Origin of the sequence: Streptomyces sp. NPDC048352 (genome assembly GCF_040651895.1) — a bacterium.
In the GTDB taxonomy this organism is placed as follows: Bacteria; Actinomycetota; Actinomycetes; order Streptomycetales; family Streptomycetaceae; genus Streptomyces.
Window position 1 is genome coordinate 169524 of sequence record NZ_JBEZKZ010000002.1, and the last position, 55621, is coordinate 225144.

Below are 55621 nucleotides of genomic sequence, written 5' to 3' on the forward strand. Positions count from 1 at the left end.
GAAAGGGCGCTTCGTGGCCGATTCCGGCGACTCCAACGAGAAGAATTACGACGCCAGTGCCATCCAGGTCCTCGAGGGCCTGGATGCGGTCCGCAAGCGGCCGGGTATGTACATCGGCTCGACCGGTGAGCGTGGCCTGCACCACCTCGTGCAGGAGGTCGTGGACAACTCCGTCGACGAGGCCATGGCCGGGCACGCGGACACGATCGACGTGACGATCCTGGCCGACGGCGGCGTGCGTGTGGTCGACAACGGCCGCGGCATCCCGGTCGGCATCGTGCCGTCCGAGGGGAAGCCGGCCGTCGAGGTCGTCCTGACGGTCCTGCACGCGGGCGGCAAGTTCGGCGGCGGCGGCTACGCGGTCTCCGGCGGTCTGCACGGCGTCGGCGTTTCCGTCGTGAACGCCCTGTCGACCAAGGTCGCGGTCGAGGTCAAGACGGACGGTTTCCGCTGGACCCAGGACTACAAGCTGGGCGTGCCGACGGCCCCGCTGGCCAAGAACGAGGCGACCGACGAGCACGGCACGTCGGTGACGTTCTGGGCCGACCCCGACGTCTTCGAGACGACCGACTACTCCTTCGAGACGCTCTCGCGGCGCTTCCAGGAGATGGCCTTCCTCAACAAGGGCCTGACCCTGACGCTGACCGACGAGCGGGAGTCGGCGAAGGCCACGGTCGGCGCCGACGACCCGGACGCCGAGGCCTCCGAGCCCGCGGCGCGCACGGTGAAGTACTACTACGAGGGCGGCATCGTCGACTTCGTGAAGTACCTCAACTCGCGCAAGGGCGAGCTGATCCACCCGACCGTCATCGACGTCGAGGCCGAGGACAAGGAGCGCATGCTCTCGGTCGAGATCGCGATGCAGTGGAACTCGCAGTACACCGAGGGCGTCTACTCCTTCGCGAACACGATCCACACCCACGAGGGCGGCACCCACGAAGAGGGCTTCCGCGCGGCGCTGACCGGCCTGGTCAACCGCTACGCGCGGGACAAGAAGCTGCTCCGCGAGAAGGACGACAACCTCGCCGGCGAGGACATCCGCGAGGGTCTGACGGCGATCATCTCGGTCAAGCTCGGCGAGCCCCAGTTCGAGGGCCAGACGAAGACGAAGCTGGGCAACACGGAGGCCAAGACCTTCGTGCAGAAGGTCGTCCACGAGCACCTCAACGACTGGTTCGACCGCAACCCGGTCGAGGCCGCGGACATCATCCGCAAGTCGATCCAGGCGGCCACGGCGCGCGTCGCGGCCCGCAAGGCCCGTGACCTCACCCGTCGCAAGGGCCTGCTGGAGAGCGCCTCGCTGCCGGGCAAGCTGTCCGACTGCCAGTCGAACGACCCGACCAAGTGCGAGATCTTCATCGTCGAGGGCGACTCCGCCGGCGGCAGCGCGAAGTCCGGCCGCAACCCGATGTACCAGGCCATCCTGCCTATCCGCGGCAAGATCCTGAACGTCGAGAAGGCCCGGATCGACAAGATCCTCCAGAACACCGAGGTCCAGGCGCTGATCAGCGCCTTCGGCACCGGTGTGCACGAGGACTTCGACATCGAGAAGCTGCGGTACCACAAGATCATCCTGATGGCGGACGCCGACGTCGACGGCCAGCACATCAACACCCTGCTGCTGACCTTCCTGTTCCGCTTCATGCGCCCGCTGGTCGAGGCCGGTCACGTGTACCTGTCCCGCCCGCCGCTGTACAAGATCAAGTGGGGTCGCGACGACTTCGAGTACGCGTACTCGGACCGCGAGCGCGACGCCCTGGTCGAGCTCGGCAAGCAGAACGGCAAGCGGATCCGCGAGGACTCGATCCAGCGCTTCAAGGGTCTGGGCGAGATGAACGCCGAGGAACTGCGCGTCACCACCATGGACGTGGACCACCGCGTGCTCGGCCAGGTCACCCTGGATGACGCGGCGCAGGCCGACGACCTGTTCTCGGTGCTGATGGGTGAGGACGTCGAGGCACGGCGCTCCTTCATCCAGCGCAACGCCAAGGACGTCCGCTTCCTCGACATCTGAGTCGGCCCGACGCTGACCGCCCGAAAGGACTTCTGACCGGCAATGGCCGACGAAACCACCCCCACCGCCGAGAACGCCGCGGAGGAGCAGCCGGTGCTGCGCATCGAGCCCGTCGGGCTCGAGACGGAGATGCAGCGCTCCTACCTCGACTACGCGATGTCCGTCATCGTCTCGCGCGCGCTGCCCGACGTCCGCGACGGCCTCAAGCCCGTCCACCGGCGCGTGCTGTACGCGATGTACGACGGCGGCTACCGGCCCGAGAAGGGCTTCTACAAGTGCGCCCGCGTCGTCGGCGACGTCATGGGCACGTACCACCCGCACGGCGACAGCTCCATCTACGACGCCCTGGTCCGCCTGGCCCAGCCGTGGTCGATGCGCATGCCGCTGGTGGACTCCAACGGCAACTTCGGCTCGCCGGGCAACGACCCGGCCGCCGCGATGCGGTACACCGAGTGCAAGCTCATCCCGCTGGCCATGGAGATGCTCCGGGACATCGACGAGGAGACCGTCGACTTCCAGGACAACTACGACGGCCGCAACCAGGAGCCGACGGTCCTGCCGGCCCGGTTCCCGAACCTGCTGGTCAACGGCAGCGCCGGCATCGCGGTCGGCATGGCCACCAACATCCCGCCGCACAACCTGCGCGAGGTCGCGGCCGGCGCGCAGTGGGCGCTGGAGCACCCGGACGCCACGCACGAGGAGCTGCTCGACGCGCTCATCGAGCGGATCAAGGGCCCGGACTTCCCCTCCGGTGCGCTGGTCGTGGGCCGCAAGGGCATCGAGGAGGCGTACCGCACCGGGCGCGGCTCCATCACGATGCGCGCGGTGGTCGAGGTCGAGGAGATCCAGAACCGCCAGTGCCTGGTGGTGACGGAGCTCCCGTACCAGACCAACCCGGACAACCTCGCGCAGAAGATCGCCGACCTGGTGAAGGACGGCAAGATCGGCGGCATCGCCGACGTGCGCGACGAGACCTCCTCGCGCACCGGTCAGCGCCTGGTGATCGTGCTCAAGCGCGACGCCGTCGCCAAGGTCGTGCTGAACAACCTCTACAAGCACACCGACCTGCAGACGAACTTCGGCGCGAACATGCTGGCGCTGGTGGACGGGGTGCCGCGCACCCTGTCGATCGACGCGTTCATCCGCCACTGGGTGCAGCACCAGATCGAGGTCATCGTCCGGCGCACGCGCTTCCGCCTGCGCAAGGCGGAGGAGCGGGCGCACATCCTGCGCGGCCTGCTCAAGGCGCTGGACGCCATCGACGAAGTCATCGCCCTGATCCGGCGCAGCAACACCGTCGAGATCGCGCGCGAGGGCCTGATGGGCCTCCTGGAGATCGACGAGATCCAGGCCAACGCGATCCTCGAGATGCAGCTGCGGCGCCTGGCGGCCCTGGAGCGGCAGAAGATCGTCTCCGAGCACGACGAGCTCCAGGCCAAGATCAACGAGTACCACGGGATCCTCTCCTCGCCGGAGAAGCAGCGCTCGATCGTCAGCGAGGAACTGGCCGCGCTCGTCGAGAAGTACGGCGACGACCGGCGCTCGAAGCTGGTGCCCTTCGACGGCGACATGTCCATGGAGGACCTGATCGCCGAAGAGGACATCGTCGTCACCATCACGCACGGCGGCTACGTCAAGCGGACCAAGACCGAGGACTACCGCTCGCAGAAGCGCGGCGGCAAGGGCGTGCGCGGCACGAAGCTGAAGCAGGACGACCTGGTCGACCACTTCTTCGTCTCCACCACGCACCACTGGCTGCTGTTCTTCACCAACAAGGGCCGCGTCTACCGGTCCAAGGCCTACGAGCTCCCGGACGCCGGCCGGGACGCGCGCGGGCAGCACGTGGCGAACCTGATGGCCTTCCAGCCGGACGAGAAGATCGCCCAGGTGCTCGCGATCCGCGACTACGAGGCCGCGCCCTACCTGATCCTGGCCACCAAGGGCGGCCTGGTGAAGAAGACGGCGCTCAAGGACTACGACTCGCCCCGTTCGGGCGGCGTCATCGCGATCAACCTCCGGGAGACCGAGGCCGGCGGCGACGACGAGCTGATCGGCGCCGAGCTGGTGTCCGCCGAGGACGACCTGCTGCTCATCAGCAAGAAGGCGCAGTCGATCCGCTTCACCGCGACCGACGACGCGCTGCGCCCGATGGGCCGTGCCACCTCGGGCGTGAAGGGCATGAGCTTCCGCGAGGGTGACGAACTGCTGTCGATGAGCGTTGTCCGGCCGGGTACGTTCGTCTTCACCGCCACCGACGGCGGCTACGCCAAGCGGACGGCCGTGGACGAGTACCGCGTCCAGGGCCGTGGCGGTCTGGGCATCAAGGCGGCGAAGATCGTCGAGGACCGCGGATCGCTCGTCGGCGCGCTGGTGGTGGACGAATCGGACGAGATCCTCGCCATCACGCTCGGCGGTGGTGTGATCCGTACGCGCGTCAGCGAAGTCAGGGAGACCGGCCGTGACACCATGGGCGTCCAGCTGATCAACCTGGGCAAGCGCGATGCCGTGGTCGGCATCGCTCGTAACGCCGAGGCCGGTCAGGAAGCTGACGAGGCCGACGAGATCGAGTCAGAGATCGAGGCCGCGGCGGCCGACGCCCCGGCCGCCGATGCCGCCGGGGGCACGGAGCCCTCGGTCGGGGAGCACGAGGAGTAAGTCGTGAGTGGAGCCACGGGCGCCGGACCGGCCGAGACTGGAGCGAACGGTGCCCGTGGCCCCGCCGCGGACTCCCAGGGGGGAACCGTGACGGACACCCGAGAACCGGAACCCAAGCCGAAGGCGCAGACCAAGGCGAAGGACCAGTCGAAGGACCAGGCCAAGGACCAGGCCAAGGGCCAGGCCAAGCAGCAGCAGCCCCAGAAGCCCCCGCAGGCCGCCGCGGTGCCCTCGGGCCCGGGCGCGCAGCGCGGGGCCCGTCCGGGGGTCCGTACGGCCCCCAGGACCCGCAAGGCGCGCCTGCGGGTGGCCAAGGCCGACCCGTGGTCGGTGATGAAGGTCAGCTTCCTGCTGTCGATCGCGCTCGGCCTGTGCACCGTCGTCGCGGCGGCGGTGCTGTGGATGGTCATGGACGCCATGGGCATCTTCTCGACCGTCGGCGGCACCATCAGCGAGGCCACCGGCTCGAACGAGAGCAACGGGTTCGACCTCCAGTCGTTCCTGTCGCTGCCGCGCGTGCTGATCTTCACCTCGGTCATCGCGGTGATCGACGTGGTGCTGATGACGGCGCTGGCGACGCTGGGCTCGTTCATCTACAACCTGTCGGCGGGCTTCGTGGGCGGCGTGGAGCTCACGCTGGCCGAGGACGAATGACCCGCTGATTGACCTGCGGGGAAGCCCGCCGGCACTGCCGGCAGGGGCCTCGCCCCGGGGGATTTTGGCTCGACCGCGTCTGTGCGCTAATCTTCAGGAGTCAGCGCGCAGCGCGGATGGGGCTATAGCTCAGTTGGTTAGAGCGCATCCCTGATAAGGATGAGGCCACAGGTTCAAATCCTGTTAGCCCCACAGAAGTCGAAGACCCCCAGGCCGAAGGCCCGGGGGTCTTCGTCGTTGGGCCGTGCGGGGGAGTCCCAGATAACCGATCGGTATCGGTCGGTGTGTATTGTTGGCCGCCAGAAGTCCCCAACGTCTACGAAAGACGAGGTCGCGCCGTGAAGAAGCTGCTCCTGGTCGCACTGGCCGCCATCGGCGGGCTCCTCGTGTACCGCCAGATCCAGGCGGACCGCGCCGAGCAGGACCTGTGGACGGAGGCTACCGACTCCGTGCCTTCCGGTTCCGGTGTGTGAGCCCCACGATTGATTCCGCGAAGCCCCGGCCGCCGCTGCTGCCGGGGCTTCGTGCTGTTCTGTGTTCGAATACGCAAATATTTGGCTTGCTGTAGCAAATTCGGGGTGGGCGTGATGGTGCGGGTACGTCGGATGCGTCGGGCGCCGCTGGCCGGGGCGGCGGCCCTGGGGCTGGTGGCCTGGCTGGCGGGGTTCCCCGCGGCGGCGCACGCGCTCCCGGCCGCCGGGCCGTCCGGGGCGCCCTCGGGCTCCGCCCGGCCGGTGCCGCCGTACCGTCCCGCCGACGGCGCCAAGCCGGTCCGGGGCGCCGCCTCGACGGCGGACGCCCCGCCGCTGGAGGCCGGCACCTTCTACGAGGACACCCTGGCGCCGGGCGAGCGGGTCTACCGGCTGGCGCTCGACGGCACCTCCACCGTGTACGTCTCCGCCGTGCTGCGCCCGCCCGCCGGGAGCAGGACCGGCTACGGCGACGGCCTCGAGGTCGAGGTCATGACCAGCGGCGGCCGGGCCTGCCCGAACAACCCGGGCCGGGCCTCCTTCGGCTACGACCCCGTCCCGCTGGGCGCGGTGGGCCAGCGGCGGCTGGAGGAGGACGCCGAGTGCCAGAGCCCGGGCACGTACTACGCGAAGGTCACCCGGACCGCGGCCAAGGACTCCTCCCAGGAGGCGTGGCCGGTGGAACTCCTCGTGATGCGCGAGCCGGCCCCGGCCGCGGGCACCGCCCCGACCGCCGCGCCCGGCGTCTGGCCCTCGGCCTCCCCGACCCTGCCGGTCACGGACCCGGTGGCCCGGACGGGAGGCACCGGCTTCAACGACGCGCGCGCCCTGGGCCCCGGGGTGTGGCGCGACGACCTGCGCCCGGGCCAGACCCGGTTCTACCGGGTGCCGCTGGACTGGGGGCAGCAGCTGGGGATCGGCGCCGAGATCGCCAAGGCCCGGATGACCAAGGACTACGGTTCCGCCGCGAACGGGCTCACCGTCTCGGTGTACAGCCCGTACCGGGGGCTCGTGGAGTCCAAGGACACCTCCTACGACGGCAAGCAGGCGGCCGTGACGCTGCCGAGGACCGCGCCGGTGGCGTACGAGAACCGCTTCTCCGACGCCACCGCGGCACGGCCGGTACGGGTCGCGGGGTGGTACTACGTCGCCGTCACCCTGGGCGGGAAGGTCGGGGAGTTCATCGAGGACGCGACGCCCGTGCCGCTCACGCTGCGGCTGGACGTGTCCGGGGGGCCGGCCAAGGCCCCGGGCTACCGGGAGAGCCTGGCGGCCGCCGGGTTCGGTGTGGGCGAGGCCGATCGGGCCGCCGCGAAGGAGGGGCTCACCGCCCCGGAGGCCGCGGCCGCGCGGGACGACGCCTCGGTGATGCGGGTCGTGATGGTGGCCGGCTTCGGGACCGGGGCGGTGCTGCTGCTCGGGCTCGGCGGGTGGATCCTGCTGGCCCGGCGCGGCGCGGGCCGGGCCTGACCGGGAGCCGGCCTAGAGCTGTGTCAGCGCCCAGATGCCGACCGCGAAGCAGAGCAGGGCCGCGGTGAGGATGCCGGCGGCCACCTTCGCCGGGGGCGGGGCGATGCCGCCGGAGCGGGCGGGAGCCGCCGGGGGCGCGGGTGACGCCGGGGTCGCGGGGGTCGCGGGGGTCGTCGGCCGGGTGCCGGGCTCCATCGGCGTCGCGGCCGGGGGCGCGAGGTGGAAGCCGCCCGTCTCCGGGGCCGTCACCGGCTCTGAAGGCCCGTACGCGGCCGGCGGCGGCCCGAAACCCACCGCGGGCTCGGCGGCGGCGGTTCCCGGCCCGCCCGGGCCGAAACCGGCCGGAAGCGGCCCGAGTTGGTCGAACACCTCCACCGGGTCCTCGCCGGCGGGGGCTTCCGGCAGCAACTGGACGGCCTCGGCAAGGGCCTTGCGCGCCCCTGTGGCGGTCCGGAAGCGGCTCTCGGGGTCAGGGTGCAGGAGGTTCGAGATCACGTCCCACAGCGGCGCCGGGACGCCCTCGGGGGCACTCGGGACGCCGTGGGCCCTGAAGTGCTCGACCAGCGCCTGGGAATCGGGCTTGCGGCCCCACAGCAGGTACAGGGCGACCAGGCCGACGGCGAAGAGGTCGGCGGGGAAGTCGGGCTCCGCGCCCATCAGTTGCTCGGGGGCGAAGTAGCCGGGCGTACCGACCACGAAGTCGGTCTCGGTGAGCCGGGGCTCGCCCTTGCGCATGGAGATGCCGAAGTCGGACAGCCGCAGGTGCGGCCGCCCGGTTCCCGTGGCCTCCATCAGGATGTTGGCCGGTTTGATGTCGCGGTGGACGACGCCCTCCGCGTGCACCGCCGCCAGCCCCGACAGGAGCTGGTCGAGCAGCACGGACACGAACCGGGGCGGCAGCGGCCCGTAGTCCCCGATCACATGGGCGAGGGAGCCGCCGGCGACGAGGTCCATGGTGAACAGGACCTTGTCGTCGTCCGCCGCCCAGCTGGCCGGGGCCAGGACGTGGGGGTGGTCGATGCGCAGGGCCTGCTCGCGCACGAACCGCAGGAGGGTGTGGGCATCGCTCTGCAGCAGGACCTTCGCGGCGACGTACCGGCGCCGGCGCTGGTCCCAGGCCCGCCAGACGGCGCCCGCGCCGCCCCGCCCGATCGGATCGACCAGCTCGTACCGGCCTGCGAAGACCTCACCCATTGCTGTGCCCGTCCCCCGTCGACCGCGTGTCAGTTCTGGTGGGCCTCGTAGTGGGCCACCGCTTCGGAGGTGCGGCCGGCCCCGTAGACCCGGAGGAACTCTGCCAGTTCCGGGTGGCCGGCTGCGAGGGTGTCCGCCGCCTGGATGATGTCACCCGCCGCGGCGACCGAGCGCAGCAGCGACTGGATCTCGCGGACGACCCGCTTGACGGTCGGGGCACCCGAACCGGCGGTGCTCTGGCCGCTGTTGCTGAGGACGGAACCGCCCTGGGTGTTCCTGATCTCGTCCATCCGGTCGGTGGCCTCGGCGGCGCTGACGCTGCCGTCGGCCACCTGGCCGGCGAGGTCCTGGAGGGCCTGGACCCGCTGGACCACGGCCGGGTTGCCGATCTTGGCGCGCTGCCCGCTCATCAGCTGGGACAGCATCGGCGCCGACAGGCCGAGCACGGCAGCGAGGCGGGCCTGGTTGAGGCCGAGGTCATCTATGAGCCGCCGGAACAGCGCGCCGAGCGGCTCCCCGTACCAACTGCGCTGGAGTTCCCTGGCTCTGGCCGTGGCCTCCTGCTGTACTGCGTCCACTCTTCCTACTCCCCTTCGCTGGTGCGAACCTCGCGAGCATCTTACGGAGCGTGGTCGCGGGGCGGGAGTCCCCATCATTTTGCGGGATGCGGGGGTGCACCGGGTACTCTGTCCTGCGGAACGGACACTCCCTGCCGGGGGGCGTCCGCGTCCGGTTGCTCGGGGCCTTAGCTCAGTTGGTAGAGCGCTGCCTTTGCAAGGCAGATGTCAGGAGTTCGAATCTCCTAGGCTCCACCTCGAGAAGACCCCCTGACCAGCGCAAACGCTGGTCAGGGGGTCTTTTTTTCGCAGGGTGCGGGTCCGAGCTCAGCGGGTGCGGGGAGCGCGCGGCAGGGCGGCCGCGAGGGCGGTGGCCGCCAGCAGGAGGGCGGCGCCCGTGCCGAAGGCCAGGTGGTAGCCGGCGGTGAGGGCCTCGGGCCGGGCGTGGCCGGCGGCCGTCAGGGCCTCGGTGCGCGAGGCGGCGAGGGTGGACAGGACGGCCACGCCGAGGGCCATGCCGATCTGCTGGGTGGTGTTGAACAGGCCCGAGGCCAGCCCGGCGTCGCGCTCGCCGGCGCCCGACATCCCCAGGGTGGTGAGGGCGGGCAGGGCGAGGCCGAAGCCGGAGGCCAGCAGCATCACGGGCAGCAGGTCGGTGACGTAGTCGGCGTGCACCGGGAGGCGGGTCAGCAGGGCGAGGCCCGCGACCAGCAGCGTGAGGCCGGTGAGCAGGACGCCGCGCTCACCGAGGCGGGCGATCAGCTTCGCGGCGCCGCCGAGGGAGATCCCGCCGATCGCCAGCGCGGCCGGCAGCATCGCGAGGCCGGTCTCGGCGGCCCCGTATCCCCGGACCTGCTGGAGGTAGAGGGCGACAAGGATCTGGAAGGAGAACAGGGCGGCCACCATCAGCATCTGGATCAGGTTCGCGCCGGCCACGGTCCGCGAACGGAGTATGCGCAGGGGCATCAGCGGGGTGCGCGCCCTGGTCTGGCGCAGGACGAAGGCGGCGAGCAGGGCCAGGGAGAGGGCCCCGAGGCCGAGGGTGTGCGCGGAGGTCCAGCCGTACTCCTCGACCCGCACGACGGCGTAGATGCCCAGCATCAGTCCGGCGGTGACGAGTACGGCGCCCGGTACGTCGGCACCCGCGCGCAGTCCCAGCCCCCGGTCGGCGGGGAGCGCGGGGAGGGCGGCCAGCAGGGCGGCGAGCCCGATGGGCAGGTTGATGAAGAAGATCCAGTGCCAGTCGAGGGCGTCGGTGAGGACCCCGCCCAGCACCTGTCCCAGGGAGGCTCCGGCCGCTCCGGTGAAGGAGAAGACGGCGATGGCCCGGGCGCGCTCGCGGGGCTGCGTGAAGAGGGTGACCAGGATCCCGAGGCTGACGGCGGAGGCCATCGCGCTGCCGACGCCCTGGAGGAACCGGGCGGCGATGAGCAGCGCGGGGGAGCCGGCGAACCCGGCGAGCAGCGAGGCGGCGGTGAAGACGGCGGTGCCCGCGAGGAACATCCGCTTGCGGCCGATCAGGTCGCCGAGCCGGCCGGCGAGCAGCAGCAGGCTGCCGAAGGCGATCAGGTAGGCGTTCACGACCCAGCTGAGGCCGGCGGGGGAGAAGCCGAGGTCGTCCTGGATGGCCGGCATCGCCACGGTGACGATGCTGCCGTCGAGGACGGTCATCAGCATGCCGGTGGAGAGCACGGCCAGGGCGGTCCAGCGCGAGCGCGGTCCGCCGGCCGGGGTGGTCGGGGCGGGGGCTTCTGCAAGGGCTGTGGGCATCGGTCTCTCCGGTCGTCGGCGGATCCTCGGGCGGTTGCATGGGCGACGTCTGGTGAGACCGTAACAGATAGTTTTGTTGCAGACTATTTTTTTCGGATCGAATGGTTAGGCTGGTTTCATGACTGCGATGGGATCCACCCGGACCGAGCCCGACCTCTCCTTCCTCCTCGACCGCACCAGCCACGTCCTGCGCACCCGGATGGCGGCGGCGCTCGGCGAGATCGGACTGACCGCCCGCATGCACTGCGTCCTCGTGCACGCGCAGGAGGAGGAGCGCACGCAGATCCAGCTCGCCGAGATCGGCGACATGGACAAGACGACGATGGTCGTCACCGTCGACGCCCTGGAGAAGGCCGGACTGGCCGAGCGGCGGCCCTCCTCCCAGGACCGCCGGGCCCGGATCATCGCCGTCACCGACAAGGGGGCCGCCCTCTCGGTGGAGAGCCGGCGGATCGTCGACCGGGTGCACGCGGAGGCCCTCGCCGACCTCGCCGACGAGGACCGGGCCTGTCTCCTCAGGGTGTTGGGCCGGCTCGCCGAGGGGCCGCTGGGAGTTCCCGCCGACGGTCCCCGGCCGGCCCGGCGGGCCCGGCAGCAGTAGGGCTCCCGCGTCCCCCGTACGGACCGGTCACAGGGCCGGGCGGCGGATGGTGACCGACAGTGGGGGAAGGCAATGAGGCCAGGGGGCGACACCACGCCGGAGGCGCAGGCACATGGGACTCTTCGATTTCCTGAAGTCGGACAAGAAGAAGGAACAGGAGGCCGCCGAGAAGGCGGCCCGGCAGAGGGAGCAGCAAGGGCCGAAGACGCCCTCCGAGATGGGCTCCAGGTACGCGCAGTCCTACACGGACGCCGCCTCCGCCACCAAGGCGGCCGCCGAGCGGATGGCCGCGGCCACCCGGCCCAAGCCGCCCGCGGCCGCGCCGGGGCACATGGCGCCCGCCACCCCGAGCGACACCTCGGCCGCGCACAAGGCCGTGCCGGTGCCGCCGAAGCGGCCGCCGACCGCTGCGAAGCGGACGTACACCGTCAAGCCGGGTGACTCGCTGTCCCTGATCGCCCGCCGCGAGCTGGGCAACGAGGCCCGCTGGCGCGAGCTGTACGCCATGAACCGGGGCGTGGTCGGCGCCAACCCGGACCTGATCCGCCCGGGGATGGTGCTGACGCTGCCGGGCTGACGTACGGAGGGCGACGTTCGAGGGGCCCGGATCCGCACGCGGATCCGGGCCCCTCGCCGTCGTGGAGACGGGGCGTCAGGCGGTCGCGCCGCCGTCGGTCTCGCGCTCCTTCTGCGCCAGCTCGTCGTCGAAGCCGGCCGGTTCGGCGTCCTGCGCCGACAGCTCCGTGGCCGCCGGGGGCTCCACCAGCCAGTCCGGGTTCGACTGCTGGTCCCACCACCGCCACGCCGCATAGGCGCCGCCCGCCAGGAGGCCGACCAGCGCGGCCCCCTTCACCCACCGGCCGCACCGCGCCCGCCGCTCGTGACGCCGCACCAGGCGCTGCACCTCCTTCGCCGACACCTGGCCGCGCAGTGCCGCGAGGGCCGCCGCCGAACGGGACGCGGCCTCCTCGGCCACCGGCCGGCTCGCAGCGAGCGCGCTCTCGAAGCGCGGCGCCGTGTAGTCGGCCGCCTGGCGCGCGGCGAGGCGCGTCTGGTGGACGGCCTTCACCGCCGCCCGGTCCACGTTCGGCGGCACGTGGGTGCGCGCCGCCATCATGCGCGGATGCAGGTGGTTGTCGTAGGCCGCGCGCGCCTGCAGCGAGGCCTGGCCGGCCGCGTACGAGACCTTCGGCGCCAGCCGCTCGTTCGCCTCGTGCGCGTAGTGCACAGCCGCGTCCTTGGCGGTTTCTGCGTACGGCGCCACCACTTCCGCTGCGTGCTTCACGGCGTCCCTGGCGTTCTCGGCGGCCAGGCGCACGCTGTCCTTGCGGGTCACGGGATCCTCCTCCTCGGTGGCGGACACAGTTCACCTTTCCACCCTTTGTCGGATCATGCCTGTCCCGACACCACGCGGCATGCGCGACAGGGCATACGGGTGCAAGGATTCCCGCGAACGCCGCGCCCTCCGTGGGAGGATCGGGCCGACAGTGATGACTATGGAAGGCAGACCCGTGGCCGAGAAGCTCTACGCCACCCTGAAGACCACCCACGGCGACATCGAGATCGAGCTGCTGGAGAACTTCGCTCCCAAGACCGTGCGGAACTTCGTGGAGCTCGCCACGGGCGCGCGTGAGTGGACCCGTCCCACCGACGGCCAGAAGACCACCGCCCCGCTGTACGACGGCACCGTCTTCCACCGCGTCATCAGCGGCTTCATGATCCAGGGCGGCGACCCGCTCGGCAACGGCACCGGCGGCCCCGGCTACCAGTTCGCCGACGAGTTCCACCCCGACCTGGCCTTCACCAAGCCCTACCTGCTGGCCATGGCCAACGCCGGCCCGGGCACGAACGGCTCGCAGTTCTTCATCACGGTCGCCCCCACCGCCTGGCTGACCCGCAAGCACACGATCTTCGGCGAGGTCACCGACGCGGCCAGCCGCAAGGTCGTGGACGCCATCGCCTCCGGCCCCACCAACCCGCGGACCGAGCGGCCGCTGGACGACGTGATCATCAAGTCGGTCACCGTCGAGAAGCGCGAAGCCGGTCGCTGACCCCGTCAGGGGCGCCGGACCCGTCCCGGGCCGGCGGACCCGTCCCGGGCCGTGCAGTCGTCCCGGGCCCGTCGGCCCGGGAACCTTGGGTCCCGCCCGTCCGTACTTTCTTTGTCCGCACCGGCGGCCTCCGGCCGACCGGACACGGACGGACGTACACGGACCGGCGGGGCGCACCCCCGCCCGCCGCTGACCGAGGGGACCGATGGACACCGACCGTCTGCCGGGCTGCTACCGGCACCCGGACCGCGACACGGGCATCACCTGCTCCCGCTGCGAGCGGCCCATCTGCCCGCAGTGCATGATCAGCGCCTCGGTGGGATTCCAGTGCCCGGAGTGCGTCCGGGGCGGCTCCAGCACCGGGCACGCCCCCGCGGCCAACGCCCCGCGCACCGTCGCGGGGGGCCTGGTCGCAGCCGATCCCCAGCTCGTCACCAAGATCCTCATCGGGCTCAACGCGGCGGTGTTCCTCGCCGTGCTCGCGATGCCGGAGCTGGCCGTACGGCTGGAGCTGCTCGGCCTCTTCGTCGAGTACGACGGGGCCCCCGTCGAAGGCGTCGCCACCGGGCAGTACGACCGCCTGCTGACCTCGGTGTTCCTGCACGTCCAGTGGTGGCACGTCTTCGGCAACATGCTCGCCCTGTGGGTGATCGGCGGCCCGCTGGAGGCGGCCCTGGGCCGCTCCCGCTACCTCGCCCTCTACCTGCTGTCCGGGCTGGGCGGCAGCGCCCTCGTCTATCTGCTGACCGCGCCGAACACCCCGACCGTCGGAGCCTCCGGTGCCATCTGCGGCCTGCTCGGAGCCACCGTGGTCCTCGCCCGCCGGCTTCGCTACGAGATGCGGCCGGTGCTGGTCACGCTCGGGCTCATGCTGCTCGTCACCTTCGTGCCCTTCGGGGGCATGTCGGTGTCCTGGCAGGCGCACATCGGCGGCCTGGTGACCGGCGCGCTGCTCGCCCTGGGACTGCTGGCACCGGCCACGGGCCGCACGCGGACGTTCATCCAGGTGGCGGCCTGTGCGGCGGTCTTCCTGACGGCCGCGGCCGTCGTCCTGGCCCGGACAGCCGAACTCACCTGATCACACCGGCGTCAACTCTCCACAGAGTTATCCACAGATCTTCTGTCTTTTCCTCAGGTGTGGATGACGCTGTGGATAACTCATGGGGAGAGCTTGCGCGGCTCGGCCGTCCGGGTATGCGGGCGACGCTACTTCCACTGCGTGGAGACACCGAAACCGGCGGCGATGAAGCCGAAACCGACCACGATGTTCCAGTTGCCCAGCGCCTCCAAGGGCAGCTGGGTGTCGGTCACGTAGAAGACCACGATCCACGCGAGACCGATGAGGAAGAACGCCAGCATGACCGGGGCGACCCAGCTGCGGTTCGTCAGCCTGATCGCCTGCGCCTGCTTCGCCGGCGGCGGCGTGTAGTCGTCCTTCTTGCGGATACGTGACTTCGGCACGAGGGGCTCTCCTGTCGATGCGCTGGGGGACCTTGCCTGCCCCGGGCGTCCGTTAGCGTAGTGGACCACTGGCGTTGAAGGAGAAGGGTACGTTGAGCGATTCCGACGACTCCTCCGCGGGTCCCCGCCGCCGGGCCAGGCCGGTCCGGCTGCTGACGGCCGCCGTCTTCGCCCTCGCCGGCCTCATCTTCGTCACCAGCTTCAACACCTCCAAGGGTACGAACATCCGCACGGACGCCTCGCTCCTGAAGCTGTCCGACCTCATCCACGAGCGGAGCGCGAAGAACGCCGAGCTGGAGAAGAGCGCCGCCGCCGCGCGCGCCCAGGTGGACGCCCTCGCGGAGCGCGACAGCGGCAGCACCAAGGCCGAGGAGGCCCGGCTGGCCGCCCTGCGCGCCGCCTCGGGCACCGAGGAGCTCACCGGCAGGGGCCTGGCCGTCACCCTCAACGACGCGCCGCCGAACGCCACCGCCCGCGTCCCCGGCGTCCCCGAGCCGCAGCCCAACGACCTCGTGATCCACCAGCAGGACCTCCAGGCCGTGGTGAACGCCCTGTGGCAGGGCGGCGCCGAGGGCATCGAGGTGATGGGCCAGCGGCTGATCGCCACCAGCGCGGTGCGCTGCGTGGGCAACACCCTGATCCTCCAGGGCCGCGTGTACTCGCCCCCCTACAAGGTCTCCGCGGTCGGCGACCCGGGCGCGTTGCGCAAGGCCCTCGCCGCCTCCCCCGCCATCCAGAACTACCAGCTGTACGTCAACGCGTACGGGCTCGGCTGGAAAGTGGACGAGGAGAAGCGGCTGACACTGCCCGGGTACTCCGGCACAGTGGACCTCCACTATGCGAAGCCGCTGGAGTCCGCCGCGTCCTGACGCCGTACTGCGCCTGGTGGTACGGACGTTCAGCGAGGTGTGCCTGACGGCCGGGACGCTGATCGTGCTGTTCACGGCGTACGTACTGCTGTGGACCGGGGTCAAGGCCGACCGGGCGATGGAGGACGAGCGGGACCGGCTGCGCGAGCGCTGGGCGGCGGCGGCCCCCGCCCCGGCAGCGGCCGCCGGCCCCGCGCCGGCCCCCTCGCGGACGGAGCCGGCGCCCCATCCGCAGGGACGGGCCTTCGCCGAGATGTACGTCCCCCGCTTCGGCCGGGACTGGAGCCGGCCGGTCCTCGAGGGCACGGGCGCCGAACCGCTGAAGAAGGGCCTGGGGCACTACACCGGCTCGGCCCGGCCCGGGGGCGACGGCAACTTCGCGGTGGCCGGGCACCGGCGCACGTACGGCGACCCCTTCAAGGACGTCCCCGAGCTGCGCCCCGGGGACACCGTGACCGTCCGGGACTCGACCGGCTGGTACACGTACACCGTGCGGGCCGCGCCGCTGCGCATCCTGCCCACCGAGACCGGGGTGGTCGACCCGGTGCCCCGCCGGTCCCCCTTCTCCACCCCCGGGAGATACCTCACCCTGACCACCTGTGATCCGGAATGGGGCCACAGCCACCGCCTGGTCGTCTGGGCCGAGCTCACCGCCACCCGCCCCGCGGACCCCGCCGGCACCGGGTGATTGCCCGGCTGAGCCCCTCAGCGGGGCCCCCGGCCCTTAGGCTGGTGCGGTACCGCCCCCGCGGTGCGAGAACGACCATGGACGACGAAGGAAACAGACGGAATGTACGGCTGGATCTGGCGGCATCTGCCGGGCAACGCGTGGGTGCGCGCGCTGATCTCTCTCGTACTGGTCCTGGCGGTGGTGTTCGTGCTGTTCCAGTACGTGTTCCCGTGGGCCGAGCCGCTCCTTCCGTTCAACGACGTGACGGTGGACGAGGGATCGGGAGCCACTCCGTGAGCGCGCGCATTCTGGTTGTCGACAACTACGACAGCTTTGTCTTCAATCTGGTCCAGTACCTCTACCAGCTCGGTGCCGAATGCGAGGTCCTGCGCAACGACGAGGTGGAGCTCGCCCACGCCCAGGACGGCTTCGACGGCGTCCTGCTCTCCCCCGGACCGGGCACGCCGGAAGAGGCGGGCGTCTGCGTGGACATGGTCCGGCACTGCGCCGCCACCGGCGTCCCCGTCTTCGGCGTCTGCCTCGGCATGCAGTCCATGGCGGTCGCCTACGGGGGCGTCGTGGACCGGGCCCCCGAGCTGCTGCACGGCAAGACCTCACCCGTGGTCCACGAGGGGCTCGGCGTCTTCGCCGGACTGCCGTCGCCGTTCACCGCGACCCGCTACCACTCGCTCGCGGCCGAGCCGCAGACCCTGCCCGACGTGCTGGAGGTGACCGCGCGGACCGAGGACGGGATCATCATGGGCCTGCGGCACCGCGAGCACGACGTCGAGGGCGTCCAGTTCCATCCCGAGTCGGTGCTGACCGAGTGGGGCCACCGGATGCTCGCGAACTGGCTCGTGCGCTGCGGTGACGCCGGAGCCGTCGAGCGGTCGGTGGGGCTGGCCCCGGTGGTGGGCAAGGCCGTCGCGTGACGGCGGTCGCGCCGTCCGCGCCCCGCGAGGGCCGGGCCGCGCGGCGCAGGGCAGCGCAGGAGGCCGCGAAGCGCTCGCACGCGCGCGCCCGCAGGCGCGGCGGTGGCGGCCGGGGCCGCAGGCGCGCCCGCCCGCGCTCCGGCGGGGCGCTGGTGCTGCTCAGCCGGGCCGCCGGGGAGCTGTTCATCACCGCCGGCGTGGTGATGCTGCTGTTCGTCACCTACCAGCTCTGGTACACGAACGTCCTGGCGGAGCGGGCGGCGGACGGGGCCGCCGGCTCGCTCCAGCAGACCTGGGAGCGCCCGCCGGTGACGGGCGCGCCGCCCCCGGCGGCCGCCTTCGAGCCCGGCCAGGGCTTCGCGATCCTGCACATCCCGAAGCTGGACCTGAAGGTGCCGGTGGCGGAGGGGATCAGCAAGGCGAAGGTCCTCGACAAGGGGATGGTCGGCCACTACGGCGAGGGGGCGCTGAAGACGGCGATGCCGTCCGATCGGCAGGGAAACTTCGCGGTCGCGGGGCACCGCAACACGCACGGAGAGCCGTTCCGCTACATCAACCAGCTGGTGCCGGGCGACGCGATCGTCGTGGAGACGCGGGACGCGTACTACACGTACCAGATGGCGTCCGCGCTGCCGCAGACCTCCCCGGCGAACGTGGCGGTGATCAAGCCCGTGCCGGAGGGCTCCGGATTCACCGGACCGGGCCGCTACATCACGCTGACGACCTGCACCCCGGAGTTCACCAGCACCTACCGGATGATCGTATGGGGCAGGATGACCGAAGAACGCCCCCGCAGCCAGGGCGCTCCGCCCGCGCTGACCAGCCCGTAAGGACGAACCCGCAGTGTCTCGTGCCCGCCGCCGCTCCGCACCGCCGCCCGCCGACCGCAGTGTGGTCGCCGGGGCCCTGAGCCTGCTGGGGGAGCTGCTGATCACGGTGGGCCTGGTCCTGGGCCTGTTCGTGGCGTACTCGCTCTGGTGGACCAACGTCCTCGCCGACCGGCAGGCGTCGGCGCGCGGCGACGAGGTCCGCCAGCGCTGGGGCAGCCCCTCGCCGTCGGCGAGCCCGCCCGTACAGCCGGGCGCCCTGGACACCGGGGACGGCGTCGGCTTCCTCCACGTACCGGCGATGAAGAACGGCGAGGTGCTCGTCAAGAAGGGCACGGAGCCGGAGGTCCTGAACGACGGCGTGGCCGGGTACTACACGGACCCGGTGAAGTCCGCGCTGCCCTGGGACGACAAGGGCAACTTCGCGCTGGCCGCGCACCGCGACGGGCACGGGGCGAAGTTCCACAACATCGACAAGGTGCGCAACGGCGACTCGATCGTCTTCGAGACCAAGGACACCTGGTACGTCTACAAGGTCTTCGCCGAGCTGGCCCAGACCTCGAAGTACAACACGGACGTGATCAACCCGGTCCCGAAGGAGTCGGGCAGGACCGCTCCCGGGCGCTACATCACGCTGACGACCTGCACGCCGGTCTACACCTCGAAGTACCGGTACATCGTCTGGGGCGAGCTCGTGCGGACGGAGAAGGTGGACGAGAAGCGCACCAAGCCGGCGGAGCTGCGCTGACGGCCCGCCCCCGGCGGTGTTTCACGTGAAACAGGCCCGGCCCCCCTCGTGGAGGGGGGCCGGGCCTGTCGCGTTGCGCGTGCGCTAGCGGCGGTTGCCGCCCGTCAGGCCCCCGAAGAAGCCGCCGCCGCCCTGCTGGCCGCCGTCCTGCGGCTTGGCCGCGGTGCGGACGTTGATCACCGTGCCGCCGGGCACCTGGCTGCCGACGCCCGGGTTGGAGTCGATGACCACCGCGCTGTCGTCGGTCGCGCCCGCCAGGACCGATCCGAAGACCAGGTTGCTCGCCTGGAGCGTCAGCTTGGCCTGGGCCACGGTCTGGCCCGTCAGCGGAGGCACCACCGTCGGCGTCGCCGCGGCGGCCTTGGAGATGCTGACGTTGACCGGGGTGTCCTTGGCGAGCTCGATGCCGGGCTCGTACTGCTGCTGGACGACCGTCTGGGGTGCGGCTCCCGGGGAGTCGACCTCCGTGGTGCTGCCGAGCTTCAGCTTGGCGTCCGCGAGCGCCTTGGCCGCGGCCGCCTTGTTCAGGCCCTTGAGGTTGGGGACGACGCCCTTGGCGATCTCCTTGGCGACCTGGAGGGTCACCACCGAGCCCTGGTCGGCCTCGGTCCCGCTCTTGGGGCTCTGGTCCAGCACGGTGCCGGGGGTGGCGTTGTCGGACTCGACGAGCTTCTTCTCGACCTGGAACTTCTTGGCCTTGAGCTTGCCCTCGGCGTCCTCGAACTTCAGCCGGACCACGTCGATCACCGGCACCTTGGGCGCACCCGAGGACACCTTGACCTTGATCGGGGAGCCCTTGTCGACCTTGGTGTCCGGGGCCGGGCTCTGCGAGCAGACGTTGCCCTTGGGCTGGTCCGCGCAGGTTTCGTCGGCCTCCTTCTCCACCGTGAGGCCCATGTTCTTGGCGCTGGCCTGCGCCCGCTCCAGGGTCTGGCCGACGAGATTGGGCACCGCCGGGCGGTTGTCGGGGGTATCGCTGAAGAGGGTCCGGCCGATCAGGATCGCCCCGACCAGGACGAGTACCGCGGCCAGGGCGAGCAGGACCGTCGAAGCCCGGCTCTTCTTCTGCTGGCGGCGGCCGTGACCCTGGTCGTAGCCGCCGTGGCCCTGGTTGTCGTACCCGTAGCCGCCGTCGCCGCCGCCGGGGGGCATCGGCGGCATCATCGAGGTCTGGCCGGCGTCCGGGGAGCGCAGGGCGGTGGTGGGCTGGTCGTAGCCCTGGTGCCCGTAGCCGCCCTGGTCGGGGTAGCCGTAGCCGGCGGCGCCCATGGCGGCGGTCGCGGCGACGGGCTGGCCCTCCAGGCAGGCCTCGATGTCGGCCCGCATCTCGTCCGCGGACTGGTAGCGGTAGTCGGGGTCCTTGACCAGGGCCTTGAGGACGATGGCGTCCATCACCGGCGTGATCTCGGGGTCGAAGTTCGACGGGGGCTGGGGCTCTTCGCGCACGTGCTGGTACGCGACGGCCACCGGGGAGTCGCCGACGAAGGGCGGCCGGACGCACAGCAGCTCGTAGAGCAGGCAGCCGGCGGAGTAGAGGTCGGAGCGCGCGTCGACCTGCTCGCCCTTGGCCTGCTCCGGGGAGAGGTACTGGGCGGTGCCGATGACGGCGGCCGTCTGCGTCATGGTCATGCCGGAGTCGCCCATGGCGCGGGCGATGCCGAAGTCCATGACCTTGACCTGGCCCGTGCGGGTGAGCATCACGTTGGCCGGCTTGATGTCACGGTGGACGATGCCGGCGCGGTGGGAGTACTCCAGCGCCTGGAGGATGCCGATGCACATCTCGAGGGTGCGCTCGGGCAGCAGCTTGCGGCCGGAGTGCAGCAGCTCGCGCAGGGTCGAGCCGTCGACGTACTCCATCACGATGTACGGGATGGAGATGTTGTCGACGTAGTCCTCGCCCGTGTCGTAGACGGCGACGATCGCGGGGTGGTTCAGGGACGCGGCCGACTGGGCCTCGCGGCGGAACCGGGCCTGGAAGGACGGGTCACGGGCGAGGTCGGCGCGCAGGGTCTTGACGGCTACGGTACGGCCGAGCCGGGTGTCGTGCCCGAGGTAGACCTCGGCCATGCCACCACGGCCGAGCACGTGGCTCAGCTCGTACCGGCCGCCGAGGCGACGCGGCTCTTCCATAACGTTGCAGCCCTCTCCGTCAGTCCCGACCGCACCCGTGTGTGGTCCGGCGGTGTGCTGTTCGCGGCAAGGCTACCGGCCGATCGTCGGTGATCGGTTCGTGACCACAGGCTGATATCGGACCGGTACCGACCGCTCGGATCCTGTCTCCGCTTCTCATCCCTTGTTCTTCAGGACGGCTTCCATGACGGCCTTCGCGACCGGCGCGGCCTGGCCGCCGCCGCTGATGTCCTCGCGGTCCGCGGCGCTGTCCTCGATCACGACGGCCACGGCGACGGGGGAGCTGCCGTCGGGAAGCTCGGCGTAGGAGATGAACCAGGCGTAGGGGCGCTTGGCGTTCTTCTCGCCGTGCTGGGCGGTACCGGTCTTCCCGCCCACCTTGACGTCCTTGATCTTGGCGTTGGTTCCCGTGCCGTTCTCGACGACGTTGACCATCATCTGCTGGACCTTCTGCGCGTTCGCCGCACTGAGGGGCCGGCTCATCTCGGAGGGCTCGTGCTTCTCGATGGTGTCGAGGTTGGGCGCGGTGAGCTGCTCGACCATGTACGGCTTCATCAGCTTGCCGTCGTTGGCGATGGCAGCGGTGACCATGGCCATCTGGAGCGGGGTGGCCGCGGTGTTGAACTGGCCGATGGAGCTCTGGGCGTTGCCGTCCCGGCCCATCGTCTTGTCGTAGACGCTGGCGAAGGCGCGGACCGGGGTGTCGATCTTGTCGTTGTTGAAGCCGAACTTCTGGGCGGTCTCGACCATCTTGTCGCGGCCGACCTTGTCGCCCAGGTTCGCGAAGACCGAGTTGCAGGAGACCCGGAGCGCGTCGTTCAGGCTCGCCTTCTCACAGCCGCTGGCATGGTTGACCATCGGGGTCCGCGTGCCGGGCAGGATGTACGGCTCGGGGGTGTCCGTGGGGGCGTTGATGTCGCTGACCGCGCCGTTCTCCAGGGCGGCGGCGGCCGTGACCACCTTGAACGTGGAGCCGGGCGGGTACGTCTCGCGCAGGGCGCGGTTGACGAGCTTCTTGTCCTCGGAGTCCTTCAGCTCGACCCAGGCCTTCTCGTCGGCCTTGGAGTTGCCGGCGAAGCTGGACGGGTCGTACGAGGGGGTGCTGACCAGGGCGAGGATGGCGCCGGTGCGCGGGTCGATCGCCGCGACGGCGCCCTTCCTGTTGCCGAGCTTGTCGAAGGCGGCCTTCTGGGCGGCGGCGTTCAGGGTGGTGATGACGTTGCCGCCCTGCTTCTTCTCCCCGGTGAACATGCCGATGGTGCGGTCGAAGAAGAGCCGGTCGTCGTTGCCGGTGAGGATGCCGTCGTCCAGGGACTCCAGCTGGGTGGAGCCGAAGGCCTGGGAGGCGTAGCCGGTGACGGGCGCCCACAGGGGGCCGTCGGTGTAGGTCCGCTTGAACTTGTAGTCGCTGCCGTCGGTGACCGCGGAACCGGTGATCGGCTGGCCCTGGACGATGATGTTGCCGCGTTCGGTGGCGTACTGGGCGATCTGGACCCGGCGGTTCTCCTTGCGGGTGCTGAGGTCCTCGGCCTGGACGTACTGCAGCCAGTTGGTCCGGATCAGCAGGGCGAGGACGAGCAGCCCGCAGAACAGCGAGATGCGGCGCAGGGGCTTGTTCATGACGGACGGACCACCTGGGTCATCTCGGAGTCGGGGGACGGGGCGGGGGCCGGGGCGGGGCGGCGTGCGGTGTCGCTGATCCGGATGAGGATGGCGATGAGCACCCAGTTCGCCAGGACGGAGGAACCGCCGGAGGCGAGGAAGGGCATGGTCATGCCGGTGAGGGGGATGAGGCCCATGACTCCGCCGGCGACGACGAAGATCTGCAGGGAGAAGGCGCCGGAGAGCCCGATGGCGAACAGCTTGCCGAAGGGGTCGCGGGCGGCGAGGGCGGTGCGCACGCCCCGCTCGATGATCAGGCCGTAGAGCAGGAGGAAGGCCATGACGCCGGTCAGGCCGAGTTCCTCGCCGACGGTGGAGAAGATGAAGTCGGAGTTGGCGGCGAAGCCGATCAGGTCCGAGTTGCCCTGGCCCCAGCCGGTGCCGAGCACCCCGCCGGAGCCGAAGCTCATGATCGACTGGCCGACCTGCTCGCAGGCTCCGGACGTGCTGTAGCAGGCGAAGGGGTCCAGCCAGGCGGTGACGCGGGCCTTGACGTGGCTGGCGGTGGCGCCGACGACGGTGGCGCCGCCGACCGACATGAGCAGGCCGATGACGATCCAGCTGGTCCGCTCGGTGGCCACGTACAGCATGATCACGAACATGCCGAAGAACAGCAGCGAGGTGCCGAGGTCGTTCTCGAAGACGAGGACGAGCAGGCTCATCGCCCAGATCATCAGGATCGGGCCGAGGTCGCGGCCGCGCGGCAGGTAGAGGCCCATGAAGCGGCGGCTGGCCAGGGCCAGGGCGTCGCGCTTCACCATGAGGTAGCCCGCGAAGAAGATCGCGATGACGATCTTCGCGAACTCGCCGGGCTGGATGGAGAAGCCGCCGACGCTGATCCAGATCTTGGCGCCGAACACGTCCGCGCCCAGACCCGGGATCACCGGCAGGATCAGCAGGACCAGGGCGCCGGCCATCGAGATGTACGTGAACCGCTGGAGCACGCGGTGGTCCTTGAGGACCAGCAGCACGACGGCGAACAGGGCGATGGCGAGCCCCGTGTACATCATCTGGCGCGGCGCGGACTCGGAGAAGGTGCCGAAGCTGCGCTTGGCGAGGTTCTGTAGCCGCTCGGACTGGTCGAGCCGCCAGATCAGGACGACGCCCAGGCCGTTGAGCAGCGTCGCGATCGGCAGCAGCAGCGGGTCGGCGTACTTGGCGTAGCGGCGTACGACGAGGTGGGCGATCCCGGCGAGGACGGCGAAGCCGAGTCCGTAGAGCAGCATGCCCGGGGGCAGCTCGCCGTGGATCGACAGGCCCACGTTGGCGTAGGCGAAGATCGGGATGACCACGGCGAAGGCGAGCAGGAGGAGCTCGGTGTTCCGGCGGCTCGGCGCCTCGATGGCGCCGATGGTGGTCGTGTTGGTGACAACGCTCATGGTGTGGCAGGCCCCCTGTGCCCGCGTATGTCTACTGCTTTTCGCACTGGCCGACGACAGCTTGCTCCGCGGGAGTCAGGCTGGGGCCGGGCGTCTGGTTGCCCTGGGCTTCGGAAGCGCGGCGGGCCTCGTCCTGCTTGCAGGCGGAGACCTGGGTTCCGAGCTCTTCGATCTTCTTGCGCGCGCCCTCGAGGCTGTCCTCGCTGATGCTGCCCTCGACCTGCTTGCGCTTGAAGGACGGCAGGTACTTCAGTTCGATGTCGGGGTGATCCGCCTCCACCTCGGAGAGGTGGATCCAGGCCAGGTTCTGGCTGATGCCGCGGTACAGCGCGACATGGTCACCCTTGACGCCGACGTAGTACTGGGTCTGCGTCCAGCGGTGCGCCGCGTACAGGCCGCCGCCGACGACACCGGCCACGAGCAGCAGGATCAGCGTGCGCGTGGTCCACTTGCGCCCTTTGCTGCGCCGCTTGCGCGGGTGGTCGTACGTGTCCTCGTACGGGCCGTCGCCCTCGTAGGCGTCGGCTTCGCCGAAGCTGCCCAGTGCGCCGCCCTGGCTCTGGTCGGGGTATCCGTAGCCGGGGGCTTCGCCGCTGCCGGGAGGGCCGAAGGCGCCCGCGGGCGGCGGGGCCTGGCGGCCGAGGCCCGAGGCGCGGCCGGCCGGGGTCTGCATGGCGTTGCCGTCGAAGAGCTGGTGCTGGTTCTCGGCGACCGCGCCGACGACGACCGGGGTGTCGCTCAGCTGGGCGGCCATGGTGTCGCCGCTGTCGGTGTCGAGCACGTCCGCGACGATGCACGTGATGTTGTCCGGGCCGCCGCCGCGCAGGGCGAGCTGGATCAGGGACTGCACGGTCTCGTGCGGGCCGTGGTAGTCGGCGAGGGTCTCTTCCAGGGTCTGGTGGGAGACCACGCCGGACAGGCCGTCGGAGCAGATCAGGTAGCGGTCGCCGGCCCGGACCTCACGGATGGAGAGGTCGGGCTCCACGACGTCACCGCTGCCGAGCGCCCGCATCAGGAGCGAGCGCTGCGGGTGGGTGGTCGCCTCCTCCTCGGTGATGCGCCCCTCGTCGACGAGGCGCTGCACCCAGGTGTGGTCCTGGGTGATCTGCGTGAGGACGCCGTCGCGGAGCAGATAGGCGCGGGAGTCGCCGACGTGGACCAGGCCGAGGCGCTGGCCGGTCCACAGCAGGGCGGTGAGCGTGGTGCCCATGCCCTCCAGCTGGGCGTCGTCCTCGACCATCACGCGCAGCTGGTCGTTGGCGCGCTGCACGGCGATGCCGAGGGCGGTGAGGATGTCGGAGCCCGGGACGTCGTCGTCGAGCTGGACGAGCGAGGAGATGACCTCGGAGCTGGCGACCTCGCCGGCTGCCTGGCCGCCCATGCCGTCGGCGACGGCGAGGAGCCGGGGACCGGCGTAACCCGAGTCCTCGTTGCCCTCGCGGATCATCCCCTTGTGCGATCCGGCGGCGAACCGCAGGGACAGACTCATGCGCACCTGCCCAGTCGAAGACGCCTCGGGGTACAACCGGTCTCGAGCCACACTGCCCACCCTCCGGTCGGGAGCGCGCTCGGGTCCGTGTCCCCGGTGGGACGGACCGCCGCGGCTCGCTCGCTCCGCTCGCTCATTCTCGTACTACTTCCGCAGCTCGATGACGGTCTTGCCGATGCGGATCGGGGCGCCCGGCGGAATGGGCGTCGGGGTGGTCAGCCGGGTCCGGTCGAGATACGTGCCGTTGGTGGACCCGAGATCCTCGACGATCCACTGGCCGTCACGGTCGGGGTAGATCCTGGCATGCCTGCTGGAGGCGTAGTCGTCGTCCAGCACGATCGTGGAGTCGTGGGCGCGGCCCAGCGTGATCGTCTGCCCGGAGAGGGCCACCGTGGTGCCCGTGAGGGTCCCCTCGGAGACGACCAGCTTGGTCGGCGCACCCCTGCGCTGGCGCTGCTGCGGCGGTGCCGCCTGGCGCCCCGCCTGCGGCGGAGCCCCGGCGTTGCCGCCGCCGCGGCGCGAGCCGCGCTGCGTGACGCGCGTACCGAAGAGGTCGCTGCGGATGACCTGAACGGCCACGATGACGAACAGCCACAGAACGGCCAGGAAACCCAACCGCATGACCGTCAGGGTCAGCTCTGACATTGCCCCCGCTTCACCCTTCGGCTTGCCGGTAAATGATGGTGGTGCTGCCCACGACGATCCGCGAGCCGTCGCGGAGCGTAGCGCGGGTGGTGTGCTGCCCGTCCACCACGATGCCGTTGGTGGACCCGAGATCCTGGATCGTCGGGGGTGTTCCGGTCCGGATCTCACAGTGCCGGCGGGACACGCCGGGGTCGTCGATCCGCACATCGGCCTCGGTGCTGCGGCCGAGTACGAGCGTGGGGCGGGAGATCTGGTGGCGGGTGCCGTTGATCTCGATCCAGCGGCGCACCGCGCCCGGCCCGCCGGGAGCCGGGGGCGCGCCGCCGGGGCGGGGGCCGGAGCCGCCCGGAGGCGGGCCGGGGGGCATGGGCGGGGCGCCGGCCGGCGGATAGCCGTACCCGCCCTGCTGCCCCTGGGGTGCCTGCGGGGAGTCCTGGGAGGTGCTGGAGGCGAGGGTGCGGCTGCGGACCCGGTAGAGACCGGTGTCGAGGTCCTCGGCCTTCTCCAGGTGCACCTTGATGGGGCCCATGAAGCTGTAGCGCTGCTGCTTGGCGTAGTCGCGTACGAGGCCCGCGAGTTCGTCGCCGAGCTGGCCGGAGTAGGGGCTCAGGCGCTCGTAGTCGCCCGCGCTGAGCTCCACGATGAAGTCGTTGGGTACGACGGTCCGCTCGCGGTTCCAGATGGTGGCGTTGTTGTCGCACTCCCGCTGGAGGGCGCCGGCGATCTCCACCGGCTGGACCTCGGACTTGAACACCTTGGCGAAGGTGCCGTTCACCAGACCTTCGAGTCGCTGCTCGAAACGCTTCAGGACTCCCATGGGGCACCTCCTCCGTCGTTGTCGCCCTGTACTGCTTACTGATCGTATCCACGCGTGGCGGATTCGGCTGGTTCCCCTTCGCTCCTGCGCGCAGGAGTGTTGGTGCTCACAAGGGATCGTAGGGGTGCGCCAGGGACAGTGTCCCGCACCGGGAGCGGAGAGCGGGAGGGGCCGTCCCGGTCGTCGTGGAGGGGCCGCGGAAAGCGATTTCAATCCACCCCGTCTGACGTGTTAATGTTTCGACGTCGCCAGGGGAACGGCCCGAAAGGGAAGAACCACTGGGACGCTGCTCGGGCGAGTGGCGGAACGGCAGACGCGCTGGCTTCAGGTGCCAGTGTCCTTCGGGACGTGGGGGTTCAAATCCCCCCTCGCCCACATCGGGGAAGCCCCGATCCGGACTCCGGGTCGGGGCTTCTCGCATGTCCGGATCCGTCCTCCGGCCGCCGCGCTCCGGCCTTCGGCCTTCGGCCTTCCTCTTCCGGGCCGTTGCGACTTTCGTCGGGAGGGGTGCGACGAAAGAGGGCGTCCGGCCCGCGGGGCCGGTGTCTAGGGTCGGGCGTGTGGATGCCAAGGCGACTGTGCGTGCGGGCTGGGACTGGCTGAAGGGGCCCGAGCCCTGGTCGCGGCGGCTGCCGGCGGCGGACCTGGCCATCGCCGCGCTGCTGGCGCTGTTCGGCGTGGGCGTGGACGAACTCAGCAACAGCTCCGGGCAGAAGACGGCCGTCGGCGTCGTGGTCGTGGTGGTGCTGACGCTGCTGCGGCGGCGGCTGCCGGCGGCCACGCTGGTGCTGGGTGCGGCGGCGAGCGCGTTCCTGCCCGCCGCGTTCCTGGTGACGATCATGCTCGGCTGGTCCGCGGGGCGGCGGATCGTCGGGGTGGGACGGGCGCTCGCCGCGTTCACACTGGCCTTCCTCGCGGAGGTGGGCCTGACCCTGGCCGAGCAGTGGACGCAGATGCGGCCCCTGCTGGTGGTCGTGTTCTCCACGCTGATGTTCCTGGCGGCGATCGTCATGCCGGGTCTGGCCAGCCGGTACTGGCACCAGCGCCGGACCCTGCTCAGCGCGCTCCAGGAGCGGCACGACCAGCTGCTGCGCGAGCGGAGCATGGTCGCCGGGCAGGCCAGGCTGCGCGAGCGGCAGCGGATCGCCCAGGACATGCACGACAGCCTGGGCCACCAGCTGGCGTTGATCTCGGTGCACACGGGGGCGCTGGAGGTGGACCCGGCGCTCACCGACCGCCAGCGCGAGGCGGTGGGGGTGCTGCGGCAGGCCTCGGTGGCGGCGATGCACGAGCTGCGCGAGGTCGTCGGGATCCTGCGCGACGGCGTGGAGGCGCCGGCGCCGGTGGAGGAGGCGCAGCCGGCCGCGCGGGGTGTGGCGGGCATAGCGGGCATCGTGGAGGCGGCGCGGGCCGCGGGGACCGACGTACGGCTGGGCACGGCGGGGCAGCCCCGGCCGCTGGTCGCGGCCTGCGACCACGCGGCGTACCGGATCGTGCAGGAGGCGCTGACCAACGCCTACAAGCACGCTCCCGGGTCGCCGATCTCCGTGGAACTCCGGTACGAGGACGACTCGCTGGTGGTGGAGATCGCCAACGGCCCGGCGGGCGACCGGGCTTCGGGCGAGGTCGTCTCGGGCGGGCAGGGCCTGACGGGGTTGCGGGAGCGGGCCCGGCTGGTCGGCGGCATGGTGCACGCGGGGGCGACGGAGGGCGGCGGGTTCCGGGTGGCGGGAGTGCTGCCGTACGGGACGGAGCCGGCCGGGGTCGTGGAGGACGTGGCCGACGACTTCGGGCAGCGCTCGCAGGCCCGGGCCCTGGCGCTGAAGGGGGCGCCGCCGATGGACTGGGCCGCCCTGGACCGCGAACTGGCGGTGCCGGTGCGGACCCGTGCCGGGGGCGTGGCGATGGGCTGCGGGATCGCCGTCGCGGCACTGGTGCTGCTGATCATCGTGCTGGGGGCCGCGGTGGTGATGCTGGTGGGCTCGGCGAACAAGGCGGTGATCGGCGAGGAGGAGTACGACGCGGTGCACGTGGGCGAGTCCGAGAAGGCGGTGCGGGAGCGGCTGCCGGACGGTGACGGGGTCCTGACGGCGGGGCTGGACCGCAAGGGCCCGCCGCGGCCGGAAGGGGCGCAGTGTCTGGCGCTGCTCTCGACAGAGTCCTCGGAGCTGACCACCTACCCCGTGTTCCGGTTCTGCTTCCGTGACGGCAAGCTCGTGGACAAGCAGGCGTACGAGGTCGAGCAGTAGGAGCGCGCGGGTGACAGCCAGGGTGATCAGAGTGGTGATCGCTGATGACGAGCCGCTGATCCGGGCCGGGATCAGGATGATCCTGACCTCGGCTCCGGACATCGAGGTCGTCGCGGAGGGGGCCAACGGCCGGGAGGCGGTCGATCTGGCGCTGTCCCACGCGCCGGACGTGGCACTGCTGGACATCCAGATGCCGGTGATGGACGGGCTGACGGCGCTGGGCGAGCTGGGGCGGGCCGCGCCGGGGGTGCGGGCGCTGATCCTGACCACCTTCGGGGAGAAGGAGAACGTGCTGCGCGCGCTGAGCCAGGGCGGTGCGGGGTTCCTGCTGAAGGACTCGGCGCCCGGTGAGCTGATCGGTGCCGTCCGGGCGGCCGCGGCCGGGGACGCGTACCTCTCGCCCGGCGCGACGCGGCACGTGGTCGACCAGCTGGCGGCCGGTGTGGCCGCCGGACGCGGCGAGGAGGCCCGGCGGCTCGTCGCGGAGCTGAGCGAGCGGGAGCGCGGGGTGCTGGCGCTGCTGGGGGAGGGGTTGTCCAACGCGGACGCCGGGCGCAGGCTCCACATGAGCGAGGCGACGGTGAAGACGTACGTGAGCCGGATCCTGGCCAAGCTGGCGTGCGAGAACCGGGTTCAGGCGGCCCTGCTGGCCAGGGACGCCGGGCTGTAGGTACGGTCTGCCCGGACTTGATCGGCCACGAGGTGGCCGGCGTGGCGCGAACAGTGCGGGGGCAGCGCGGATGGTGGCGGTACCGGAGCAGTACGCGGCGGCGGCCGCGGCGGTGGGCGGGGCGGGCGTGGCGGGCGTGGTCGCCGATGTGGCCGCGGGCGTGGCCGGCGTGGCGGCGGCCGTGGCGGCCGTGACGGCGGAGCGGGACGGCGGGCGGATCCCGCGCGTCGGGGGTTTCGCGCCGCGGAGCGTGGCGGGCTCGCCCAAGGACGCCGGGAAGGCGCTGCGGCTGCGCGTCCCGCGCGCGGCGCACGCCCGGTTCGAGGCTCCCGCCGGGCGTCCGGACGCCGTGCGCGCGGTGGAGGAGTCCAACGTGGGACGGGTCGCGGAGCTGACCCCGATACGGGTGGGCCGGATGGCCGCCAACCCCTTCGCCTTCCTGCGGGGCGCGGCCGGACTGATGGCGCACGACCTGTCCGGCGGCCCGGTGACCGGGGTGGGCGCGCAGATCTGCGGTGACGCGCACGCGGCCAACTTCGGCCTGTACGGCGACGCGCGCGGCCGGCTCGTGATCGACCTGAACGACTTCGACGAGACCGTCTTCGGTCCGTGGGAGTGGGACGTGAAGCGGCTGGCGACCTCTCTGGTCCTGGCCGGGCGCGTGGCGGGGGCCGACGAGGACACCTGTCTGGCGGCGGCGCGGGACGCGGTGGGCGCGTACCGGCACACGATGCGGCTGCTGGCGAAGCTGCCCGCGCTCGACGCGTGGAACGCCATCGCCGACGAGGAGCTGGTCTCCCACGCCGACGCCCGGGACCTGCTGGGCACGCTGGAGCGGATCTCGGAGAAGGCCCGCAACAACACCTCCGCCCGGTTCGCGGCCAAGTCGACCGAGGCCCTGGAGGACGGCAGCCGCCGCTTCGTGGACGCGCTGCCGGTGCTGCGGCGGGTCGGGGACGAGGAGGCCGCTGCGGTGGCCGCCTCGCTGGGCCCGTACCTGAAGACCCTGTCGGGGGACCGGCTGCCGCTGCTGGCCCGGTACGCGATCCACGACGTGGCCTTCCGCGTGGTGGGGACCGGCAGTGTGGGCACCCGCTCGTACGTGGTGCTGCTGCTGGACCACCGGGGCGAGCCGCTGGTGCTCCAGGTGAAGGAGGCGCGGCCCTCGGTCCTGCTGCCGCACCTGCCCGGGCTGGGCTTCCACGCGCCGGAGGAGGAGCACGAGGGCCGCCGGGTGGTGGCCGGGCAGAAGCGGATGCAGGTGGTCTCCGACATCCTGCTGGGCTGGACCACCGTCGAGGGGCGTCCGTACCAGGTCCGGCAGTTCCGCAACCGCAAGGGGAGCGTGGATCCGGCGGCCCTGGCCGTGGACCAGATCGACGACTACGGCCGGATGACCGGCGCCCTGCTGGCCCGGGCGCACGCGCACAGCGCCGATCCGCGGCTGCTGGCGGGGTACTGCGGCAAGAACGAGGAGCTGGACGAGGCGATGGCCGCCTTCGCCGTGGCCTACGCCGACCGGAGCGAGGCCGACCACGCGGACCTGGTGGCGGCGGTCCGGTCGGGCCGGATCGCCGCGGAGTTCGGGGTCTGAGACCGCCGCGGCCCCTCCCGGGAGGCGTGTTTCACGTGAAACAAGGGCGTGTTTCGAAACGAGCCCCTGTTTCACGTGAAACATGCCTCTGGCCGCGTTCCGCAGCCGGGGGTGTGTTTCACGTGAAACACACCTTTGGGCCGGCACCTGCCCCCGGCGCACGTGGACCGTGCCCCCGGGCGGGGCCGTAGGCTGGCCGGGTGAGCGAGCAGACCGAACACACCGTCCCCGAAGAGCCCGCCGTCACCGCTGAGGAGCGGCCCGAGGCGCGGCTGGAACGCGCCGTGCGGGCCGCCGAGCAGGCACTGATCGAATTCGAGATCGCGGTGGAGACCTTCCGGGTGGAGGTCGAGAACTTCTCCCGGCTGCACCACCAGAAGCTCGGCCCGATGTACTCGCGGCTCGACGAGCTGGACGCGCTGATCGCGGAGGCGAAGGCGGCCCGCAGCGGCGATGCCGAGGACCTGCGGCGGGCCCGGGAGGCACGCTCGCTGGTCATGCCGATGCCCGGGGTGGACGAGCTGTTCCACGACTGGCTGGACGCGGACGGGATCTCCGATGACGCGGCCGCCATGCTCACCGACCGCCCGGTGCGGCCGCCGCAGCGGGTGCGGCCCACCGAGGAGGTGCGGCGCCTGTACCGCGAGCTGGTCCGCAAGGCCCACCCGGACCTGGCCCAGGACGAGGCCGAGCGGGAGCGCCGCGACGCGTTCATCGCTCGTGTCAACGCCGCCTACGGCCGGGGTGAGGAGGGGCTGCTGCGCGAGCTGGCCGAGGAGTGGGAGGCCGGCCCGGCGCCGGAGGAGGCCCGGCCGAGCGAGAGCGAGGAGCTGTACGCCCGGCTCGAGTGGCTGGCCCAGCGCAAGGAGCTGCTCTCCCTGGTCGCCAAGGAGCTGGAGGACAGCGCGATCGGCGCCATGCTGCGGATGGCTCCGGACGACCCGGACCGGCTGCTGGAGGAGATCGCGGAGCAGCTGCTCGCGCAGGTCTCCGAGCGCGAGGCGGAGCTGGCGTCGTACAGCGCCGGATGAACCCGGTCCGGCCGGGGGGTCGGATAGGTTGGCAGACCAGATCCGTGAAGAGAGAAGGCGACAGTGATGAACCTCGGACCGCTTCCCTCGGTGGACGCCGCCGCGGTGCCCGCCGAAGGCTTCGTCCTCGACGTCCGTGAGGACGACGAATGGGCGGCCGGGCACGTCGAGGGTGCGCTGCACGTCCCGATGAGCGACTTCGTGGCACGCTTCGGCGAGGTCACGGAGGCCGTGGCGGACGGCCGCACGGCGTACGTGATGTGCCGGGTGGGCGGCCGGAGCGCGCAGGTGACCCAGTACCTGGTGCGCCAGGGCATCGAGGCCGTGAACGTCGACGGCGGGATGCAGGCGTGGGAGCGCGCCGGGCGCCCGATGGTGACGGACAGCGGGAACCCGGCCTTCGTGCTGTAGTCCGCGTCCGCCGGTCAGCCGAGCGGGTGGGCGGCGAGCAGGTCGCCCAGGGTTTCTTCGTGGGCGGCGGCGGGGCCGAGCTGGAGCTCCAGCTGCTTGGCCCAGGCGTGGTAGCGGTGCAGCGGGTAGTCGGTGTCCGCGCCGAAGCCGCCGTGGAGGTGCTGGGCGGTCTGCACGACCCGGCGTACGCCCTCGGAGGCCCAGATCTTGGCGACGGCGACGTCCCCGGCGACGGGCAGCGGACCGCCGGCCCCGCCGGTCGCGGCGTCGAGCCGCCAGGCGGCCTGCCAGAGGGTGGCCTCCATGGCGCGCAGGTCGATGTAGCGGTCGGCGGCCTGTACGGCGACGGCCTGGAAGGTGGCCACGGGGAAGCCGAACTGCTCCCGCTTGCCGGTGTACCGGCTGGTCATGGCCAGGACGGCCTGGCCGAGGCCGAGGGCGAGGGCGCAGGTCCCGGTGGCCAGGAGCAGGCGGAGCCGGTCCCATGCCCCCGGGGCTTCGATCATATGGGCGGCGGGTACCCGGACCGCGTCGAGGGTGAGTTCGGCGAGCCGCTCGCCGCTGGTGGAGTACTGGTCGGCGAGCGTGAGTCCGGCGGCGGTGCGGGGCAGGAGCGCGAGGAGCGCCTCGCCCTCGCCGCTGTGGGCGGGTACGGCGATCCAGTCGCAGCCGTGGGCCCAGGCGACGGAGGTCTGCACCCCGTCCAGGAGCCAGTCGGCTCCCCCGCGGCGTGCGGTGACGGCGAGTTCGGCCGGATCGTGGCCGGTGCGGCCGTGTGCGGCGACGGTGAGGGCGAGCGTGCCGCGTCCGGCGCCGGGCAGCAGGGCGGCGGCCAGCTCGGGGCTGCCGTGGGCCTGGACGGCCATGGCGGTGGCGCAGTGCTCCAGCAGCGGTACCCGGGCCAGGACCCCGGCCGCCTCGCGCAGGACGAGGCACAGGGCGATGGCGTCGAGGCCGGCTCCGCCGTGCTCCTCGGCGAGGACGAGGCCCAGCAGGTCGGAGCCGGCGAGCTTGCCCCACAGCGGCCGGTCGAAGTCGTCGGCGACGGCCCCCGGCGTCAGCGCGGGGCTCGGGACGCCGTCGGGGGCGACGTCGGCGAAGACGGCCCTGGCGGCCTCGACGGCGGCCTGCTGTTCTTCGGTGAAGGTGAAGTCCACTGCCTGTCCTCCTGCGCGCACCGGCTGACGCCCTGATCTGATGGTGCGTCAAGATAGAGCAGCTTCCGGCAATTGGACAGGCCGCGGACACCTCCTACCGGTCGAAGTCGATCTCCACTTCCTCCGTCAGGGCGTGGGACTGGCAGGCCAGTACGAACCCGGCCTCGGTTTCCTCCGCCTCCAGTGCGAAGTTGCGCTCCATCCGCACCTCGCCGGAGACCACGAAGGCGCGGCAGGTGCCGCAGACGCCGCCCTTGCAGGCGTACGGGGCGTCCGCGCGCCCCCGCAGCACGGTGTCCAGCAGCGATTCGCCGTCCTGCACGGGCCAGGTGCCCGAGCGGCCGTCGAGCCGGGCGGTCACCCGGCCGTGGGCCGGCGCCGGGGCGGCGGGGGCGGGTGTCTGCGGGGCGGTCTCCTCGACGTGGAAGATCTCCTCGTGCACCCGGGTGCGTACGACGCCCAGCGCGGCCAGGGCCCGCTCCGCGCCGGTCACCAGCCCGTAGGGCCCGCACAGGAACCAGCCCGTGACCTCCGCGACCGGCAGCAGCGCGGGCAGCAGGGACGTGAGGCGGTCCTCGTCGAGCCGCCCGGACGGCAGTCCGGCCTCCTGCTCCTCGCGGGAGAGCACCGTCACCAGCTGGAAGCGGTCGGGGTAGCGGTCCTTGAGGTCCGCCACCTCCTCCAGGAACATCGTCGAGGCCGCGGTACGGTCGCTGCGCACCAGGCAGAACCGGGCGTCGGGCCGGGCCGCCAGGAGTGAGGCGGCGATCGACAGCACCGGGGTGATGCCGCTGCCGCCGACGATCGCCGCGTAGTGCGCGGCCGCCGGGGCGGCGGCCGGCTCCAGCACGAACCGTCCGGCCGGGACCATCACGTCCAGTACGTCCCCGGCGGCGACCTCCTTGTGCGCGAACGTGGAGAACTCGCCGCCCTCCACCAGGCGCACGCCCACGCGCAGCCGGTCCGGCCCCGGGCCGTCGGGGGCCGGGGCGGGGGAGCAGATCGAGTAGGTGCGGCGGACCTCGGTGCCCTGGGAGGCGCCGCGGCGCAGCGTCAGGTGCTGGCCGGGGGCGTGCCGGTAGACCTCGCGCAGTTCCTCGGGGACCCGGAGCGTCAGGGCCACCGAGTCGTCGGTGAGCCGGTCGACTGCCGCCACCGTCAGCGGGTGGAACGCGCCGTGGCGGGGTGCGGCCATCTACAGCTCCTTGAAGTGGTCGAACGGTTCGCGGCAGGCGACGCAGCGGCGCAGCGCCTTGCACGCGGTGGAGGAGAACCGGCTGAGCAGTTCGGTGTCCGTCGAGCCGCAGTGGGGGCAGCGGACCGACAGCGTGAGCGGGACCGGTCCGCCGGCGGAGTGCGGGCGGGGCGGGGCGATGCCGAACTCGGCGAGCTTGCGGCGGCCTTCGGCGCTGATGTCGTCGGTGGACCAGGCGGGGGACAGGACGGTGGTGACCCGCACCTCGGGTATGCCGTGGTCGGTCAGGGCCCGCTCGATGTCGGCGGACATGGCCTCGATGGCCGGGCAGCCGGTGTACGTCGGGGTGAGGACGACCTCGACGTGGCCGTCCTCGTGCATCCGCACCCCGCGCAGCACACCCAGCTCCGCCAGGGTCAGCACGGGCAGTTCGGGATCGGGGACGGAACCCGCCAGCTCGGCCAGCTCCGCCTCCAGGCGGGTGGTCCCGGCCCCGGCGCTCACCACGACGCTCCGGGGTGGCTGCGGTGCAGGTGCTGCATCTCGGCGAGCAGCCGCCCGAACGGCTCCGTGTGCAGGCCCTGCCGGCCGGCTCCGGCGGCCCAGGCGCCCGTACGCGGTCCTTCGGGCAGCGCGAGCCCCGCCCGCTCCAGTACGTCGCCCAGCGCGGCCGTCCAGCGCCCTTCCAGGGCTTCCATGGCGGCCTGGTCCAGGCCGAGGCCCTCGACCGGCTGGAACATCTCCCCGGTGAACTTCCACAGCGCGTCCAGGGCCGCGCGCATCCGGCCGCGGCTCTCGTCGGTGCCGTCGCCGAGGCGCAGCGTCCACTGCTCGGCGTGGTCGCGGTGGTAGGCGGTCTCCTTCACGGCCTTGGCCGCGAGCGGCGCGAACGGGCCGTCCCCGGCGGCGAGCTCCGTGTACAGCTCGTGCTGGTAGAAGGAGAAGTAGAGCTGCCGGGCGATGGTGTGGGCGAAGTCGCCGTTGGGCTGTTCGACCAGCTGGAGGTTGCGGAAGGAGCGCTCCTCGCGCAGGAAGGCCAGCTCGTCCTCGTCCCCCGCCATCGACAGCAGGAGGCGGGCCTGCCCGAGCAGGTCGAGGGCGATGTTGGCCAGGGCGACCTCCTCCTCCAGGACGGGGGCGTGGCCCGCCCACTCGCCGAGGCGGTGGGAGAGGATCAGCGCGTCGTCGCCGAGGGCGAGGGCGGCCGCGGTGCGGGTGTCGGTGCCGGCGCTCACAGGTGGCGCACCCCCTCGGGGATGTCGTAGAAGGTGGGGTGCCGGTAGGGCTTGTCGGCGGACGGGGCGAAGAACGGGTCCCGCTCGTCGGGCGAGGAGGCGGTGACCTCGGTGGAGGGCACCACCCAGATGGAGACGCCTTCGTTGCGCCGCGTGTAGAGGTCGCGTGCGTTGCGCAGGGCCATCTCCGCGTCGGGGGCGTGCAGACTTCCCGCGTGCGTGTGCGAGAGGCCGCGGCGCGAGCGCACGAACACCTCCCACAGGGGCCAGTTCTGCGTCATGCCTGTACCTCTCGTCCGGTGCTGGTGTGCTTCGCGGCGTAGGCGGAGGCGGCCTCACGGACCCAGGCGCCTTCCTCGTGCGCCCGGCGCCGCTGGCCGATCCGCTCTTCGTTGCAGGGGCCGTTGCCCTTGAGGACGTCCCAGAACTCGGCCCAGTCGATGGCGCCGAAGTCGTAGTGCCCGCGCTCCTCGTTCCACTTGATGTCCGGGTCGGGCAGGGTCAGGCCCAGCGACTCGGCCTGCGGGACGGCGATGTCCACGAAGCGCTGGCGCAGCTCGTCGTTGGAATGCCGCTTGATCCGCCAGGCCATCGACTGCGCCGAGTGCGCCGACTCGTCGTCCGGCGGGCCGAACATCATCAGCGAGGGCCACCACCAGCGGTCGACCGCGTCCTGCGCCATCGCGTGCTGGGCCTCGGTGCCCTGCGAGAGGGCGAGGAGCAGCTCGTACCCCTGGCGCTGGTGGAAGGACTCCTCCTTGCAGATCCGGACCATCGCGCGGGCGTAGGGGCCGTAGGAGCAGCGGCAGATCGGCACCTGGTTGGTGATCGCCGCGCCGTCCACCAGCCAGCCGATCGCGCCGACGTCGGCCCAGGTCAGGGTGGGGTAGTTGAAGATCGAGGAGTACTTCTGCCTGCCGGAGTGGAGCTTGTCGAGCAGCTCGTCCCGGCTGGTGCCGAGCGTCTCGGCGGCGCTGTAGAGGTAGAGGCCGTGGCCCGCCTCGTCCTGCACCTTGGCCATCAGGATCGCCTTGCGGCGCAGGGAGGGCGCGCGGGTGATCCAGTTGGCCTCGGGCTGCATGCCGATGATCTCGGAGTGGGCGTGCTGCGCCATCTGCCGGACCAGCGACGCCCGGTACTCCTCGGGCATCCAGTCCCGGGGCTCCACGCGCTCGTCCGCCGCCACGGCGGCGTCGAAGTCCGCCCTGAGCTGCGCGCCGAGGTCCGCGGAGCGCCCGTCCACCGCGCCGTCCACCGTGCCCGACGTGCCCGTTTCCGGGGTCACTGCGACCATCCCGGCCCCCTGTCAGAGTGTGCCGTCCGCCCGACCGACCGATCGTTCGGTTCATCCTCTTCAATGGTGAGACGGCGGCCCGTAGGGTGTCAACCTCTGTGGGCAACCCTGTGGACGCCGGATGATCGGGGCGGGATGGATTCGAACGAGCGCGAGCCCGCGGAAGGAGACCTTCCGCCGTCCCTCGGCGCCTCCCCGCCGACCGCGCCGGGGGCCCTGCCCGCAGCGCCCCACGCCCTGCCCGCGGGGCCCCGGGCGCCCGGGATCGCGGGCCTGTCCGCCCCGTACCGGGTCCTCGCTGCCCTCGCCCTGGCCGCGGTGGGCGTCGGCGCCTGCCTGCACCTCGGGCTGGTCTTCCTGCACGTCGCGCCGGCCAACACGGTGAGCAAGCAGCACGCCGAGCTCGTGGACGGGTGGATCTACCCCGAGTTCGAACAGAACTGGAAGCTCTTCGCCCCCAACCCGCTCCAGCAGAACATCGCCGTCGAGGTCCGCGCCCAGGTCCGCACCGCGGGCGGCGAGCTGGTCACCCGCGACTGGCGCGACCTGTCCGCCGAGGACGGCGCGGCGATCCGGCACGGCCTGCTGCCGAGCCACACCGAGCAGAACGAGCTTCGCAGGGCCTGGGACTTCTTCACCGGCTCCCACGACGAGGAGAACAAGCCCGACGGCGAGCGCGGGGAACTGGCCGAGCGGTACCTGAAGCGGATCGCCATGGCCCGCCTGACCGCCGCCGCCGGCGGGTCAATCGGCGCCGGCGGGTCGGACGGCGCCGGCGGGGACCGGATCGTACGGATCCAGCTGCGCTCGGCGACCCGGTCCGTGGCCGCGCCGCCCTGGAGCGGGGAGAAGTCCGACACCCGGACGTACTACCGGGAGCTGCCGTGGTGGAACGTGTGAGGCGCACCCTCGCGCAGGCGGCGGCGAAGGCCACCGGACAGGGGCTGGGGCCCTACCAGAGCGCCGTCGTACGGATCGGCTTCGCCGCGACCTGGCTCTTCTTCCTGCTGCGGGAGTTCCCCAACCGGCACGAGCTGTACGGGCCCGACGGGCCGTGGAGCTGGGACCTGGCGGAGCGGCTGATCGCCTCCAACCACGCCTTCACGGTGCTGATGTGGTCGGACTCGGCGCTCTGGTTCGAGACCGTGTACGCCCTCTCCCTCCTCGCGAGCGCGCTGCTGCTGCTGGGCTGGCGGACCCGGGCGACGTCGGTGCTCTTCATGGTCGGGGTGCTGTCGCTGCAGAACCGCAGCGTGTTCATGGGCGACGGCGGCGACAACGTCATCCACCTGATGGCGGTCTACCTGGTGCTGACGCGCTGCGCCCGGGTGTGGTCGCTGGACGCGCGCCGGGCGCGGCTGCGGGGCTCGGCATCGGCGGGGGCGGCGGGCCCGTTGCTGTGGGCGGCGCTGGGCGCGGTGTTCGTGTACGGGGCCGCGAGCGGACGCTTCGGCGCGCTCTGGACGGCCGCCTTCGCGACGCTGTGGGCGGGCACGGCGCTGTGGTGGCTGGCCGACCGGTACGAACCGGAGGGCGAGCGGCGGGCGACGCTGGACGTGCTCGCGAACCTGCTGCACAACGCCGGGATGCTGGTGATCACGGCGGAGGTGTGCCTGATCTACGCGACCGCCGGCTGGTACAAGATCCAGGGTTCGCGGTGGCAGGACGGGACCGCGCTGTACTACCCGCTGCGGCTGGACTACTTCACTCCCTGGCCGTGGCTGTCGGAGCTGCTGGCGGGCAGCGGGGCGGTGGTGATGCTGCTGACGTACGGGACGGTCGCGGTGCAGGTGGCGTTCCCGTTCACGCTGTTCAACCGGCGGGTCAAGAACGTCCTGCTGGCGGTGATGATGCTGGAGCACGCGGGGATCGCGGTGCTGCTGGGGCTGCCGTTCTTCTCCCTGGCGATGATCGCCGCGGACGCGGTGTTCCTCCCGACCGGGTTCCTGGTGTGGGCGGGGGCGCGCGTGGCGGCGGTGCGGGTGTTCCGGCGGCGGGAGGCGGTCGTGGCCGCGGCGGCGGAGCCGGCGGTGGCGCCCGCGCCGGCGGGGCGCTGAGGCCTCGCCGGGCCGTACGGGTGGGCGGGGGCGTCGTAGGGTCGGGGCATGAGTGAGCAGTGGGGTTCCGGTGAGGTCGGGCGGCAGTGGCGGGAGTGCGCCGGGCGGAGTGACGTGGTGCTGCTCGACGGGTTCCACGCGCTGAAGCACGCCCTGCGCTTCGGCGCCGAGGTGCTCGCGGTCGTCGCCGACGAGCCCGACGCCGTACGGGAGCTCGCCGCCGGGCTGGCCCCGGACGTGGCACCGGAGGTGACCCGCCTCGTGCGGCGGGCCCCGCTGGGGGAGCTGCTGCCCCGCACGCACCCCACCGGGGTCGCCGCGCTCGCCGTACGACCCGGCCGGGAGGCGGGACGGGCCGCGCTGGCGAGGACGCCCAGGCCGGCTCCCGTCGTGCTGCTCGACAACCCCCGCAACCTCGGCAATGTCGGCGCCGTCGTCCGCCTCGCCGCCGGCTTCGGCGCCACCGGGGTGGTGACCCGGGGCGACCTCGACCCCTGGCACCCCAACGTGGTCCGCGCCGGGGCCGGCCTGCACTACGCCACCACCGTCGACCGGATGGAGCTGGAGGAGCTCCCGCCCGGTCCGCTGTACGCGCTGGATCCGGAGGGCGAGGACATCCGCTCCCTCACCCTCCCGGACGACGCCCTGCTCGCCTTCGGCTCCGAACGCCACGGCATCTCGCCCGAGCTGCGGGCCCGCGCGGACCATCTGGTCTCGCTGCCGATGCGCCCGCAGGTGTCCAGCTACAACCTGGCCACCAGCGTGGCCATGACCCTCTTCCACTGGGGCGGACCCGCCGCGCGGTGACGGCAGCGCGCCGGGCCCGCCCGCGGCGGGCCCCGGCGCCGGAGCGCGCGTCAGGCCTGGCGGCGGACCTCCACCACGCGGAAGCGGTTCGCGACGAACGCGCCGTCGCACAGCGCGGCGTTCGCCGCCGGGTTGCCGCCGGAGCCGTGGAAGTCGGAGAAGGCGGCGGTCTGGTTGACGAAGACCCCGCCCGTCAGGTTCAGCGACAGCTGCGCCGACTCCTCCAGGCAGACCTCCTCGACGGCCCGCTCGGTGTCCGCCGAGGTGGTGTACGCGCCCACCGTCATGGCGCCCTTCTCCCGCACCGTGCGGCGCAGCAGCTCGAGGGCGTCCTCGGTGGAGTCCACCGCCACCGCGAAGGAGACCGGCCCGAAGCACTCGGAGAGGTAGGCCGCCTCCGGGTCCGGCTTGCCGGCGTCCAGCTTGACGATCACCGGGGTCCGCACGACCGCGTCCGGGAACTCGGGGTTCGCCACCTCGCGGGAGGCCAGCGCGACCTCGCCGAGGCCGGCCGCCGCCTCCAGCCGCGCCTTGACGCCCGGGTTGACCAGGGCGCCCAGCAGCGCGTTGGCGCGGGCGTCGTCGCCCAGCAGGCCGCCGACGGAGGCCGCGAGGTCGGCGACGACCTCGTCGTACGACTTGTGGCCGGCGTCCGTCTCGATGCCGTCGCGGGGGATGAGCAGGTTCTGCGGGGTGGTGCACATCTGGCCGCTGTACAGGGACAGCGAGAACGCCAGGTTGGACAGCATCCCCTTGTAATCGCCGGTGGAGTCGACGACGACGGTGTTGACGCCCGCCTTCTCCGTGTAGACCTGCGCCTGCCGGGCGTTGGCCTCCAGCCAGTCCCCGAACTCCGTCGACCCGGTGTAGTCGATGATCTTGATTTCGGGGCGCACGGCCAGCGTCTTGGCGATGCCCTCCTCCGGGCGCTCGACCGCCAGCGCCACCAGGTTCGGGTCGAAGCCGGCCTCGGCCAGGACCTCGCGGGCGACCTTGACGGTCAGCGCCAGCGGCAGGACGGCGCGCGGGTGCGGCTTGACCAGCACGGCGTTGCCGGTGGCGAGGGAGGCGAACAGGCCGGGGTAGCCGTTCCAGGTGGGGAAGGTGTTGCAGCCGATCATCAGGGCGATGCCGCGCGGCACGGCCGTGAAGGTCTTGCCGAGCTCCAGCGGGTCCTTCTTGCCCTGCGGCTTCGACCAGGCGGCCTGCCCGGGAACCCGGGTCTGCTCCTCGTACGCGTAGGCCACCGCCTCCAGGCCGCGGTCCTGCGCGTGGGGGCCGCCCGCCTGGAAGGCCATCATGAAGGCCTGGCCGCTGGTGTGCATGACCGCGTGCGCGAACTCGTGCGTGCGCGCGCCGATCCGGGCCAGGATCTCGATGCAGACCAGGGCGCGCGTCTCGGGGCCGGCGTCCCGCCAGGCGCCCATGCCCGCGCGCATCGCGGGCAGCAGCACGTCCGGGTCGACGTGCGGGTACTCCACGCCGAGCTCCGGGCCGAAGGGGGAGACCTCGCCGCCGGCCCAGCCGTCCGTGCCGGGCTGCCCCAGGTCGAAGCGAGTGCCGCGGACGGCCTCGAAGGCGGCGAGCCCGTCGGCCGGGGCGCTCTCCCCGTAGGCCTTGGGGTGCTCGGGGTGCGGGGACCAGTAGGCGCGGCTGCGGATGGCATCCAGCGCCTGGTCCAGGGTGGTCCGGTGCTTCTCGGTCAGCTGGGGGACGGTGAGCTCGGCGGCCATCAGGGACCAACTCCTCGTTGAGCCGGGCGGGATCGGGCTGGTTCGCAGACCTGGGTTCAGGCAGGGGCGGGTGAAGAAGAGCAGACTGGAGTTAGAGTAACCGAACGATCGGTCGGTACAAGAGGGCCCGGCAGACCTGTGGACAACCGCGTGCGGGAGGATCAGGACATGACAGCAATCGAGCGGGCCCGCACTGTGGCGGTCATCGGCGCCGGGACCATGGGGCAGGGCATCGCCCAGGTCGCTCTCCTCGCAGGTCATCGCGTACGCCTCTACGACTCCGCTCCCGAGCGGGCCGGTGAGGCGGTGCAGGCCGTGGCCGGCCGGGTGGAGCGGCTGGTCGCCAAGGGCCGGCTGGACCGGGCCGAGGCCGACGACGCCGTCCGCCGCCTCGATGCCGCCGAGACCCTGACCGGGCTCGCCTCCGCCGCCCTGGTGATCGAGGCGATCGTGGAGGACGTCGCCGTCAAGCGCGAGCTGTTCGCGGCCCTCGAAGGGGTGGTTTCGCCCGACGCGCTGCTGGCCACCAACACCTCCTCCCTCTCCGTCACCGAGCTGGGCGCCGGCCTCGCGCACCCCGGGCGCTTCCTCGGCCTGCACTTCTTCAACCCGGCCCCGCTGCTCCCGCTCGTCGAGGTGGTCAGCGGCTCCGCGACCGACCCGGCCGCCGCCGAGAGCGCGTACCGCACGGTCCTGGGCTGGGGGAAGACGCCGGTCCGCTGCGCCGACACCCCCGGCTTCATCGTCAACCGGATCGCCCGCCCCTTCTACGCGGAGGCCTTCGCGGTGTACGAGGAGCAGGGCGCCGACCCCGCGACCATCGACGCCGTCCTGCGCGAGAGCGGCGGCTTCCGGATGGGCCCCTTCGAGCTGACCGACCTGATCGGCCAGGACGTCAACGAGGCCGTCACCCGCTCCGTCTGGGACTCCTTCTTCCACAGCCCCAAGTTCACCCCCTCGCTCGCGCAGCGCCGGCTCGTCCAGTCGGGCCGCCTCGGCCGGAAGTCCGGGCACGGCTGGTTCCCGTACGGCGAGGGCGCGAAGGTGCCCGCCCCGCACACGGCGGCCCCCGAGGCCGCGCCGGACAAGGTCACCGTCGTCGGTGACCTCGGCCCCGCCGCCGCCCTGGCCGGCCTCATGGAGGAGGCCGGGATCGCGGTCACGGCCACCGAGCACGGAGGCCCGTACATCCAGCTGCCCGGTGACGGCCAGCTGGTGCTCGCGGACGGCAAGACCTCGATCGAGTTCGACGACGTCGTCTACTTCGACCTCGCGCTGGACTACCGCGACGCGCCCCGGATCGCGCTCTCGGCCGGCGAGGACACCACCGAGCGGACCCTCGCCGAGGCGATCGGCCTCTTCCAGAAGCTCGGCAAGAAGGTCTCCGTCATCGGCGACGTCCCCGGCATGATCGTCGCCCGCACCGTCGCCATGCTGATCGACCTGACCGCCGACGCCGTGGCGCGCGGGGTGGCCTCCGCCGAGGACATCGACACCGCGATGCGGCTCGGCGTCAACTACCCGCTGGGCCCCGCCGAGTGGCACGACCGGCTCGGCCGGGACTGGGCGTACGACCTGCTGCACCACCTCGACGAGCGCTGCCCCGGCGGGCGGTACGCGCCCTCGCTGGCGCTGTTCAAGCTGGGCTACGCGGCGGGCGAGGACGAGGGCGTCGACGGGGATGAGGACACGGAGGGGACCGCGTGACGACGGCCAGGCGGGACACCTACACCCCGGAGACGCTCCTGTCCGTCGCCGTCCAGGTCTTCAACGACCGGGGCTACGACGGCACCTCCATGGAGCACCTCTCCAAGGCGGCCGGCATCTCCAAGTCCTCGATCTACCACCACGTCGCGGGCAAGGAGGAGCTGCTGCGCCGGGCCGTCAGCCGGGCCCTGGACGGCCTCTTCGCGATCCTGGAGGAGCCCGGTGCCGTACGGGGCCGCGCGGTCGCGCGCGTCGAGTACGTCACGCGCCGCACGGTCGAGGTCCTGGTCGCGGAACTGCCGTACGTGACCCTGCTGCTGCGGGTGCGCGGCAACACCCGGACCGAGCGCTGGGCCCTGGAGCGCCGCCGCGAGTTCGACCACCAGGTCGCCGAGCTCCTGAAGGCGGCCGCCGCCGACGGGGACCTGCGGGCCGACGTGGACATCCGGCTCGCCACCCGCCTGCTGTTCGGCATGGTGAACTCCCTGGTCGAGTGGTACCGCCCGCACCCGGGCACCACCCCCGACCAGCTCGCGGACGCGGTCGTCAGCATGGCCCTGGACGGTCTGCGCACCAAGCCGTAGCGGAGCCCGGCCGGGAGCCGGCCGGGCGGCGCCCCCGCCCGTACGGCTCAGTCCTCCGGGAGGCCCGCCGGGCCGCCGGCGGGCGGACCCGGGTCCAGCAGATCCGTTTCCTCGAACACCAGCAGCGTGCGCGTCGACAGCACCTCCGGGATGGCCTGCAGACGGGTCAGGACCAGCTCCCGCAGCGTGCGGTTGTCCGGGGTGTGGACCAGCAGCAGTACGTCGAAATCCCCGCTGACCAGCGCGATGTGGGCCGCCCCCGGAAGCTCGCGCAGCTTCTCGCGCACCGTGCGCCAGGAGTTCTGGACGATCTTCAGGGTGATGTACGCGGACGCGCCCTGGCCCGCGCGCTCGTGGTTGACCCGGGCCGTGAAGCCGCGGATCACCCCGTCGTCGATCAGCCGGTTGATGCGCGCGTAGGCGTTGGCCCGCGAGACGTGCACCTGCTCCGCCACCGAACGTATCGACGCGCGGCCGTCCGCCTGGAGCAACCGCATGATCGAACGGTCGATGGGGTCCAGGGGCCGGGGCGGGACCGGTGCGCCGGACGGGGCGCCCCCCGGCGGGACCGGTCCGGCACCCGCTCCGGCCATTTGTTCATCCGGCATCGCCCACTGCCTCCCTCTCCTGGACGTCCTGCACCCATCCCACGGCCCCGCCGCCAGTTTGTCCACAGCCTGGAGCCGCCTGTAGCCAAATTGCGCCGACGACCGAACAATCGGTTGGTGAGGCGCCTCACATCCGCGGCGCTCCCTGCCCGCTTCCCACGAGGAGGTGTACGCCGCCATGACGGTCCAAGAGCTGCCCGGTGCCGGTGCGCCGCACCGTGTCACCCCGCCGCCCGCCTGGAGGCCCCGCACGGAGGCCGCTCCGCTGCTGCCGGACCCCGAGCCCTACCGGGTGCTGGGCACTCCGGCGGCGGAGGGGCTCGACCCCGCGCTGATGCGCCGCTACTACGCCGAGCTCGTGCGCGGCCGCCGCTACAACGCCCAGGCCACCGCGCTGACCCGGCAGGGCCGTCTCGCCGTGTACCCCTCCACCGTGGGGCAGGAGGCCGCCGAGATCGCGGCCGCGCTGGTCCTGGAGGAGCAGGACTGGCTCTTCCCGAGCTACCGCGACACCCTCGCGGCCGTGGCGCGCGGGCTGGACCCCGTACAGGCCCTGACGCTGCTGCGCGGCGACTGGCACACCGGGTACGACCCGCGGGAGCACCGCATAGCCCCCCTGTGCACCCCCCTCGCCACCCAGCTGCCGCACGCGGTGGGCCTCGCGCACGCCGCGCGGCTGCGCGGTGACGAGGTCGTCGCGCTCGCCATGGTCGGCGACGGCGGCACCAGCGAGGGCGACTTCCACGAGGCGCTGAACTTCGCGGCCGTCTGGCAGGCCCCCGTGGTCTTCCTGGTGCAGAACAACGGCTTCGCCATCTCCGTACCGCTCGCCAAGCAGACCGCCGCCCCCACGCTGGCCCACAAGGCCGTCGGATACGGGATGCCCGGCCGGCTGGTCGACGGCAACGACGTCGCCGCCATGCACGAGGTCCTCACCGAGGCCGTGAAGCGGGCGCGCGCGGGCGGCGGACCGACCCTGATCGAGGCCGTCACCTACCGGATGGAGGCCCACACCAACGCCGACGACGCCACCCGCTACCGCTCCGACGCCGAGGTCGAGGCCTGGAAGGCGCACGACCCGGTGCAGCTGCTGGAGCGCGAGCTGACCGCCCGCGGCATCCTGGACGACGCGGGCATCGAGGAGGCGCGCGACGCGGCCGAGGCGATGGCGGCGGACCTGCGCGAGCGGATGAACGCCGAGCCGGTGCTGGACCCGATGGACCTCTTCGCGCACGTGTACGCGGAGCAGACCGGCCGGCTGCGCGAGCAGGCCGCCATGCTGCGCACCGAACTGGAAGCCGAGGACGCGTCATGACGACCGTCGCTGTGAAGCCCGCGACGATGGCGCAGGCCCTCACCCGTGCCATGCGCGACGCGATGGCCGAGGACCCGGCCGTCCACGTGATGGGCGAGGACGTCGGGGCGCTCGGCGGGGTCTTCCGGATCACGGACGGACTCGTGAAGGAGTTCGGCGAGGACCGCGTCACGGACACCCCGCTGGCCGAGGCCGGGATCCTGGGCACCGCGGTCGGCATGGCCATGTACGGGCTGCGGCCGGTCGTGGAGATGCAGTTCGACGCGTTCGCCTACCCGGCCTTCGAGCAGCTCATCTCGCACGTGGCGAAGATGCGCAACCGCACCCGCGGCGCGATGCCGCTGCCGATCACCATCCGCGTGCCGTACGGCGGCGGCATCGGCGGCGTCGAGCACCACTGCGACTCCTCCGAGGCCTACTACACGGCCACGCCGGGGCTCACCGTCGTGACCCCCGCGACGGTCGAGGACGCGTACGGGCTGCTGCGCGCCTCGATCGCGAGCGACGACCCGGTCGTCTTCCTGGAACCGAAGCGGCTCTACTGGTCGAAGGCGCAGTGGTCGCCGGAGGCGCCCGCGGCCGTACCGGGCATCGGCACGGCCCTGGTCCGCCGGGCCGGTACGAGCGCCACCCTGATCACCTACGGGCCCTCGCTGCCGCTCTGCCTGGAGGCGGCCGAGGCGGCCCGCGAGGAGGGCTGGGACCTGGAGGTCGTGGACCTGCGCTCGCTCGTCCCCTTCGACGAGGAGACGGTCGTCGCCTCCGTACGCCGGACCGGGCGCGCGGTGGTGGTGCACGAGGCCGGCGGCTTCGGCGGGCCCGGGGCGGAGATCGCCGCCCGCGTGACCGAGCGCTGCTTCCACCACCTGGAGGCGCCCGTGCTGCGCGTGACGGGCTTCGACATCCCGTACCCGCCGCCGATGCTGGAGAAGCACCACCTGCCGGGAGTGGAACGGATCCTGGACGCAGTGGCCCGCCTGCAGTGGGAGAACTGATGCCGCAGGTCATGGAGTTCAAGCTGCCGGACCTCGGCGAGGGCCTGACCGAGGCCGAGATCGTGCGGTGGCTGGTGGCCGTGGGCGACGTCGTCGCCATCGACCAGCCGGTCGTCGAGGTCGAGACGGCCAAGGCGATGGTGGAGGTGCCCTGCCCGTACGGCGGCGTGGTCACCGCCCGGTTCGGCGAGGAGGGCGAGGAGCTGCCGGTCGGCGCCCCGCTGATCACCGTGGCGGTCGGTGCGCAGTCGGCGCCCGCCGGGGCCGGTGAGGCCACCGGAGCGGAGGCCGAAGGCTCCGGCGACGCGCCGCGGCCGCTGATCGGCTACGGCTCGGACCACTCGCGCCCGGCGCGTCGGCGGCGGGTGCGACCCGTCACCGCCGCGGTGTCGGCGCCGGTCGCGGCCCCGGCCCCCGTCGTGACGGCACCGGCGGCTCCGGCGGCTCCCGCCGGGCCGGTGCCCGTCATCTCGCCGCTCGTGCGCAAACTGGCCCGGGACAACGGGGTCGACCTGCGGGCGCTGCGCGGGTCGGGGCCGGAGGGCCTGATCCTGCGGGCCGACGTGGAGGCGGTGCTGCGGAGCGCCCGGCCCGCGTCCGCGCCCGCCGAGCCCGTCACCGCGGCGGCCGTGTCGGCGCCGGCGGGGGAGCGGATCCCGCTCAAGGGGCTGCGGGGCGCCGTGGCGGAGAAGCTCTCGCGCAGCCGGCGGGAGATCCCCGAGGCCACGTGCTGGGTCGACGCGGACGCCACCGAGCTGATGGCCGCGCGGGCCGCGATGAACGCCGTGGACGGCCCGAAGATCTCGGTGCTGGCGCTGCTGGCCCGGATCTGCACCGCCGCGCTCGCCCGGTACCCGGAGCTCAACTCCACGGTCGACCTCGCCGCCAACGAGATCGTCCGGCTCCCGGCCGTGCACCTGGGCTTCGCCGCGCAGACCGAGCGGGGGCTGATGGTCCCGGTGGTCCGGGACGCCCAGACGCGCAGCCCGGAGTCCCTGTCGGCCGAGTTCGCCCGGCTGACCGAGCTGGCCCGGGCGGGGAAGCTGGCCCCCTCCGACCTGACCGGCGGGACGTTCACCCTCAACAACTACGGGGTGTTCGGCGTGGACGGCTCCACGCCGATCATCAACCACCCCGAGGCGGCCATGCTGGGTGTGGGCCGGATCATCCCGAAGCCGTGGGTCCACCGGGGCGAGCTGGCCGTCCGCCAGGTCGTGCAGCTGTCCCTGACCTTCGACCACCGCGTCTGCGACGGCGGCACGGCGGGCGGCTTCCTGCGGTACGTGGCCGACTGCGTGGAGAACCCGGCCGTTCTGCTGCGCGGGCTGTAGGGGGCCGACCGGTCCGGGGGCGGGGGCCGGGTTGCCGCTGCGCGACCCTGCGGGGGCTCCGCCCCCGCACCCCCGCACCGCGAACCCCCGCGCGGGCTGGATCCTCCAGCCCGCGCGGCGGACGTCAGATCGTCAGCAGCAGCTTGCCCACGTGGGTGCTGGCCTCCATGACCCGGTGCGCCTCGGCCACCTCGGCGATCGGGTACGCCGCGTGCACCACCGGGCGGACCCGGCCGGAGGCGACCAGCGGCCACACGTGCTCCCGTACGGCCGCGATGATGGCCGCCTTCTCCTCCAGCGGACGGGTCCGCAGCGTGGTCGCCGTGATCGCCGCCCGCTTCGTCAGCAGGGTGCGCAGGTCCAGCTCGGCCTTCACCCCGCCCTGGAGGCCGATGATGGCGAGCCGGCCGTTCACGGCCAGCGCGTCCAGGTTCCGCGCCAGGTACTTCGCGCCCATGATGTCCAGGACCACGTCCGCCCCGGCACCGCCCGTCGCGGCCCGCAGCTCCTCCACGAAGTCCTGCTCGCGGTAGTCGATCAGGACGTCCGCGCCCAGCTCGGCGCAGCGCGCCAGCTTCTCCTTGCCGCCCGCCGTCACCGCCACCCGCGCCCCGACGGCCTTGCCGAGCTGGATCGCCATGGTGCCGATCCCGCTGGAACCGCCGTGCACCAGCAGGGTCTCGCCCGGCCGCAGCCCCGCCACCATGAAGACGTTGGACCACACCGTCGCGACGACCTCCGGCAGCGCGGCCGCCGTCACCAGGTCCACGCCCTTGGGCACCGGCAGCAGCTGCCCCGCCGGGACGGCCACCCGTTCGGCGTACCCGCCGCCGGACAGCAGCGCGCACACCTCGTCGCCCACCGCCCAGCCGGACACCCCCGGCCCGAGCGCGACGACGCGCCCGGAGCACTCCAGGCCGGGGTACCGGGAGGCGCCGGGCGGCGGATCGTAGAACCCCTGCCGTTGCAGGACGTCGGCGCGGTTCACGGCGCTCGCCGCGACCTCGACGAGCACCTCCCCCTCGCCCGCCACCGGATCGGGTACCTCTGCCCAGACCAGGGCCTCGGGGCCGCCGGGCTGCTCGATCGTGATCGCATGCATGGCGCGGAATCTACCCGCCCTACTCCACCGGGCCCAGGGTGACCTGAGGACCCGTCGGCGGGACGGCCCGGACGATGGTGATCACGCGGTCCGTCAGCTGGAGCGGGCTCGCGTGCGGGTCGTCGTACGGGAGCAGCCGGTGGCCGCGCAGGACGCTCACGACGAGGTCGCCGGTCTCCCGGACACTGCGGCCCACCTCCGACTTGTTGACGGGCCGTTCGATCAGGTCGAGGCCGCTGCCCTGCTGGATCAGGTCCTCCATCACGGTGCCCGCGCTCGGGCTGAGCACCGACAGGCCCAGCAGCCGGCCCGCCGCGCTGGCGCTCGTGATGACCGCGTCCGCCCCGGACTGCTTCAGCAGCGGCGCGTTCTCCTCTTCCCGGACCGCCGCGACGATCTTCGCTCCGCGGTTGAGCTGCCGGGCCGTCAGCGTCACCAGGACCGCGGTGTCGTCCCGCTGGGTGGCGATGATGATCTGACGGGCCTTCTGGAGCTCGGCCCGCAGCAGCACCTCCGAGCGGGTGGCATCGCCGACGACCCCGGTGAAGCCCTCCGAGTTGGCGATGTCGATCACCTTGGCGCTGGGGTCCACGATGACGACCTGCTCCCTCGGCAGGCCGGTCGCCAGCAGCGTCTGCAGGGCGGAGCGGCCCTTGGTGCCGAAGCCGACGACGACCGTGTGCTCACGCAAGTTGTTCCTCCAGCGGTTCAGCCGCCATTCTTCGCGGGTGCGTTCGGTCAGCACCTCCAGGGTGGTGCCGACCAGGATGATCAGGAACAGCACGCGCAGCGGGGTGATCAGCAGGATGTTGACCAGCCGCGCGCTGTCGCTGAAGGGGACGATGTCCCCGTAGCCCGTGGTCGACAGCGTCACGGTCGCGTAGTAGACGCAGTCGAGGAAGTCGACCTTCTCGTTGGCGTTGTCGTGGTAGCCCTCGCGGTCGAGCCAGACGATCAGCACCGTCAGGCAGAGCACGAAGAGGGCCATCAGCAGCCGCCGGGTGACCTGCCGCAGCGGTTTCTCGACCACGCGCGTGGGGAGTTTGATGCGGCGTGAGACGAGTTTCTCGTCGGCGCCCCGCGCCATGGCGTCCTGGCCGTGAAGTTTCACGTGAAACATCCCCCCGAAGCCCAGGGCAGGTCGAGGATCTCCAGGTCCTGCCCCGACCGTGCGCCGTGCGGCGGTACGACGGCCAGCGCGTCGGCGGCCGCCACCCCGCGCAGCATGGCCGGGCCGTTGTAGCGCAGCGGTACGGCGTGCTCGTCGGTCAGCAGCACCGGCACCAGCCGGGTGTCGTACGGGTGCCCGGGCACGTCCCCCTCCACCGGCACCGTGTAGCGGGGCCGCTGGCGGCGCCCGGCGAGGGCGCGCAGCAGCGGTTCGGCCAGCGTCAGCAGCCCGGAGACGGCGGCGAGCGGGTTTCCGGGCAGGCCGACCAGGTGGCGGGGCTGCTCCTGGCCGCCGAGGCGGGCCAGCAGCATGGGATGCCCCGGGCGCACCGCCACGCCGTCCACCAGCAGCTCGGCCTCCGCGCGGCGCAGCACGGGGTGGACGTGGTCGACGGGGCCGGAGGCGGTGCCGCCGGTGGTGATGACGACGTCCGCGGTGGATCCGGTGACCGCTTCCAGCAGGGCTTCGGCCCCGGCCGGGTCGTCGCCGATCCGGCGCGTGCCGGTGACCTCGGCGCCGAGCCGGGTGATCCAGGGGCCGAGCATGGGGCTGAGGGCGTCCCGGATCAGGCCGTCGTGCGGGCGGCCCGCGGTGAGCAGTTCGTCCCCGAGGACCAGGACCTCCACGCGGGGCCGGGGCCGGGTGACCAGCTCGTCGTACCCGGCGGCCGCGGCGAGGCCGAGCACGGCCGGGGTGACGAGGGAGCCCACGGGCAGCAGCAGATCACCCGAGCGGCACTCCTGGCCGCGCGGACGGATGTCCTGGCCGGTGGTCACGGGCCGGGCGGCGTGCAGCTGGGTGCCGGACTCGCGGGCGTGCTCGCTGCGGATCACGGCGGTGGTCTCGGCGGGCACCCGGGCGCCGGTGGCGATCCGTACGGCCTCGCCGTCGCCGAGCGGCGCGGGCGGCTCGTCCCCGGCGAGGATCCCCCCGCCGGGCCGGACCTGCCAGGGGCCGGGGCCGGCGACGGCCCAGCCGTCCATGGCCGAGGTGTCGAAGGAGGGCAGGTCGCTGAGGGCTTCGAGCGGGGCGGTCAGCACCTCGCCGAGGGCGTCCGCGAGCGGTACCCGACGGGTGCGGGCCGGCACGGCGGTCCCGGCGCGTGCGGCGGTCTCGCGGGCGCGCAGCCAGGGGACGGCGCGGTGGCCGCCGGTGCCGCCGGCGTCGGGGGTGCGGCTGACCAGGGCGAGGGCCTCGTCCAGGGCGCCGTCGGCGTCGGTGCGGGTCATCCGGAGCCGGTCTCCTCGGGGTGGGGGGGCTGGGCCTCGGCGGCCCAGCGCAGGGCCAGGTCGGCGGCCTTGCGGGAGGCTTCGGCCACGGCCTGGGCGGGGTCGGCGCCGGCGGCCTCGGCGCGGGCGGCCGCGTAGCCGACGAGGAAGGTCGTCAGTGGAGCGGCGGGCCGCGCCACGCCGTGGGCGGCGTCACGGGCGAGGTCGAGCAGGGTCGCGACGTCGACGGGGAGGTCGTCGATCCCGAGTTCGTTCTTGGCGGCGGTGATCCAATGCTCCAGCACGCTCCCATGCTCCCTGATCCGGGCGCGGGCGGCTGCCAGGTCCTCCCAGGTGTCGCAGTCGAAGGAGGCGAGTGGCGCGGAGGCGCCCACCGTGGCCAGATCCAGCTCGGCGGTGAGCGCGCGCAGCGGGAGGCCGTGGAGGGTGCCGTGCTCGGTGGCGAGCAGGGCGATCTCGCGGCGCAGGGGCTCCGCGCGGTAGGCGGCGACGAGGGGCTGGTCGCGGCCGTCGGCGTCCCGCAGCAGGGCCCCGTCGCGCGGGCCGGCGGCGGCGGACGCGAGCAGGGTGCGGACGGTGTTCCGGTCGAGGAAGGGCAGGTCGGCGGAGAGTACGAGGACCAGCGGGGCGGTGGTCCGGCGGACCCCGGCGTCCAGCGCGGCCACCGGGCCGCCGCCGGGCGGGTCCTCGCGGGTCCAGGTGACCGGCCGTGCCGTTGCCCTCCGGGCGCCGACCACGACGGTCCCGGCGGCGTCCGGGCAGGCCGCCAGGACGCGGTCGAGGAGGGTGCGGCCGCCGACGTGGAGGGTGGGTTTGTCGGCCCCGCCGAGGCGCCGGGCGGCGCCGCCGGCGAGGACGATGGCGTCGTAGCTCATGCCCTTGAGTATGCGCGGGCCGTTGCGGGCGGGGCCGCCCCCGTGGCGGGGCGGTCGGCCGTGGCCGGCGCCTGCGGGTGGCGTGCCGCTGCGCGGAGCGGTCCCCTCCCCGCCCTTCGCCCGTTCCCCGGGCCCTGCCCGGCCCCGCGCCTCAAACGCCGGCGAGGCTGGAAGACCCTGGGGCCGCCGGCGGGGCTGAGGGACCCTGGGGCTGCGCCCCGGACCGCGCGCCTCGAGCGCCGGCGGGCTGTAAGGCCCTGGGGCTGCGCCCCGGACCCGCGGCTCAAACGTCGGCGGGCTTGGAAGACCCTGGGGCTGCGCCCCGGACCCGCGCCTCGAACGCCGGTGGGGCTGTAAGGCCCTGGGGCTGCGCCCCGGACCCGCGCCTCGAACGCCGACGAGGCTGAAAGACCCTGGGGCTGCGCCCCGGACCCCGCGCCTCGAGCGCCGCCGGGGCTGGAAGACCCCGGCCCCGGCTCGGGGGCCGGGGGCCGGTGTGGCCGGTGGGGGCTACAGGTAGGGGCCCGAGCGGACTGCTCCGTGGGGGCCGTCTTCGTTTTCGTCCGCGGAGCCGCCCGGCGGGAGGGCGCGGCGCATCTGTTCCAGCTGGGCCCGCGCCGCCATCTGCTGCGCGAACAGGGCCGTCTGGATGCCGTGGAAGAGGCCCTCCAGCCACCCCACCAACTGCGCCTGCGCGATCCGCAGTTCCGCCTCGGAGGGGACCGCCTCCTCGGTGAACGGCAGGGAGAGCCGCTCCAGTTCCTCGACCAGCTCCGGCGCGAGGCCGTCTTCGAGTTCCTTCACCGACGCCGCGTGGATGTCCTTGAGACGGACCCGGCTGGCCTCGTCCAGAGGGGCGGCGCGTACTTCTTCCAGAAGTTGCTTGATCATGCTGCCGATGCGCATGACCTTGGCGGGCTGTTCGACCATCTCCGTCACCGGGACCTCGCGCGACTCGTCATCGGTGCCGCCGACCGCCATCCCGTCCTGGCCCACGATCAGCACGTGCGGGGGGCTGTCCTGCGACCGTTCACTCCTCGGCATCTCCATGCCGTCATTCTCTCGCACGGCTGCGTACGTACACGGTGTGCCCCCGCGCAGGCGTGATCCACCCTGTCCGGGGACACGACCTCGGCCGGTCCTACCGCCCCCGCCGCAGCCGCACGCCCATGTACCCGAGCCCCAGCCCCATCAGGGCCAGCCCGGTGCCCAGCGGCAGGAGGTGCGCGGCCAGCTCGGCGAGCCGTTCGTTGGGTTCGGTGCCGAGCGCGGTGACGGGGGCCGACGGGCTCGGGGCGGCGCCCGGCGGGGTCTGGGGCCGCGGGTGCTCCCGGGGCGGGTGCCCCGGACGCACCGGCTCGCCGGGGCGCACCGGGTGCCCGGGCTGCACGGGGTGGAGCGGCTGGACCGGCTGGACCGGCTGGAGCGGCTGGAGCGGCCGTACCGGGTGGACCGGACGCACCGGGCGGGAGACGGCGACGAAGCCGGGGCCGACCGGCTCGTCGGCGGGCCGCCCGGGGTGCTCCCGGCCGACGCCCGCGGCACTGCCGGCGAGTTCCTCGTACGCCTCCTGCGGTACGTCGGCCTCCTCGTCGGCGACGGCCGGCGCGGCGGCGGACGGGGCGCGGGCGGGGGTGGCGCTCGCGGGCGCGGCGGCCAGCAGCGCGGCGGCCGCCAGCGCGGCCGCGGCGGCCCAGGGCGGCACGCGGAGGCGTTGAGTCACGGGGTGCCCCTCCCCTTCCGTGCGGCCCGGACGCCCGGTGTCGAGGCGCCGGACTCAGGTTCACACGGTGGGGCACATCCGGCACTTCGGGCGGTCCGTCAGGGTGCCCGGGGCGCCCGTACCACCGAGTCGGCGGTACGGGCGGGAGGCGGTGCCTACTGCGGGTCGCCCGTGGAGACGACCAGCGTGAACAGCGTGCCCTCCTTGGCCACGTCGCTGCCGGACGCCGGCAGCTGCTCCAGGACGGTGTCCTGGCCGTAGACGGCCTCGTCGCGCTCCTGGATCTCGAACCTCCAGCCGGCGGCCTGGATGCACTCCTTCACCGAGCGCAGGTTCTTGTACCGGAAGTCGGGCGCCACCACCTTGGTGGCGTCCTTGTAGGCCTTCGTCGGGCTCTTGCACTTCTCCGGGTCGATCGTGCGGGAGGGGTCCGGCCCCTTGTGGCCGGCCGCTGCCGCCGCCGAGCCGGAGGGGGACGCCGCG

General features: G+C 72.6%; 54 protein-coding genes and 3 tRNA genes (2 of these 57 only partly in view). 31 read left to right on the plus strand and 26 right to left on the minus strand.

All coding sequences use genetic code 11. The features are described from left to right. The 6 genes from gyrB to AB0D45_RS02015 form a co-directional block, all read left to right on the plus strand. A protein-coding gene (gyrB, locus tag AB0D45_RS01990) for a DNA topoisomerase (ATP-hydrolyzing) subunit B (RefSeq protein ID WP_361595879.1) crosses the window boundary here: on the plus strand, nucleotides 1–2014 show its 3' portion. It extends 8 nt beyond the left edge of the window; only the last 2014 of its 2022 coding nucleotides appear in the window; its start codon lies off the left edge, out of view; the stop codon is at nucleotides 2012–2014. 42 nt (nucleotides 2015–2056) lie between these two features. Continuing rightward, a complete protein-coding gene (gene gyrA / locus AB0D45_RS01995; protein WP_362454857.1) occupies nucleotides 2057–4669 on the plus strand; it encodes a DNA gyrase subunit A in 2613 nt (870 codons plus the stop codon). Between the two features lie 3 nt (nucleotides 4670–4672). Continuing rightward, on the plus strand, nucleotides 4673–5323 hold the full coding sequence (locus tag AB0D45_RS02000; RefSeq protein ID WP_362454858.1) for a DUF3566 domain-containing protein: 651 nt from the start codon (nucleotides 4673–4675) through the stop codon (nucleotides 5321–5323). A gap of 118 nt (nucleotides 5324–5441) precedes the next feature. Next, nucleotides 5442–5515: transfer RNA gene (locus AB0D45_RS02005), tRNA-Ile, on the plus strand. A 146-nt stretch (nucleotides 5516–5661) separates the two neighbouring features. After that, nucleotides 5662–5796: a DLW-39 family protein gene (locus AB0D45_RS02010; protein ID WP_208809277.1), complete on the plus strand. Its 135-nt coding sequence runs from the start codon at nucleotides 5662–5664 to the stop codon at nucleotides 5794–5796. 114 nt (nucleotides 5797–5910) lie between these two features. Beyond that, a complete protein-coding gene (locus AB0D45_RS02015; RefSeq protein ID WP_362454859.1) occupies nucleotides 5911–7263 on the plus strand; it encodes a hypothetical protein in 1353 nt (450 codons plus the stop codon). A 12-nt stretch (nucleotides 7264–7275) separates the two neighbouring features. On the opposite strand, the gene AB0D45_RS02020 is transcribed toward AB0D45_RS02015, so the two are convergent. Both AB0D45_RS02020 and AB0D45_RS02025 read right to left on the minus strand, forming a co-directional pair. Beyond that, nucleotides 7276–8457, minus strand: coding sequence for a serine/threonine-protein kinase (locus AB0D45_RS02020; RefSeq protein ID WP_362454860.1), 1182 nt, complete (start codon nucleotides 8455–8457; stop codon nucleotides 7276–7278). 29 nt (nucleotides 8458–8486) lie between these two features. After that, on the minus strand, nucleotides 8487–9035 hold the full coding sequence (locus tag AB0D45_RS02025; protein WP_361595769.1) for a DNA-binding protein: 549 nt from the start codon (nucleotides 9033–9035) through the stop codon (nucleotides 8487–8489). Nucleotides 9036–9196: 161 nt separating this feature from the next. Between AB0D45_RS02025 and AB0D45_RS02030 the strand changes: the two genes are divergently transcribed. Continuing rightward, nucleotides 9197–9269: transfer RNA gene (locus AB0D45_RS02030), tRNA-Ala, on the plus strand. Between the two features lie 72 nt (nucleotides 9270–9341). Here AB0D45_RS02030 and AB0D45_RS02035 read toward each other — a convergent pair. Next, complete coding sequence (locus AB0D45_RS02035; protein WP_362454861.1) at nucleotides 9342–10784, minus strand: MFS transporter; 1443 nt, start codon at nucleotides 10782–10784, stop codon at nucleotides 9342–9344. A gap of 118 nt (nucleotides 10785–10902) precedes the next feature. Between AB0D45_RS02035 and AB0D45_RS02040 the strand changes: the two genes are divergently transcribed. Together AB0D45_RS02040 and AB0D45_RS02045 are read left to right on the plus strand one after the other, a co-directional pair. Then, nucleotides 10903–11385 carry a MarR family transcriptional regulator gene (locus tag AB0D45_RS02040; protein WP_361595775.1) on the plus strand — a complete coding sequence of 161 codons (483 nt, stop codon included), beginning with the start codon at nucleotides 10903–10905 and terminating at the stop codon, nucleotides 11383–11385. A 112-nt stretch (nucleotides 11386–11497) separates the two neighbouring features. Further along, nucleotides 11498–11962 (plus strand): LysM domain-containing protein, encoded by a 465-nt coding sequence (locus tag AB0D45_RS02045; protein ID WP_362454862.1) that lies wholly within the window; start codon nucleotides 11498–11500, stop codon nucleotides 11960–11962. Between the two features lie 75 nt (nucleotides 11963–12037). Here AB0D45_RS02045 and AB0D45_RS02050 read toward each other — a convergent pair whose 3' ends face one another. Beyond that, on the minus strand, nucleotides 12038–12721 hold the full coding sequence (locus tag AB0D45_RS02050) for a DUF5324 family protein (RefSeq protein WP_361595781.1): 684 nt from the start codon (nucleotides 12719–12721) through the stop codon (nucleotides 12038–12040). Between the two features lie 175 nt (nucleotides 12722–12896). Between AB0D45_RS02050 and AB0D45_RS02055 the strand changes: the two genes are divergently transcribed. Both AB0D45_RS02055 and AB0D45_RS02060 read left to right on the plus strand, forming a co-directional pair. Further along, nucleotides 12897–13436 (plus strand): peptidylprolyl isomerase, encoded by a 540-nt coding sequence (locus AB0D45_RS02055; RefSeq protein WP_361595882.1) that lies wholly within the window; start codon nucleotides 12897–12899, stop codon nucleotides 13434–13436. Nucleotides 13437–13641: 205 nt separating this feature from the next. Continuing rightward, entirely contained in the window at nucleotides 13642–14514 is an 873-nt protein-coding gene (locus AB0D45_RS02060) for a rhomboid family intramembrane serine protease (protein WP_362454863.1), read from the plus strand. 128 nt (nucleotides 14515–14642) lie between these two features. Here the strand turns inward: AB0D45_RS02060 and crgA are convergent, their stop codons facing one another. Then, nucleotides 14643–14897, minus strand: a complete 255-nt coding sequence (gene crgA, locus AB0D45_RS02065) for a cell division protein CrgA (RefSeq protein ID WP_361595787.1) — start codon at nucleotides 14895–14897, stop codon at nucleotides 14643–14645. 92 nt (nucleotides 14898–14989) lie between these two features. Here crgA and AB0D45_RS02070 point away from each other — a divergent pair, with 92 nt between their 5' ends. The 6 genes from AB0D45_RS02070 to AB0D45_RS02095 all read left to right on the plus strand — a co-directional run bounded on the left by AB0D45_RS02070 (nucleotide 14990) and on the right by AB0D45_RS02095 (nucleotide 18943). After that, nucleotides 14990–15766, plus strand: a complete 777-nt coding sequence (locus tag AB0D45_RS02070; protein ID WP_361595790.1) for a DUF881 domain-containing protein — start codon at nucleotides 14990–14992, stop codon at nucleotides 15764–15766. Continuing rightward, on the plus strand, nucleotides 15735–16454 hold the full coding sequence (locus AB0D45_RS02075) for a class E sortase (protein ID WP_362454864.1): 720 nt from the start codon (nucleotides 15735–15737) through the stop codon (nucleotides 16452–16454). Before AB0D45_RS02070 ends, AB0D45_RS02075 begins: the two co-directional genes overlap by 32 nt. Nucleotides 16455–16556: 102 nt before the next feature. Then, nucleotides 16557–16733 carry a hypothetical protein gene (locus AB0D45_RS02080; RefSeq protein WP_030011120.1) on the plus strand — a complete coding sequence of 59 codons (177 nt, stop codon included), beginning with the start codon at nucleotides 16557–16559 and terminating at the stop codon, nucleotides 16731–16733. Next, nucleotides 16730–17368: an aminodeoxychorismate/anthranilate synthase component II gene (locus AB0D45_RS02085; RefSeq protein ID WP_361595796.1), complete on the plus strand. Its 639-nt coding sequence runs from the start codon at nucleotides 16730–16732 to the stop codon at nucleotides 17366–17368. The genes AB0D45_RS02080 and AB0D45_RS02085 overlap by 4 nt, the downstream gene beginning before the upstream one ends. Beyond that, the gene (locus AB0D45_RS02090) at nucleotides 17365–18198 is read left to right on the plus strand and encodes a class E sortase (RefSeq protein WP_362454865.1); all 834 of its coding nucleotides are present in this window, start codon (nucleotides 17365–17367) and stop codon (nucleotides 18196–18198) included. The genes AB0D45_RS02085 and AB0D45_RS02090 overlap by 4 nt, the downstream gene beginning before the upstream one ends. Before the next feature lie 13 nt (nucleotides 18199–18211). Then, nucleotides 18212–18943, plus strand: coding sequence for a class E sortase (locus AB0D45_RS02095; RefSeq protein WP_362454866.1), 732 nt, complete (start codon nucleotides 18212–18214; stop codon nucleotides 18941–18943). Nucleotides 18944–19027: 84 nt separating this feature from the next. Here AB0D45_RS02095 and pknB read toward each other — a convergent pair whose 3' ends face one another. From pknB to AB0D45_RS02125, 6 genes are all read right to left on the minus strand, one after another. Next, entirely contained in the window at nucleotides 19028–21073 is a 2046-nt protein-coding gene (pknB, locus tag AB0D45_RS02100) for a Stk1 family PASTA domain-containing Ser/Thr kinase (RefSeq protein WP_362454867.1), read from the minus strand. 156 nt (nucleotides 21074–21229) lie between these two features. Continuing rightward, nucleotides 21230–22693 carry a penicillin-binding transpeptidase domain-containing protein gene (locus AB0D45_RS02105; protein WP_362454868.1) on the minus strand — a complete coding sequence of 488 codons (1464 nt, stop codon included), beginning with the start codon at nucleotides 22691–22693 and terminating at the stop codon, nucleotides 21230–21232. Further along, nucleotides 22690–24114, minus strand: coding sequence for an FtsW/RodA/SpoVE family cell cycle protein (locus AB0D45_RS02110; RefSeq protein WP_361595811.1), 1425 nt, complete (start codon nucleotides 24112–24114; stop codon nucleotides 22690–22692). The genes AB0D45_RS02105 and AB0D45_RS02110 overlap by 4 nt, the downstream gene beginning before the upstream one ends. Before the next feature lie 31 nt (nucleotides 24115–24145). Then, complete coding sequence (locus AB0D45_RS02115; RefSeq protein ID WP_361595814.1) at nucleotides 24146–25603, minus strand: PP2C family serine/threonine-protein phosphatase; 1458 nt, start codon at nucleotides 25601–25603, stop codon at nucleotides 24146–24148. Between the two features lie 144 nt (nucleotides 25604–25747). Next, the gene (locus tag AB0D45_RS02120) at nucleotides 25748–26248 is read right to left on the minus strand and encodes an FHA domain-containing protein (RefSeq protein WP_361595817.1); all 501 of its coding nucleotides are present in this window, start codon (nucleotides 26246–26248) and stop codon (nucleotides 25748–25750) included. A gap of 10 nt (nucleotides 26249–26258) precedes the next feature. Beyond that, nucleotides 26259–27065, minus strand: a complete 807-nt coding sequence (locus AB0D45_RS02125) for a DUF3662 and FHA domain-containing protein (protein ID WP_361595820.1) — start codon at nucleotides 27063–27065, stop codon at nucleotides 26259–26261. Between the two features lie 292 nt (nucleotides 27066–27357). Here AB0D45_RS02125 and AB0D45_RS02130 point away from each other — a divergent pair. From AB0D45_RS02130 to AB0D45_RS02155, 6 genes are all read left to right on the plus strand, one after another. Then, nucleotides 27358–27440 (plus strand) — tRNA-Leu (locus tag AB0D45_RS02130). A gap of 185 nt (nucleotides 27441–27625) precedes the next feature. After that, on the plus strand, nucleotides 27626–29314 hold the full coding sequence (locus tag AB0D45_RS02135) for a histidine kinase (protein WP_362454869.1): 1689 nt from the start codon (nucleotides 27626–27628) through the stop codon (nucleotides 29312–29314). A 22-nt stretch (nucleotides 29315–29336) separates the two neighbouring features. Further along, nucleotides 29337–29984, plus strand: a complete 648-nt coding sequence (locus tag AB0D45_RS02140; RefSeq protein ID WP_361595885.1) for a response regulator transcription factor — start codon at nucleotides 29337–29339, stop codon at nucleotides 29982–29984. 70 nt (nucleotides 29985–30054) lie between these two features. Continuing rightward, on the plus strand, nucleotides 30055–31578 hold the full coding sequence (locus AB0D45_RS02145; protein ID WP_362454870.1) for a DUF2252 domain-containing protein: 1524 nt from the start codon (nucleotides 30055–30057) through the stop codon (nucleotides 31576–31578). 200 nt (nucleotides 31579–31778) lie between these two features. Then, nucleotides 31779–32609 carry a J domain-containing protein gene (locus AB0D45_RS02150; protein ID WP_361595826.1) on the plus strand — a complete coding sequence of 277 codons (831 nt, stop codon included), beginning with the start codon at nucleotides 31779–31781 and terminating at the stop codon, nucleotides 32607–32609. 66 nt (nucleotides 32610–32675) lie between these two features. Further along, complete coding sequence (locus AB0D45_RS02155; RefSeq protein WP_361595829.1) at nucleotides 32676–33020, plus strand: rhodanese-like domain-containing protein; 345 nt, start codon at nucleotides 32676–32678, stop codon at nucleotides 33018–33020. Between the two features lie 14 nt (nucleotides 33021–33034). Here AB0D45_RS02155 and AB0D45_RS02160 read toward each other — a convergent pair whose 3' ends face one another. The 6 genes from AB0D45_RS02160 to paaA all read right to left on the minus strand — a co-directional run bounded on the left by AB0D45_RS02160 (nucleotide 33035) and on the right by paaA (nucleotide 37901). Continuing rightward, nucleotides 33035–34177, minus strand: a complete 1143-nt coding sequence (locus AB0D45_RS02160; RefSeq protein ID WP_362454871.1) for an acyl-CoA dehydrogenase family protein — start codon at nucleotides 34175–34177, stop codon at nucleotides 33035–33037. A gap of 94 nt (nucleotides 34178–34271) precedes the next feature. After that, nucleotides 34272–35372, minus strand: a complete 1101-nt coding sequence (locus AB0D45_RS02165) for a 2Fe-2S iron-sulfur cluster-binding protein (protein ID WP_362454872.1) — start codon at nucleotides 35370–35372, stop codon at nucleotides 34272–34274. Next, nucleotides 35373–35879 (minus strand): 1,2-phenylacetyl-CoA epoxidase subunit PaaD, encoded by a 507-nt coding sequence (gene paaD / locus AB0D45_RS02170; RefSeq protein ID WP_362454873.1) that lies wholly within the window; start codon nucleotides 35877–35879, stop codon nucleotides 35373–35375. It lies immediately after the preceding gene. Continuing rightward, nucleotides 35873–36607, minus strand: coding sequence for a 1,2-phenylacetyl-CoA epoxidase subunit PaaC (paaC, locus tag AB0D45_RS02175; protein ID WP_361595838.1), 735 nt, complete (start codon nucleotides 36605–36607; stop codon nucleotides 35873–35875). The genes paaD and paaC overlap by 7 nt, the downstream gene beginning before the upstream one ends. After that, nucleotides 36604–36888 (minus strand): 1,2-phenylacetyl-CoA epoxidase subunit PaaB, encoded by a 285-nt coding sequence (gene paaB, locus AB0D45_RS02180; protein WP_361595841.1) that lies wholly within the window; start codon nucleotides 36886–36888, stop codon nucleotides 36604–36606. Before paaB ends, paaC begins: the two co-directional genes overlap by 4 nt. After that, nucleotides 36885–37901 (minus strand): 1,2-phenylacetyl-CoA epoxidase subunit PaaA, encoded by a 1017-nt coding sequence (gene paaA, locus AB0D45_RS02185; RefSeq protein ID WP_361595844.1) that lies wholly within the window; start codon nucleotides 37899–37901, stop codon nucleotides 36885–36887. The genes paaB and paaA overlap by 4 nt, the downstream gene beginning before the upstream one ends. A 63-nt stretch (nucleotides 37902–37964) precedes the next feature. On the opposite strand from paaA, the gene AB0D45_RS02190 reads away from it, so the two are divergent. From AB0D45_RS02190 to AB0D45_RS02200, 3 genes are read left to right on the plus strand one after another with little or no spacing between them, the layout of a single operon-like run. Further along, nucleotides 37965–38801, plus strand: coding sequence for a DUF5819 family protein (locus tag AB0D45_RS02190; protein WP_362454874.1), 837 nt, complete (start codon nucleotides 37965–37967; stop codon nucleotides 38799–38801). After that, a complete protein-coding gene (locus AB0D45_RS02195; protein WP_362454891.1) occupies nucleotides 38798–39958 on the plus strand; it encodes an HTTM domain-containing protein in 1161 nt (386 codons plus the stop codon). The genes AB0D45_RS02190 and AB0D45_RS02195 overlap by 4 nt, the downstream gene beginning before the upstream one ends. A gap of 48 nt (nucleotides 39959–40006) precedes the next feature. Next, nucleotides 40007–40765, plus strand: a complete 759-nt coding sequence (locus AB0D45_RS02200; protein WP_361595850.1) for a TrmH family RNA methyltransferase — start codon at nucleotides 40007–40009, stop codon at nucleotides 40763–40765. 50 nt (nucleotides 40766–40815) lie between these two features. On the opposite strand, the gene paaN is transcribed toward AB0D45_RS02200, so the two are convergent. Further along, complete coding sequence (gene paaN / locus AB0D45_RS02205; protein WP_362454875.1) at nucleotides 40816–42498, minus strand: phenylacetic acid degradation protein PaaN; 1683 nt, start codon at nucleotides 42496–42498, stop codon at nucleotides 40816–40818. A gap of 168 nt (nucleotides 42499–42666) precedes the next feature. On the opposite strand from paaN, the gene AB0D45_RS02210 reads away from it, so the two are divergent. Together AB0D45_RS02210 and AB0D45_RS02215 are read left to right on the plus strand one after the other, a co-directional pair. Continuing rightward, on the plus strand, nucleotides 42667–44205 hold the full coding sequence (locus AB0D45_RS02210) for a 3-hydroxyacyl-CoA dehydrogenase (RefSeq protein ID WP_362454876.1): 1539 nt from the start codon (nucleotides 42667–42669) through the stop codon (nucleotides 44203–44205). Further along, the gene (locus tag AB0D45_RS02215) at nucleotides 44202–44789 is read left to right on the plus strand and encodes a TetR/AcrR family transcriptional regulator (protein ID WP_361595858.1); all 588 of its coding nucleotides are present in this window, start codon (nucleotides 44202–44204) and stop codon (nucleotides 44787–44789) included. Before AB0D45_RS02210 ends, AB0D45_RS02215 begins: the two co-directional genes overlap by 4 nt. Nucleotides 44790–44836: 47 nt before the next feature. On the opposite strand, the gene AB0D45_RS02220 is transcribed toward AB0D45_RS02215, so the two are convergent. Next, a complete protein-coding gene (locus tag AB0D45_RS02220) occupies nucleotides 44837–45382 on the minus strand; it encodes an Lrp/AsnC family transcriptional regulator (protein WP_361595897.1) in 546 nt (181 codons plus the stop codon). 193 nt (nucleotides 45383–45575) lie between these two features. Between AB0D45_RS02220 and pdhA the strand changes: the two genes are divergently transcribed. The 3 genes from pdhA to AB0D45_RS02235 are packed head-to-tail and all read left to right on the plus strand — an operon-like array spanning nucleotide 45576 to nucleotide 49038. Further along, on the plus strand, nucleotides 45576–46712 hold the full coding sequence (gene pdhA / locus AB0D45_RS02225) for a pyruvate dehydrogenase (acetyl-transferring) E1 component subunit alpha (protein ID WP_362454877.1): 1137 nt from the start codon (nucleotides 45576–45578) through the stop codon (nucleotides 46710–46712). Further along, entirely contained in the window at nucleotides 46709–47707 is a 999-nt protein-coding gene (locus tag AB0D45_RS02230; RefSeq protein WP_361595864.1) for an alpha-ketoacid dehydrogenase subunit beta, read from the plus strand. Before pdhA ends, AB0D45_RS02230 begins: the two co-directional genes overlap by 4 nt. Further along, nucleotides 47707–49038, plus strand: coding sequence for a dihydrolipoamide acetyltransferase family protein (locus tag AB0D45_RS02235; protein ID WP_362454878.1), 1332 nt, complete (start codon nucleotides 47707–47709; stop codon nucleotides 49036–49038). Before AB0D45_RS02230 ends, AB0D45_RS02235 begins: the two co-directional genes overlap by 1 nt. A 124-nt stretch (nucleotides 49039–49162) precedes the next feature. On the opposite strand, the gene AB0D45_RS02240 is transcribed toward AB0D45_RS02235, so the two are convergent. The 7 genes from AB0D45_RS02240 to AB0D45_RS02270 all read right to left on the minus strand — a co-directional run. Next, the gene (locus AB0D45_RS02240) at nucleotides 49163–50140 is read right to left on the minus strand and encodes an NAD(P)H-quinone oxidoreductase (RefSeq protein ID WP_362454879.1); all 978 of its coding nucleotides are present in this window, start codon (nucleotides 50138–50140) and stop codon (nucleotides 49163–49165) included. A 19-nt stretch (nucleotides 50141–50159) separates the two neighbouring features. Next, the gene (locus AB0D45_RS02245; RefSeq protein ID WP_362454880.1) at nucleotides 50160–51260 is read right to left on the minus strand and encodes a potassium channel family protein; all 1101 of its coding nucleotides are present in this window, start codon (nucleotides 51258–51260) and stop codon (nucleotides 50160–50162) included. Next, nucleotides 51248–52540, minus strand: coding sequence for a molybdopterin molybdotransferase MoeA (locus AB0D45_RS02250; RefSeq protein WP_362454881.1), 1293 nt, complete (start codon nucleotides 52538–52540; stop codon nucleotides 51248–51250). Before AB0D45_RS02250 ends, AB0D45_RS02245 begins: the two co-directional genes overlap by 13 nt. After that, a complete protein-coding gene (locus tag AB0D45_RS02255) occupies nucleotides 52537–53415 on the minus strand; it encodes an NTP transferase domain-containing protein (RefSeq protein ID WP_362454882.1) in 879 nt (292 codons plus the stop codon). The genes AB0D45_RS02250 and AB0D45_RS02255 overlap by 4 nt, the downstream gene beginning before the upstream one ends. A 510-nt stretch (nucleotides 53416–53925) precedes the next feature. Continuing rightward, nucleotides 53926–54465, minus strand: coding sequence for a bacterial proteasome activator family protein (locus AB0D45_RS02260; protein ID WP_362454883.1), 540 nt, complete (start codon nucleotides 54463–54465; stop codon nucleotides 53926–53928). Between the two features lie 91 nt (nucleotides 54466–54556). Beyond that, on the minus strand, nucleotides 54557–55138 hold the full coding sequence (locus AB0D45_RS02265) for a hypothetical protein (RefSeq protein ID WP_362454884.1): 582 nt from the start codon (nucleotides 55136–55138) through the stop codon (nucleotides 54557–54559). 155 nt (nucleotides 55139–55293) lie between these two features. Then, nucleotides 55294–55621, minus strand: the final stretch of a protein-coding gene (locus AB0D45_RS02270; protein ID WP_361596778.1) for a protein kinase. The gene runs 1319 nt beyond the window's last position; only the last 328 of its 1647 coding nucleotides appear in the window; the start codon falls outside the window, past its right edge; its stop codon occupies nucleotides 55294–55296.

Bases quoted from the DNA above. Each gene is read 5' to 3' on its own strand.
- gyrA (WP_362454857.1), top strand. From the start codon at position 2,057: ATGGCCGACGAAACCACCCCCACCGCCGAGAACGCCGCGGAGGAGCAG.
- AB0D45_RS02015 (WP_362454859.1), top strand. From the start codon at position 5,911: ATGGTGCGGGTACGTCGGATGCGTCGGGCGCCGCTGGCCGGGGCGGCG.
- AB0D45_RS02020 (WP_362454860.1), bottom strand. From the start codon at position 8,457: ATGGGTGAGGTCTTCGCAGGCCGGTACGAGCTGGTCGATCCGATCGGG.
- AB0D45_RS02035 (WP_362454861.1), bottom strand. From the start codon at position 10,784: ATGCCCACAGCCCTTGCAGAAGCCCCCGCCCCGACCACCCCGGCCGGC.
- AB0D45_RS02040 (WP_361595775.1), top strand. From the start codon at position 10,903: ATGACTGCGATGGGATCCACCCGGACCGAGCCCGACCTCTCCTTCCTC.
- AB0D45_RS02045 (WP_362454862.1), top strand. From the start codon at position 11,498: ATGGGACTCTTCGATTTCCTGAAGTCGGACAAGAAGAAGGAACAGGAG.
- AB0D45_RS02060 (WP_362454863.1), top strand. From the start codon at position 13,642: ATGGACACCGACCGTCTGCCGGGCTGCTACCGGCACCCGGACCGCGAC.
- AB0D45_RS02075 (WP_362454864.1), top strand. From the start codon at position 15,735: ATGCGAAGCCGCTGGAGTCCGCCGCGTCCTGACGCCGTACTGCGCCTG.
- AB0D45_RS02080 (WP_030011120.1), top strand. From the start codon at position 16,557: ATGTACGGCTGGATCTGGCGGCATCTGCCGGGCAACGCGTGGGTGCGC.
- pknB (WP_362454867.1), bottom strand. From the start codon at position 21,073: ATGGAAGAGCCGCGTCGCCTCGGCGGCCGGTACGAGCTGAGCCACGTG.
- AB0D45_RS02105 (WP_362454868.1), bottom strand. From the start codon at position 22,693: ATGAACAAGCCCCTGCGCCGCATCTCGCTGTTCTGCGGGCTGCTCGTC.
- AB0D45_RS02110 (WP_361595811.1), bottom strand. From the start codon at position 24,114: ATGAGCGTTGTCACCAACACGACCACCATCGGCGCCATCGAGGCGCCG.
- AB0D45_RS02115 (WP_361595814.1), bottom strand. From the start codon at position 25,603: ATGAGTCTGTCCCTGCGGTTCGCCGCCGGATCGCACAAGGGGATGATC.
- AB0D45_RS02120 (WP_361595817.1), bottom strand. From the start codon at position 26,248: ATGTCAGAGCTGACCCTGACGGTCATGCGGTTGGGTTTCCTGGCCGTT.
- AB0D45_RS02125 (WP_361595820.1), bottom strand. From the start codon at position 27,065: ATGGGAGTCCTGAAGCGTTTCGAGCAGCGACTCGAAGGTCTGGTGAAC.
- AB0D45_RS02145 (WP_362454870.1), top strand. From the start codon at position 30,055: ATGGTGGCGGTACCGGAGCAGTACGCGGCGGCGGCCGCGGCGGTGGGC.
- AB0D45_RS02155 (WP_361595829.1), top strand. From the start codon at position 32,676: ATGAACCTCGGACCGCTTCCCTCGGTGGACGCCGCCGCGGTGCCCGCC.
- AB0D45_RS02165 (WP_362454872.1), bottom strand. From the start codon at position 35,372: ATGGCCGCACCCCGCCACGGCGCGTTCCACCCGCTGACGGTGGCGGCA.
- paaB (WP_361595841.1), bottom strand. From the start codon at position 36,888: ATGACGCAGAACTGGCCCCTGTGGGAGGTGTTCGTGCGCTCGCGCCGC.
- paaA (WP_361595844.1), bottom strand. From the start codon at position 37,901: ATGGTCGCAGTGACCCCGGAAACGGGCACGTCGGGCACGGTGGACGGC.
- AB0D45_RS02190 (WP_362454874.1), top strand. From the start codon at position 37,965: ATGGTGAGACGGCGGCCCGTAGGGTGTCAACCTCTGTGGGCAACCCTG.
- AB0D45_RS02200 (WP_361595850.1), top strand. From the start codon at position 40,007: ATGAGTGAGCAGTGGGGTTCCGGTGAGGTCGGGCGGCAGTGGCGGGAG.
- paaN (WP_362454875.1), bottom strand. From the start codon at position 42,498: ATGGCCGCCGAGCTCACCGTCCCCCAGCTGACCGAGAAGCACCGGACC.
- AB0D45_RS02210 (WP_362454876.1), top strand. From the start codon at position 42,667: ATGACAGCAATCGAGCGGGCCCGCACTGTGGCGGTCATCGGCGCCGGG.
- AB0D45_RS02220 (WP_361595897.1), bottom strand. From the start codon at position 45,382: ATGGCCGGAGCGGGTGCCGGACCGGTCCCGCCGGGGGGCGCCCCGTCC.
- pdhA (WP_362454877.1), top strand. From the start codon at position 45,576: ATGACGGTCCAAGAGCTGCCCGGTGCCGGTGCGCCGCACCGTGTCACC.
- AB0D45_RS02230 (WP_361595864.1), top strand. From the start codon at position 46,709: ATGACGACCGTCGCTGTGAAGCCCGCGACGATGGCGCAGGCCCTCACC.
- AB0D45_RS02235 (WP_362454878.1), top strand. From the start codon at position 47,707: ATGCCGCAGGTCATGGAGTTCAAGCTGCCGGACCTCGGCGAGGGCCTG.
- AB0D45_RS02240 (WP_362454879.1), bottom strand. From the start codon at position 50,140: ATGCATGCGATCACGATCGAGCAGCCCGGCGGCCCCGAGGCCCTGGTC.
- AB0D45_RS02245 (WP_362454880.1), bottom strand. From the start codon at position 51,260: ATGTTTCACGTGAAACTTCACGGCCAGGACGCCATGGCGCGGGGCGCC.
- AB0D45_RS02250 (WP_362454881.1), bottom strand. From the start codon at position 52,540: ATGACCCGCACCGACGCCGACGGCGCCCTGGACGAGGCCCTCGCCCTG.
- AB0D45_RS02255 (WP_362454882.1), bottom strand. From the start codon at position 53,415: ATGAGCTACGACGCCATCGTCCTCGCCGGCGGCGCCGCCCGGCGCCTC.
- AB0D45_RS02260 (WP_362454883.1), bottom strand. From the start codon at position 54,465: ATGGAGATGCCGAGGAGTGAACGGTCGCAGGACAGCCCCCCGCACGTG.